This window comes from Acinetobacter sp. WCHAc010034 (assembly GCF_001696615.3).
Lineage (GTDB): Bacteria > Pseudomonadota > Gammaproteobacteria > Pseudomonadales > Moraxellaceae > Acinetobacter.
On record NZ_CP032279.1, the window covers coordinates 3,435,233 to 3,492,903 of the forward strand.

At 50.6% G+C, this 57,671-nt stretch carries 49 protein-coding genes, 1 tRNA gene and 1 pseudogene (2 of these 51 running past the window's edge); 27 read left to right on the forward strand and 24 right to left on the reverse strand.

All coding sequences use genetic code 11. From position 1 onward, the window contains the following. The 4 genes and pseudogenes from BEN74_RS18170 to BEN74_RS18185 all read right to left on the reverse strand — a co-directional run. Positions 1–56: pseudogene (locus tag BEN74_RS18170) on the reverse strand (IS5 family transposase) (it extends 633 nt beyond the left edge of the window). 180 nt (positions 57–236) lie between these two features. After that, complete coding sequence (locus BEN74_RS18175; protein WP_068910811.1) at positions 237–2,333, reverse strand: TonB-dependent receptor plug domain-containing protein; 2,097 nt, start codon at positions 2,331–2,333, stop codon at positions 237–239. A gap of 458 nt (positions 2,334–2,791) precedes the next feature. Further along, on the reverse strand, positions 2,792–3,802 hold the full coding sequence (locus BEN74_RS18180; protein WP_068910812.1) for an ABC transporter substrate-binding protein: 1,011 nt from the start codon (positions 3,800–3,802) through the stop codon (positions 2,792–2,794). Between the two features lie 2 nt (positions 3,803–3,804). Continuing rightward, positions 3,805–4,392 (reverse strand): ANTAR domain-containing response regulator, encoded by a 588-nt coding sequence (locus BEN74_RS18185; protein ID WP_068910813.1) that lies wholly within the window; start codon positions 4,390–4,392, stop codon positions 3,805–3,807. Between the two features lie 442 nt (positions 4,393–4,834). Between BEN74_RS18185 and BEN74_RS18190 the strand changes: the two genes are divergently transcribed. The 24 genes from BEN74_RS18190 to BEN74_RS18300 all read left to right on the forward strand — a co-directional run bounded on the left by BEN74_RS18190 (position 4,835) and on the right by BEN74_RS18300 (position 28,187). Beyond that, entirely contained in the window at positions 4,835–6,184 is a 1,350-nt protein-coding gene (locus tag BEN74_RS18190) for an MFS transporter (protein ID WP_068910814.1), read from the forward strand. 33 nt (positions 6,185–6,217) lie between these two features. After that, on the forward strand, positions 6,218–8,764 hold the full coding sequence (gene nirB / locus BEN74_RS18195) for a nitrite reductase large subunit NirB (protein WP_068910815.1): 2,547 nt from the start codon (positions 6,218–6,220) through the stop codon (positions 8,762–8,764). Positions 8,765–8,793: 29 nt separating this feature from the next. After that, positions 8,794–10,404, forward strand: coding sequence for a nitrite reductase small subunit NirD (gene nirD, locus BEN74_RS18200; RefSeq protein WP_068910816.1), 1,611 nt, complete (start codon positions 8,794–8,796; stop codon positions 10,402–10,404). Positions 10,405–10,603: 199 nt separating this feature from the next. Next, positions 10,604–13,384: a nitrate reductase gene (locus BEN74_RS18205; protein ID WP_068910817.1), complete on the forward strand. Its 2,781-nt coding sequence runs from the start codon at positions 10,604–10,606 to the stop codon at positions 13,382–13,384. Further along, the gene (gene mobA / locus BEN74_RS18210) at positions 13,381–14,007 is read left to right on the forward strand and encodes a molybdenum cofactor guanylyltransferase (RefSeq protein WP_068910818.1); all 627 of its coding nucleotides are present in this window, start codon (positions 13,381–13,383) and stop codon (positions 14,005–14,007) included. The genes BEN74_RS18205 and mobA overlap by 4 nt, the downstream gene beginning before the upstream one ends. 65 nt (positions 14,008–14,072) lie before the next feature. Continuing rightward, the gene (locus BEN74_RS19845; RefSeq protein ID WP_265936569.1) at positions 14,073–14,207 is read left to right on the forward strand and encodes a hypothetical protein; all 135 of its coding nucleotides are present in this window, start codon (positions 14,073–14,075) and stop codon (positions 14,205–14,207) included. Positions 14,208–14,255: 48 nt separating this feature from the next. Then, entirely contained in the window at positions 14,256–15,281 is a 1,026-nt protein-coding gene (gene moaA, locus BEN74_RS18215; protein ID WP_068910819.1) for a GTP 3',8-cyclase MoaA, read from the forward strand. Between the two features lie 19 nt (positions 15,282–15,300). Then, a complete protein-coding gene (locus BEN74_RS18220; protein WP_416240763.1) occupies positions 15,301–15,546 on the forward strand; it encodes a MoaD/ThiS family protein in 246 nt (81 codons plus the stop codon). A 1-nt stretch (position 15,547) separates the two neighbouring features. After that, the gene (locus tag BEN74_RS18225) at positions 15,548–16,057 is read left to right on the forward strand and encodes a molybdenum cofactor biosynthesis protein MoaE (protein WP_068910821.1); all 510 of its coding nucleotides are present in this window, start codon (positions 15,548–15,550) and stop codon (positions 16,055–16,057) included. Between the two features lie 56 nt (positions 16,058–16,113). Beyond that, positions 16,114–17,037, forward strand: a complete 924-nt coding sequence (moaCB, locus tag BEN74_RS18230; RefSeq protein WP_068910822.1) for a bifunctional molybdenum cofactor biosynthesis protein MoaC/MoaB — start codon at positions 16,114–16,116, stop codon at positions 17,035–17,037. Then, entirely contained in the window at positions 17,034–18,281 is a 1,248-nt protein-coding gene (locus BEN74_RS18235; protein ID WP_068910823.1) for a molybdopterin molybdotransferase MoeA, read from the forward strand. Before moaCB ends, BEN74_RS18235 begins: the two co-directional genes overlap by 4 nt. Positions 18,282–18,297: 16 nt before the next feature. Further along, a complete protein-coding gene (gene modA, locus BEN74_RS18240; protein ID WP_068910824.1) occupies positions 18,298–19,062 on the forward strand; it encodes a molybdate ABC transporter substrate-binding protein in 765 nt (254 codons plus the stop codon). An 11-nt stretch (positions 19,063–19,073) separates the two neighbouring features. Beyond that, a complete protein-coding gene (modB, locus tag BEN74_RS18245; RefSeq protein WP_086374270.1) occupies positions 19,074–19,757 on the forward strand; it encodes a molybdate ABC transporter permease subunit in 684 nt (227 codons plus the stop codon). Between the two features lie 2 nt (positions 19,758–19,759). Next, positions 19,760–20,383 carry an ATP-binding cassette domain-containing protein gene (locus BEN74_RS18250; protein ID WP_068910826.1) on the forward strand — a complete coding sequence of 208 codons (624 nt, stop codon included), beginning with the start codon at positions 19,760–19,762 and terminating at the stop codon, positions 20,381–20,383. Positions 20,384–20,569: 186 nt separating this feature from the next. Next, positions 20,570–21,991, forward strand: coding sequence for a cysteine--tRNA ligase (gene cysS, locus BEN74_RS18255; protein WP_068910827.1), 1,422 nt, complete (start codon positions 20,570–20,572; stop codon positions 21,989–21,991). Between the two features lie 65 nt (positions 21,992–22,056). Next, a tRNA-Gly gene (locus BEN74_RS18260) sits at positions 22,057–22,132 on the forward strand. 200 nt (positions 22,133–22,332) lie between these two features. Further along, positions 22,333–23,310: a KpsF/GutQ family sugar-phosphate isomerase gene (locus BEN74_RS18265; RefSeq protein ID WP_068910828.1), complete on the forward strand. Its 978-nt coding sequence runs from the start codon at positions 22,333–22,335 to the stop codon at positions 23,308–23,310. Between the two features lie 3 nt (positions 23,311–23,313). Beyond that, positions 23,314–23,853, forward strand: a complete 540-nt coding sequence (locus BEN74_RS18270) for a KdsC family phosphatase (RefSeq protein WP_068910829.1) — start codon at positions 23,314–23,316, stop codon at positions 23,851–23,853. Positions 23,854–23,893: 40 nt separating this feature from the next. Continuing rightward, positions 23,894–24,436: an LPS export ABC transporter periplasmic protein LptC gene (gene lptC, locus BEN74_RS18275; RefSeq protein WP_068910830.1), complete on the forward strand. Its 543-nt coding sequence runs from the start codon at positions 23,894–23,896 to the stop codon at positions 24,434–24,436. Further along, positions 24,426–24,992 carry a lipopolysaccharide transport periplasmic protein LptA gene (gene lptA, locus BEN74_RS18280; RefSeq protein ID WP_068910831.1) on the forward strand — a complete coding sequence of 189 codons (567 nt, stop codon included), beginning with the start codon at positions 24,426–24,428 and terminating at the stop codon, positions 24,990–24,992. Before lptC ends, lptA begins: the two co-directional genes overlap by 11 nt. Next, positions 24,992–25,738: an LPS export ABC transporter ATP-binding protein gene (gene lptB / locus BEN74_RS18285; protein ID WP_068910832.1), complete on the forward strand. Its 747-nt coding sequence runs from the start codon at positions 24,992–24,994 to the stop codon at positions 25,736–25,738. Before lptA ends, lptB begins: the two co-directional genes overlap by 1 nt. Before the next feature lie 230 nt (positions 25,739–25,968). After that, positions 25,969–26,568 carry an IMPACT family protein gene (locus BEN74_RS18290; RefSeq protein ID WP_068910833.1) on the forward strand — a complete coding sequence of 200 codons (600 nt, stop codon included), beginning with the start codon at positions 25,969–25,971 and terminating at the stop codon, positions 26,566–26,568. Then, positions 26,561–27,178 carry an acyltransferase gene (locus BEN74_RS18295; protein ID WP_068910904.1) on the forward strand — a complete coding sequence of 206 codons (618 nt, stop codon included), beginning with the start codon at positions 26,561–26,563 and terminating at the stop codon, positions 27,176–27,178. Before BEN74_RS18290 ends, BEN74_RS18295 begins: the two co-directional genes overlap by 8 nt. A 166-nt stretch (positions 27,179–27,344) precedes the next feature. Next, entirely contained in the window at positions 27,345–28,187 is an 843-nt protein-coding gene (locus BEN74_RS18300; RefSeq protein WP_068910834.1) for a universal stress protein, read from the forward strand. Between the two features lie 134 nt (positions 28,188–28,321). On the opposite strand, the gene BEN74_RS18305 is transcribed toward BEN74_RS18300, so the two are convergent. The 5 genes from BEN74_RS18305 to BEN74_RS18325 form a co-directional block, all read right to left on the reverse strand. Then, positions 28,322–28,987 (reverse strand): O-methyltransferase, encoded by a 666-nt coding sequence (locus tag BEN74_RS18305; RefSeq protein WP_068910835.1) that lies wholly within the window; start codon positions 28,985–28,987, stop codon positions 28,322–28,324. A gap of 357 nt (positions 28,988–29,344) precedes the next feature. Then, positions 29,345–30,067 (reverse strand): D-Ala-D-Ala carboxypeptidase family metallohydrolase, encoded by a 723-nt coding sequence (locus BEN74_RS18310; RefSeq protein WP_068910836.1) that lies wholly within the window; start codon positions 30,065–30,067, stop codon positions 29,345–29,347. Positions 30,068–30,230: 163 nt separating this feature from the next. Then, positions 30,231–30,554, reverse strand: coding sequence for a ferredoxin FdxA (gene fdxA, locus BEN74_RS18315; RefSeq protein ID WP_068910837.1), 324 nt, complete (start codon positions 30,552–30,554; stop codon positions 30,231–30,233). A 192-nt stretch (positions 30,555–30,746) separates the two neighbouring features. Beyond that, positions 30,747–33,365 carry a DNA mismatch repair protein MutS gene (gene mutS / locus BEN74_RS18320; protein ID WP_068910838.1) on the reverse strand — a complete coding sequence of 873 codons (2,619 nt, stop codon included), beginning with the start codon at positions 33,363–33,365 and terminating at the stop codon, positions 30,747–30,749. Positions 33,366–33,632: 267 nt separating this feature from the next. Next, positions 33,633–34,853, reverse strand: coding sequence for a GGDEF domain-containing protein (locus tag BEN74_RS18325; protein ID WP_068910839.1), 1,221 nt, complete (start codon positions 34,851–34,853; stop codon positions 33,633–33,635). A 327-nt stretch (positions 34,854–35,180) separates the two neighbouring features. Here BEN74_RS18325 and BEN74_RS18330 point away from each other — a divergent pair, with 327 nt between their 5' ends. After that, positions 35,181–35,951 (forward strand): TenA family transcriptional regulator, encoded by a 771-nt coding sequence (locus BEN74_RS18330; RefSeq protein ID WP_068910840.1) that lies wholly within the window; start codon positions 35,181–35,183, stop codon positions 35,949–35,951. A gap of 41 nt (positions 35,952–35,992) precedes the next feature. On the opposite strand, the gene BEN74_RS18335 is transcribed toward BEN74_RS18330, so the two are convergent. The 13 genes from BEN74_RS18335 to BEN74_RS18395 form a co-directional block, all read right to left on the reverse strand. After that, positions 35,993–37,996 carry an esterase/lipase family protein gene (locus BEN74_RS18335; RefSeq protein ID WP_068910841.1) on the reverse strand — a complete coding sequence of 668 codons (2,004 nt, stop codon included), beginning with the start codon at positions 37,994–37,996 and terminating at the stop codon, positions 35,993–35,995. A 117-nt stretch (positions 37,997–38,113) separates the two neighbouring features. Then, on the reverse strand, positions 38,114–39,025 hold the full coding sequence (locus BEN74_RS18340) for an ABUW_2363 family tetratricopeptide repeat lipoprotein (RefSeq protein ID WP_068910842.1): 912 nt from the start codon (positions 39,023–39,025) through the stop codon (positions 38,114–38,116). Between the two features lie 118 nt (positions 39,026–39,143). Then, positions 39,144–39,953 (reverse strand): serine O-acetyltransferase, encoded by an 810-nt coding sequence (gene cysE / locus BEN74_RS18345; protein ID WP_068910843.1) that lies wholly within the window; start codon positions 39,951–39,953, stop codon positions 39,144–39,146. Next, on the reverse strand, positions 39,946–40,788 hold the full coding sequence (locus BEN74_RS18350; RefSeq protein WP_068910844.1) for an RNA methyltransferase: 843 nt from the start codon (positions 40,786–40,788) through the stop codon (positions 39,946–39,948). Before BEN74_RS18350 ends, cysE begins: the two co-directional genes overlap by 8 nt. Before the next feature lie 57 nt (positions 40,789–40,845). Beyond that, entirely contained in the window at positions 40,846–44,418 is a 3,573-nt protein-coding gene (dnaE, locus tag BEN74_RS18355) for a DNA polymerase III subunit alpha (protein WP_068910845.1), read from the reverse strand. 159 nt (positions 44,419–44,577) lie between these two features. Continuing rightward, complete coding sequence (locus BEN74_RS18360; RefSeq protein WP_068910846.1) at positions 44,578–45,201, reverse strand: hypothetical protein; 624 nt, start codon at positions 45,199–45,201, stop codon at positions 44,578–44,580. Between the two features lie 404 nt (positions 45,202–45,605). Next, positions 45,606–46,889 carry a phosphoribosylamine--glycine ligase gene (purD, locus tag BEN74_RS18365; RefSeq protein WP_068910905.1) on the reverse strand — a complete coding sequence of 428 codons (1,284 nt, stop codon included), beginning with the start codon at positions 46,887–46,889 and terminating at the stop codon, positions 45,606–45,608. Between the two features lie 139 nt (positions 46,890–47,028). Further along, entirely contained in the window at positions 47,029–48,603 is a 1,575-nt protein-coding gene (gene purH, locus BEN74_RS18370) for a bifunctional phosphoribosylaminoimidazolecarboxamide formyltransferase/IMP cyclohydrolase (RefSeq protein WP_068910906.1), read from the reverse strand. A gap of 95 nt (positions 48,604–48,698) precedes the next feature. Then, on the reverse strand, positions 48,699–48,968 hold the full coding sequence (fis, locus tag BEN74_RS18375; protein ID WP_001086304.1) for a DNA-binding transcriptional regulator Fis: 270 nt from the start codon (positions 48,966–48,968) through the stop codon (positions 48,699–48,701). A 399-nt stretch (positions 48,969–49,367) separates the two neighbouring features. Beyond that, positions 49,368–50,258 carry a DUF3426 domain-containing protein gene (locus tag BEN74_RS18380; protein WP_068910847.1) on the reverse strand — a complete coding sequence of 297 codons (891 nt, stop codon included), beginning with the start codon at positions 50,256–50,258 and terminating at the stop codon, positions 49,368–49,370. A gap of 19 nt (positions 50,259–50,277) precedes the next feature. Continuing rightward, on the reverse strand, positions 50,278–51,180 hold the full coding sequence (prmA, locus tag BEN74_RS18385) for a 50S ribosomal protein L11 methyltransferase (protein WP_068910848.1): 903 nt from the start codon (positions 51,178–51,180) through the stop codon (positions 50,278–50,280). Positions 51,181–51,372: 192 nt separating this feature from the next. After that, a complete protein-coding gene (locus tag BEN74_RS18390; RefSeq protein ID WP_068910849.1) occupies positions 51,373–52,260 on the reverse strand; it encodes a bile acid:sodium symporter family protein in 888 nt (295 codons plus the stop codon). 152 nt (positions 52,261–52,412) lie between these two features. Continuing rightward, a complete protein-coding gene (locus BEN74_RS18395; RefSeq protein WP_068910850.1) occupies positions 52,413–52,763 on the reverse strand; it encodes a hypothetical protein in 351 nt (116 codons plus the stop codon). A gap of 257 nt (positions 52,764–53,020) precedes the next feature. On the opposite strand from BEN74_RS18395, the gene mnmG reads away from it, so the two are divergent. Further along, positions 53,021–54,901: a tRNA uridine-5-carboxymethylaminomethyl(34) synthesis enzyme MnmG gene (mnmG, locus tag BEN74_RS18400; protein ID WP_068910851.1), complete on the forward strand. Its 1,881-nt coding sequence runs from the start codon at positions 53,021–53,023 to the stop codon at positions 54,899–54,901. Between the two features lie 40 nt (positions 54,902–54,941). Here the strand turns inward: mnmG and BEN74_RS18405 are convergent, their stop codons facing one another. Then, positions 54,942–56,645 (reverse strand): TPR end-of-group domain-containing protein, encoded by a 1,704-nt coding sequence (locus tag BEN74_RS18405; RefSeq protein WP_068910852.1) that lies wholly within the window; start codon positions 56,643–56,645, stop codon positions 54,942–54,944. Positions 56,646–56,855: 210 nt separating this feature from the next. After that, positions 56,856–57,125 (reverse strand): 30S ribosomal protein S20, encoded by a 270-nt coding sequence (rpsT, locus tag BEN74_RS18410; RefSeq protein WP_068910853.1) that lies wholly within the window; start codon positions 57,123–57,125, stop codon positions 56,856–56,858. A gap of 214 nt (positions 57,126–57,339) precedes the next feature. Here rpsT and BEN74_RS18415 point away from each other — a divergent pair, with 214 nt between their 5' ends. Continuing rightward, on the forward strand, positions 57,340–57,671 hold the beginning of the coding sequence (locus tag BEN74_RS18415) for an NAD(P)H-binding protein (protein WP_068910854.1). The gene runs 334 nt beyond the window's last position; only the first 332 of its 666 coding nucleotides appear in the window; it begins with the start codon at positions 57,340–57,342; the stop codon falls past the right edge of the window.

Genomic DNA, 57,671 nt, shown 5'->3' on the forward strand with positions numbered 1-57,671 from the left:
TTGTCTTTGGCGGTTACCCCAACAGTGCCGGCTCGCCCAGGTAAAAGATTCTTAATCTTTTACCACTGATCTTCTCTTAATCCATAGCGTTTAGTCATGAAACGATAATGAGGACAAGTCAGCTGTTTTCAAGCTAATTGATGACACAACCTAGAATTTAAAAAGAAAAAGCCAGTCAATTTCTTAACTGACTGGCATTAGCTATTTGCATACCGGCTTTCTGCTGGAAATGGGTTTTAGAACTTTTTCTCTACACTGAACAGCACGCTTGGAATCGCTTCATTGACGCGGGCTTGATACAGGCTGCCGTCCGCTGTGCTGCTGAGGCGCTCTTTATAATCGGTGCTTAAAATATTGCGCGCGTTGACGGAAGCTGACCAGCCGCTGTCCAAGCGCTTGGTCAGGCTGAGATCCATATTTACGCGCTGATTGCTGGTGCGGTCATAAGGCTCATTGCTTAATCTGCGGGTATATTCAGGCGTATAATTCAAATTCGCGCTGGCGGAGATGCGCCACGGCTGGTAGCCGTAGGACAGGCCCGTGCTGGCAGTGTATGGGGCAACATCGCTGGCTAGGCGCTTGGCGCCATTGTCTGCTTCAATTTCCGCCCGCACGGTAGACAGCTGCGCATTCAGCATGAAAGAATGGCCATTTTCAGTTTGCTTCAGGGCATAGCGTCCGGCAACTTCTACCCCATAAGTCGCCGCATTGTCCTGATTATACGGCCGTTCTACAAAACGGCAGTCTGCGTCGCCTGCGGCGCATAAGCCGCCTTGCGCATTTTCATTGCGGATGGCTTTCTCAATATAGTCATTAATTTCGCGGTAATACGCCGTGATGTTCACGCCGCCTGCAGGAGTGTTATAGCCCAAAGTAGTTTCGTAGGCATTGATTTTTTCCGGCCTTAAGAATGGATTGCCGCCACGGTCAGGGTTGTTCAGCGTGCCGGCATCCGCATCGGCAGACACCGAAACTGTCGGCAAGAGCTGATTGGCGCGCGGACTGCTGAATGCCTGGCTGATATTGGTCTGTAAAGACCAGCGGTCATCAAAATCAAAGCGGTGGGCAAGCACAGGGCTGAGGTGCTGATCACTGTAATCCACCAAGCCGGAACGGCTGATCCATTCCTGACGCGCGCCTAAGGTTAAGGTTTGGCGCGGTGTAAACTGCCAGCTGCCTTCGGCATACAGGGCATAGCGCTGCTCATCTAAAGCCGCGGCAATATTGCTTTCCAGCTCGCTGGCGCGCAAATCTGTACCGAACTTGATTTGCTTGCTTTGATCAAACTTGCGCACGCCGTCATAGGCCAGCCCGTATTCATTTACCTGCTCATCAGTATAAGACTGCCTGAGCGCAGAACGGGGCAGCTCGGTTTCATTCTGCTGCTCTATGGACAGGCGGATTTTATCTGAATTGCCTTGATCCTTGCGTTCATAGCGGGTATTCAGGCGGATGCTGTCGTTTTTATCTTCCTGAATTTGATCGCGCATGCTGCCTTCGCTTTCATTATTGCGCCAAAACAATTCTGCGATGACTTTCTGCTGATCGTCAATCAGGTATTCCGCGCGCGGGCTGATCATTTGCGAAGTCCGGTTGATTGTGCGCTTTTGTGTGGTGTTCAGGCCGCCAGTGTTTTGAATTTGGCTGACAGTAGTTGTGTCATTCCACATCTGATTGGCGGACAGGCTGTAAACCCATGCATCATCACGGCCATCCATCTGCAGGCTGATATTCTTGCGCTGCTCTTCGTTTGCATTTGATTTTGCAATGTCATAGCCTGCGCGCGCCGTGCCGCTTAAGCGCGTGCCGTCCAAAGGCTCTTTTAAAATAATGTTGATGACCGCTGAAGAAGCAACTGAGGCCTGCGCGACACTCGGCTGCTTGGTAATTTCAATGCGTTCAATCATGTCGGGCGTAATGCTGTCGATGACAGACATGCCGCCGCGCGGGCCACCTTGCACAGGCTCGCCGTTAATTAAAAAAACTGGCGCGCCGCCGCCGCGGAAACGCATGCTGCCCGAACCGCCGCGCGGGCCTTGTCCGGCCGCGGGCATTTGAAAACCGGCTGCACGGCGCAGCGCATCATTTACCGACTGATCGCCGAATTTTTCCATTTCTTCACGGGTGACAATGGTTTTGGCCACCGCGCTGATGTCTGGATCTTTTTGCACAGCAGGCGCCTGTTCAACTTGAAAGCTTAAGGTCGGCAAGGTCTGCACGGCTTGCGGGCTGGCTGCCGGCGGCTCTTCCTGAGCTGCCCAGACAGATGATGAAATGGTCAATACAGCATAACTTAAAGCGCTTAATTTTAAATATGGGTGCATGCGTTTCATTATTCGGTGTGCCAAGTGTAATTTTGCGTAAGACTAGCTTAAAAATATGGAGAAACGTTGTGGAAGAATAGGATGCATCAAAAAATATTTTAAACTGGCCTATGGCAAAAAATTGATGATCATACGGCATCATAAAAAACTGATTTCCATATAAAAAATATGGTTTTTAGATTTTGAATCAGGTGCTCTTTGATCAGTATTTACAGGCTGGACTGCTAAGCGGTTAGGTTAAGAGCAGCTTCATTATTGCTTATAGATTTTTTGGGTGCAGATAGGCGGATGATTTATGCACTTTTAAGTTTATTTTACTTAACGCTGGGCCAGCAAAGGGATGAACAGCATTGTTATGCAGAAAAGCCAATATCATATTGAATGTCAGAATATTTCCTCCTTAGAGCAAGCGGGCAGTGCAGGGAAGCAGCCTCCCTGCCTGTGCAACTATGCCGCTAATCGCACAGCTAGCCTGCATAATCAACAATGCAGCGCTGGCAGATTTGAGCAATCTCCTGTGCGGTTTTTTGCTGCAGATGCGTGTTCTGCGGATGCCATTTTTCCATCATCTGAATCAGCCATGCAAAGTCTTCAGCCTTGGGCTGCGCGTCATCCTGCACAAAATTGCGGATGATGTTCTGAATAGCGTAATATTTCTGCACATGCACGGTTGCAGAGCTTTCAAAGCGGATAATCCGGTAATCCGCCAGCATCTGCCAGACTTCGGCATAATCCTGCAGTGTTTTCAGTTCGCGCTGCGCTTTCTGAATGGCGGCGCTCAGGGCGGCCAGCGTATTGGGATTCTGCTGCGCCCATTCCTGCGTTACGGCCAGCACTTTATCGGCCACAGGCGGAATAATATTCTGGCTGGATGCCACCATTTGCCCAATGCCCAGCAGTTCCGCTTCAGTATTCCACGGCTCGCCGACGCAAAAACCGTCAATCACCTGGCTTTTCATCGCTTCGACCATATACGGCGGCGGAATGATGCTCATCTGAATATTCTGCGCGGCGTCTTCATCCGCCATCGCCAGCCATTCTTTCAGGCAAAAATAGTGAATAGACTGCTGAAACACCGAGGCCAGCTGTAAAGGATGCTGATTTTGAATGGCCTTGACCACTTTTTCAGCCGCCTGCTGTTCACTGTCCTGCACGCTGATGCCCAGATCGAAGCAGAGTTTTTGACTCAGGCTGATAAAGGCGCGGTTGACGCTGAGCACCAGCGGCGTCTGCAGCGGAATGCCCGGCTGATCTTCGGCAATGGCGGCTGCAGGCAGCAGGGCGGAAAGGCAGTGCGCCGCGTCTAAAAAGCCGTAGGCCAAGCGGTCCCTTAAGCTGGCCCACGAGGCTTCGCGCTCTAAGCTGACCTCTAAGCCGGCCTGCTGGAAATAGCCCTGCCGGTCTGCCCAGAGAATTGCGGCGCAGTCGAGCAGCGGAATGTAGCCCAAATGCAGTTTGGTTTTTTCTAAAGATGCCATGCTTATTCCTTAAATTGCGACTGCAGCAGTTCTTGCGCGTCAATCAGGCGGCGCGCCATTTCACCCATGGTCATGCGGTGGCTCATGGCGCTTTTGCGCAGCAGCACAAAGGCCTGATCTTCGCTCAGCTGATGCATCTGCATCAGCATGACTTTGGCCTTTTCTATGTCTTTGCGGTCAAACAGCTTGCATTTGGTTTCATTCAGGTCTTTCAGCAGCTTTTTATGCTTCTTGAACTGTTCGATTGAAATTTCCAAAATGCTTTCAAGCTTTTGCGGTTCTATGCCGTCCACAATGTAGGCGGTGACGCCGGCTTCAATGGCATTTTTAATGGTGTCTTTATGCGAGTTTTTGGTAAACAGCACGGTCGGCAGGTCAAACTGGCTGACGCAGCTTTCAATAATGTCGCGGTGCGGATGATCCATATCCAGCAAAATCACATCGGCATGCAGCTGCTGCAGGCCGGAGCTGTTCAAATGGTCAATCATCAGGCAGGCGACAACATCGAAGCCATGCTCAATTAGGGATGACTTGATAAAGGCTGAGCGCTCAAAATCGTCATCAATCAGGGCTATTTTTAGATTTGGCATGCTGATACTGAGGCAAAGCCTGAAAAATATTTCTATTGATTAAGCAATTTTGGTGCCAGAAGACTTGCAGGATTCCGCCGCCTTTAATCTTAAGCATTGAATTTAATTATTGAAGCTTCATGCACCAGCATGATGCAAAAGTGCGCCGAGAAAACGCAGCATCTTTCTGGGCGCCGGGCTGCACCGCTTTTGCGCTTGAAGCGTGGAGGGAGTTCTGCACGCAGGCAGCTCAATTCAGCGCTTTTAAATTATTAAAATGATAATAAACAGATATTTATAATTTATTTTTTGAAGTTGGCACAGCATATGCATTATTCACAGCGGGTCAAAGAAGACCCATAAAGTTTGTAAGAGGGCCAACGATGTCCGCTCTGATCGAATCTATTGCGAAATTACCGCGCAGCTAGATTGCCTATGCGTTCAGTTCTGGAGGAAGATGGCTATGTCTTCAACTTTAAATGCTAAAAAAGCGACAAAAATAAATCTATTCAACTTTAGTTCTTCAGCGATGCGGGCCTTCCACATGAGTTGGCTCGCTTTTTTTGTCTGCTTCTTTGCGTGGTTTGCCTGCGCGCCGCTTATGCCTGTGATTGCCGGCGAGTTTCATTTAACCAAAGATCAGATTGCCAATATCAATATCGCCGCTGTTGCGATCACCATTTTAGTCCGGCTGATTGTGGGGCCATTGTGCGATAAATACGGCCCGCGCAAAACCTATACCGCTTTGCTTATTATCGGCAGCATTCCAGTTTTTGGCGTCGCTTCCGCCAACAGCTATGAATCCTTCCTGTTCTTCCGCTTACTGATCGGCGCGATTGGCGCAAGCTTCGTCATCACGCAGTACCACACCAGCATCATGTTTGCGCCGAATGTGGTGGGCACAGCCAATGCAGCCTCAGCCGGCTGGGGCAACGCCGGCGGCGGCGCAACGCAAGCGCTGATGCCGCTGCTGCTGTCCGCCATTGTGATGTTCGGCGTAGAGCAGGCAATGGGCTGGAGAATCGCTTTGCTGGTTCCGGGCCTGATGATGGTGATTGTCGGCTGCCTGTACTGGAAATTTACCCAAGACTGCCCGCAAGGCAACTTTAAGGAATTGCGCGCGCAAGGCATCAGTGTCGGCAGCGATAAAAAAGGCGGCATGGCGATTCTGATGCATGCAGCCCGCAACTACCGTGTCTGGATTCTGTTTGGCGCCTATGCTGCCTGCTTCGGCATTGAAATCTTCATCCACAACATTGTCGCAATGTACTACGTCGACACCTTTAAGTTTGGCCTGAAAGAAGCCGGCATGGCGGCGGGCATCTTCGGCTTGCTGGCGCTGTTTGCCCGCGCGCTGGGCGGGATTGTTTCAGACAAAGTCGCCCTGAAAAAAGGCCTGGATGGCCGCACCAAAGTGCTGTTCAGCATGATCTTGCTGGAAGGCTTATTCCTGATTGTGTTCTCGCAAATGAACAGCGCCATGCTGGCGATCCTCACCATGACGGTATTTGCGCTGTTCACCCACATGGCCTGCGGCGCAACGTATGCCCTGGTGCCGTTCATTGACCGTGACGCCTTGGGCGGCGTGGCAGGCATTATTGGCGCCGGCGGCAATGTCGGCGCAGTGGCGGCGGGCTTCCTGCTGAAAGGCATGCTGGACATTCAAACCACCTTAATGGTGCTCGGCGGCTTGGTGGTAATCGCTGCCAGCTGTGTGCTGATGATCCGTTTTTCGGTTGAGCATAAGGAAAAAGAGCAGCGCTTATTTGAACAGGCTGTCCATGAACGAAACATGGCTGAAGCGCAAAACTGAGTCTAAGAAATAGCAATAATCCGGAGAAATAATATGAAAATCATCATGATCGGTCATGGCATGGTTGGCCACAAGTTTATCGAATCTGTTTTAGAGCATGCAGGTGACGAGGTTGAAATCACCATCTTGGCAGAAGAACCGCGTTTGGCTTATGACCGTGTGCATTTGACTGAATATTTCAGCGGAAAATCGGCCAAAGATTTAACCCTGTGCCGTGCGGATTTTGCCGATGCTTACGGCATTGATCTGCGCCTCAGCACCAAAGCTGCAGCCATTGACCCGCTGAATAAAACCGTCACAACCGATCATGGCGATGTTCTGAGTTTTGATAAACTGGTGCTGGCAACCGGCTCCTATGCCTTTGTGCCGCCGATTCCGGGCAATGACCGCGCCAACTGCTTCGTTTACCGCACCATTGAAGATCTGGATGCGATCCGCGCAGCCAGCTTAAGCGCTAAATCGGGCGTGGTGATTGGCGGCGGCCTGCTGGGCTTGGAAGCGGCCAAGGCGCTGCGCGACCTGAATTTGGCAACGCATGTGGTGGAGTTTGCGCCGCGCCTGATGGCGGTGCAGATAGATGATCTGGGCGGCAAGGTGCTGCGCTCTAAAATTGAAAATCTGGGGGTGAAAGTTCATACCCAGAAAGCCACATCCTGCATTGAAGATGGCGCATCGGCAGCGCATGTGATGAAATTTGGCGACGGTTCGGAACTGGAAACCGACATTATTTTATTCTCTGCCGGGATCCGCCCGCGCGATGAGCTGGCGCGCCAAAGCGGGCTGGCCATTGGCGAACGCGGCGGGATTGCGGTGAATGATTACTGCCAAACTTCAAATCCGGACATTTACGCGATTGGCGAGTGCGCGCTGTGGCAGAACAAAATTTACGGCTTGGTGGCGCCGGGCTACGACATGGCGCGCATTGCCGCCAAGCATGTGATGGAGCAGGCCTGCAGCGGCTTTGCCGGCGCGGACATGAGCACCAAGCTGAAGCTGATGGGGGGGGATGTCGCTTCCATCGGCGATGCGCACGCCATGACGCCGCATGCGCTGAGCTATTTCTATGCCGATGAAGACGCGCAAATCTATAAAAAGATTGTGGTCAATGCCGAAAAAACCAGGCTGCTGGGCGCGGTGCTGGTCGGCTGCGCCAAGGAATACAGCGACCTGCTGCAGATGATGCTGAATGGGCTGGCGCTGCCGGAAAATCCTGAAAGCCTCATCATGCCGGGCTATGCGCAGTCCGGGGCAAAAGCCGGCGGCAGCGGGGTGGATCTGCTGCCGGACAGCGCAACCATCTGTTCATGCAATAACGTATCTAAAGCGGATATCTGCAGCGCTATTGCCGACGGTTCAACCTCGCTGGGCTCGCTGAAAAAATGCACCAAAGCAGCCACGGCCTGCGGCGGCTGCGCGCCGCTGGTGACTCAGGTGCTGAAATCTGAACTGCAGCGCCAAGGCGTGACGGTTAACAATCATCTGTGCGAGCATTTCGCCTATTCGCGCCAGGAGCTGTATCACTTGGTGCGGGTCAATGAAATCAAGACTTTTGATGACCTGATTCAGCAGCATGGCCACGGCCTGGGCTGCGACATCTGCAAGCCGACGGCTGCCAATATTTTAGCTTCCTGCTGGAATGATTTTGTGCTGAAGCCAAGCCACGCCGGCCTGCAGGACAGCAATGACTACTATCTGGGCAACATTCAAAAAGACGGTTCCTACTCGGTTGTGCCGCGCATGGCTGGCGGTGAAGTGACGCCAGACGGCTTAATTGCGGTGGGGCAAATTGCCAAAGAATACGGCTTGTACACCAAATTGACCGGCGGCCAGCGTGTTGATTTATTTGGCGCGCAAGTGCATCAGTTGCCTGAAATCTGGGAAAAGCTGATTAAGGCCGGCTTTGAGTCAGGCCATGCTTACGGCAAATCGCTGCGCACCGTGAAATCCTGCGTCGGCAGCACATGGTGCCGCTACGGGGTGGATGATTCGGTCGGCTTAGCCATTTTTCTGGAAAACCGCTACAAAGGCCTGCGTTCACCGCACAAACTGAAAATGGCTGTGTCGGGCTGCACCCGCGAATGCGCCGAAGCGCAAAGCAAGGATGTTGGAGTGATTGCCACCGAAAAAGGCTGGAACCTCTACGTTTGCGGCAATGGTGGCATGAAGCCGCGCCATGCCGAACTTCTGGCCTCAGACCTGGATACGCAGACGCTGATCAAATATATTGACCGTTTCTTCATGTTCTATGTGCAGACCGCAGACCGCCTGCAGCGCACCAGCGTATGGCGCGACAATATGGAAGGTGGACTGGATTACCTGAAAGATGTGGTGGTGCATGACTCTCTGGGCATCGCCGCTGAACTGGAGCGCCGCATGAGCCATGTGGTGGGAACTTATCAGGATGAATGGCGCACCGCAGTGGAAGATCCGGAAGTGCGCAAGCGCTTTGTAACCTTCATCAATGCCAAAGCCGAACAGCAGCAGGACCCGCATATTCAATTCGCTGCCGTCCGCGGTCAAATCCGTCCGAAGACCGATGCAGAGCGTGACGCTGCCCGCATTCCTGTTGTTGAAGCTTAAGCCGATTGCCAGCCTAAAGGAGAATGAAGATGACAATTTTAAAAGAAATGAACGATGCAGAATGGATTGAAGTGTGCAGCCTGGATGACATTACGCCGAATACCGGCGTGGGCGCATGGCTTGCAGGGCAGCAGATTGCGGTCTTCCGCGTGGGCAGTGAAAAGCGCGTTTATGCGCTGAGCAATCAGGACCCGTTCAGCAAGGCCTTTGTAATGTCGCGCGGTATTTTAGGCGACTTGCAGGGCGAGCGGGTGGTGGCGTCGCCTATCTACAAGCAGCATTTCAGCTTAGCCACAGGGCGCTGTCTGGAAGATAAAGATCAAAAGCTGCTGGTGTTTCCAAGCAAAATTGAAAACGGCAAGGTGCTGGTCAGCCCGGCTGCGCAAAAGACCTATATCACCAATAATGGCGCATCGCAGGAGAAAATGAAACTGGTGCTGGTGGGCAATGGCCTGGCAGGCATGCGCTGCCTGGAAGACTTGCTGGATATGGCGCCGGAGCGCTATGAAATTACCGTGATTGGCGAAGAGCCTTGGGGCAACTATAACCGCATCATGCTGTCTCCGGTGCTGTCAGGCGAAAAAACCATTGATGACATCATGCTGCATCCGCATGCATGGTATGCCGATAAAGGCATCCGCTTTATCGCCGGAGATCCGGCGGTGAAAATTGACCGCCCGCGCAAGCAGGTTCATACCGGCGCAGGTGAAGTGGTCGATTATGACCGCCTGATTTTAGCAACCGGGTCGAAGCCGTTTATTCCGCCAGTTAAAGGCGCGGAGCTGAACGGCGTTTTAAGCTTCCGCGATATTTACGATATCCGGCGCATGCTGGACTACTGCAAAACCAGGAAAAATGCGGTGGTGATTGGCGGTGGCCTGCTGGGGCTTGAAGCCGCGTATGGGCTGAAGCAGCAAGGCATGAATGTGACGGTGCTGCATTTGATGGACCGCATTATGGACCGCCAGCTGGATGCAAAAGCCAGCCTGATGCTGAAGCATGCCATTGAGCAAAAAGGCATCCGGATCATTACCGAAGCCAATACCGAAGAACTGCTGGGTGATGAAGGTCATGTTGCGCAGGTCAGATTGAAGGACGGCAGCCTGCTGGATGCGGACTTGGTGGTGTTTGCGGTGGGCATCCGCCCGAATATGGCGCTGGCGCAAAGCGCGGGCCTGCGCTGCAGCCGCGGCGTGCTGGTCAATGACACAATGCAGACCTATGACCCGAGCATTTATGCGGTGGGGGAATGCATTGAGCACCGCAATCAGACTTTTGGGCTGGTTGAGCCGCTTTGGGGGCAGGCGTTCATTTGCGCATCGCATTTGGCTGAGCACGGCAGCCTGACGTTTAAAGCGCCGACTGTTCCGACACAGCTGAAGGTCAGCGGCTGTGATGTTTTTTCTGCGGGCGATTTTGAGCCTGCAGAGGATTTTGAAGACATTATTTTGAATGATGAAAAACGCCAGATTTATAAACGCATTATTATTCAAAAAGATAAGGTGATTGGCGCTGTGTTGTTCGGCGATACCGAAGACGGCGTCTGGTATGCGGAACTGATTGCTGACCAGACGCCGATTACTTCTATCCGCAATAAGCTGCTTTTTGGTAAAGATTTTGCATTAAAAAAAGCAGGGTGAATTTAATCTCCCTTGCGAAGCGATGCTTCTCACTTCTTTAAAAAAGAGGGGGAAACCATGACCAATCAAATATGGCCTTGGGCAGCTGCAACGCCCTCCTTTTTCAAAGGAGGGCTGGGGTGGATGATCGGAATTATCCCCAGCTAAAAGTTAAAGTTAATACATATGTAAATTCAGATAATTAAGGAGCGAAGCAGAAATGAATAGTATCCCTGTAATGGAACTGCATAGCTCCACAGAAATAAATACTAAAACGGTGAATACCACATGCCCTTACTGCGGCGTGGGCTGCGGCGTGACGGCGCGGGTAGCGGAAACTGCGCTGGGGCAGAAAGTGACGGTGGAAGGCGACATCAGCCATCCCTCCAACTTTGGCAAGCTGTGCATTAAAGGCAGCAATCTGGCGGATACTTTGGGTCTGGAAACCCGCGTGCTTGAGCCGATGATCGGGCGCAAGGCTAGCCGTCAGGCAGCCAGCTGGGACACAGCAATTTCCGGCATTGCCGATAAATTTCAGCAATGCATTGATCAGCATGGCCGTGGCAGCATCGCCTTTTATGTTTCAGGCCAGCTGCTGACCGAAGACTATTATGCGGTCAATAAATTCGTCAAAGGCTATTTAGGCACGGCCAATATCGACACCAACTCGCGCTTATGCATGTCATCCGCCGTGGCGGCGCATAAAAGGGCATTCGGTGAAGATCTGGTTCCGGCAAGCTATGAAGATTTTGAACAGGCCGATATGGTGGTGCTGGTCGGCTCCAATACCGCGTGGTGCCATCCTGTGCTGTATCAGCGCATCATGCAGGCCAAAGAACGGCGCGGCCTGTTTGTGATAGTAATTGATCCGCGCTTTACCAGCACCTGTGAAGCGGCTGACCTGCATTTGCCGATTTTGCCGGGGCAGGATGTTGCGCTGTTTAATGGCCTGCTGCAGTATCTTGTGCAAAACGGCTATGCCGATCAGGACTTTGTCGCGCAGCAGACGCAAGGCTTGGAGCAGGCGCTGGCTTGCAGCGCCAGCGAAGCTTCCATGCAGGCCGTTGCAGAGCGGACAGGAATTTCCCTTGAAAAATTAGATCAGTTCTTCAAGGCATTTGCGCAAACCGGCAAAGTGATGACGCTGTTTTCCATGGGCGTCAACCAGTCTTCCCGCGGGGTGGATAAAGCCAACAGCATTATCAACTGCCATTTACTGACCGGGAAAATCGGCAAGCCGGGAGCAGCGCCATTTTCGATGACCGGCCAGCCGAACGCGATGGGCGGGCGGGAAGTCGGCGGCCTGGCCAATATGCTGGCCAGCCATTTAGAGCTGGAAAACCCGCAGCACCGCCAGCTGGTGCAGGACTTTTGGGGCAGCCCGCATATTGCCAGCCAAGCCGGGCTGAAAGCGGTGGATCTGTTTCAGGCGGTGGAAAGCGGCCAGATCAAGGCTATTTGGATTATGGCGACAAATCCTGTGGTCAGCCTGCCGGATGCGGATCAGGTTAAGCGCGCTTTAGAACGGTGCGAATTTGTGGTGGTGTCGGACATTTGCCAAGACACAGACACCACGCAATATGCCGATGTGCTGCTGCCGGCGCTGGGCTGGGGCGAAAAAGACGGCACCGTGACCAATTCTGAACGGCGCATTTCCAGACAGCGCGCTTTTTTAGATGCTCCGGCTGAAGCCAAAGCCGACTGGTGGGCGGTTTCTCAAGTCGCTAAAAAATTAGGATTCAGCGGTTTTGACTTTGCCGGCAGCCATGAGATTTTCCTGGAGCATGCGCGGCTTTCCGCCTGCCAAAACGCTGAGCTGGCAAAACGCGGAGAAACGCCGGATTTCCGCTACTTCAATCTGCAGGGCTTAAGTGACTTAAGCCTGCAGGAATACAGCGCTTTTGAGCCGATGCAATGGCCGGTTTGGCATAAGAGTCAAAAAGATGCAGAGGTAGCGCGCTTGTTTGAAAATGGCCGGTTCAGCCATGCCGGCGGCCGGGCCAATTTCATCGCTACGATTGCGGAAAATCCAGTGCATGCGGTAAGCGGTGAATATCCGCTGATTTTGAATACGGGCCGGATCCGCGACCAGTGGCATACCATGAGCCGGACTGGGCTGTCGGCGAATTTAAGCATCCATCGCGCAGAACCGTACTGCGAAATTCATCCGCATGATGCGCTGAAATATGGCGTCAAAGACGGTGAGCTGGTGGAGGTGCGCTCTGCATGGGGACTGTGCGTGCTGCGGGTGCAGGTCAGTGACAATATCCGCCGCGGCCAGGTCTTTGCGCCGATTCACTGGAATGATCAGGTGGCTTCAGATGCAAGAATCGGCAAAGTAGTCAATCCAGCGGTGGATGCGGTTTCCGGCGAGCCTGAGTTCAAGCATACCCCGGTCATGGTGCAGCCTTTTTACACCCAATGGCAAGGCGTGCTGTATGTGCGTCAGGGCTTTGAGGCGCAGGTGCAGCCGGGCATTCAAAAGGCTGTATGGTGGACGAGGGTCACCGCGGCGAAAGCCGTCCGCTATGAACTGGCGGACCGCCAGAAATTCAGCGCGGCAACGCAGCAGCTGCAGGCACTGCTGCCTTTTACGGATGAAAGCTTTGAATGGCTGAATGTGGAAGACCAGACCGCGCACATCAGCCATAGCGTGGTGCTGCAGGATGGGCATTTGATTGCCAGCCTGTATATTGCGCCGAAAGCGCTGCTGCCGGACCGGGACTGGGTTGCCAGCCTGTTCAAGCGGGAACGGCTGAGCGCGATGCACCGCAAAGCCCTGCTTGCCGGGCAGGCGATGTCCATGAACAGCAGTGAAGGGCCGCTGGTCTGCAGCTGCTTTAAAGTCGGCAAAAACCGCATTATCAATACCATTAAAGAACAGAAAATCAGCCATGAAAAACAGGTGACGGCATGCTTAAAAGCCGGAGGCAATTGCGGTTCGTGCCTGCCGGAAATCCGCGGCCTGATTAAAGCCTGTCAAGCGGAGTGCGCAGAATGAGAAGAAAAGCGTTAAAGCAAGCCGCTTATCCTGAAACCGATTTGGTCATTCTGGCGGGCGGTCAGGCGCGCCGCATGAATGGCATCAACAAGCTGCTGCAGAAGTTTGATGATGAAATCCAGCTGCTTAAAATTCATCAGCAGCTGAAATCGCGGGTATCGCAGGCGTGGATCAGCAGCCACCGCGATCATTCAATTTATGAGCGCCTGCTGCCGTCCATTCAGGTTTATCAGGATGATGAAGCGGGGTTTCAAGGGCCGCTGATGGGGATGAAAAGCGCGTGGGCGCATGTGCAGGCAGATTATGTGCTGTTTGTGCCCTGTGATGTGACGTTTATTCCCAATAAAGTGATTTCCCGCCTGCATCAGGCGCTGCAGCGCGATCCGCGCTGTGAAGTGGCGGTGGCGGCGATTAACGGCAAAGCGCTGTTTCCATTTTGCCTGCTGAAAAGAAGCAGCCTGCCTAAATTGATGCAGCATCTTGAGCAAAATCAGCGCAGTTTAAAGCAGTGTTTTGCCGATTTGCACATGCAAGTGGCGCGTTTTCAAAATCATGCACTGTTTTTTCACAGCATTAATTCATTTGATGAGCTGCAGCAGCACCAGCAGCTTCAATTTCTGTAAATTCCCTGCGCAGCGCTCTTGCCCAGCTTTTTAAAGGGCCGAGCTAGCAGCGGCATTGCGCCAAAATGGCCAGTCCATTTTGCAAAAAAAATCAAAGATATCAGCCGCAAGCGGGCGATTTAATACAAATGCGCAAAGTTGGAACACTTATTGCAAAATTTATTGAAATTGCACTGCAAGCAATAGGCGCAGAAATTTGAACTGGGCCAACGGCAGCGCAAAGCAAATCAGCGTCATGGACAACACAGATGAACAGCATGGCACAATTACAGCAGATGAATGCGTTTCAGGATCAGTTCGGGCGGGAGAAGCGCAAGCTTAGAATTTCCGTCACGGACCGCTGCAATTTCAAATGCAGCTACTGCATGCCTGAGCATCCAGAGTGGATGAAAAAGCACAATCTGCTCAGTTTTGAAGCGCTGTACCAATTTTGCGACTTTATGGTGCGCCGCGGCATTGAGCAGATCCGGATTACCGGCGGTGAACCGCTGCTGCGCCAGGGCGTGGTGCATTTCATTGCGCAGCTGCAGGCGCTGAGAAAGCTCGGGCTGAAGCGCATTTCCATGACCACTAACGGCCATTATCTGAAGCGCTTCGCCGCCGCCTTAAAGCAGGCCGGTCTGGATGATTTGAATATCAGCCTGGACAGCCTGAATGAAGCGCAATTTCATCAATTAACCCAAAAGCAGCTGCAGCCTGTGCTTGAAGGCATCGCCGCCGCGCAGGAAGCGGGATTCAGCATCAAGATCAATGCTGTGCTGATCAAAGGCCTGAATGACGATCAGATCATTCCTTTAGCGCAATGGGCGCAGCAGCAGAACGCCGAACTGCGCTTTATCGAATTCATGCCTTTGGATGGCGATCAGCACTGGACACAGCAGGCCGTGGTCAGCGAACAGCAAATTTTAGCGCAGCTGCAAAGCCGCTTTGATGTGCAGATGATGCAGGGGCAAGGCGCCAATCCCGCCCGCAACTATACGGTGAACGGCAGGCCCATCGGCATTATTTCGACCATCACCAATTCATTCTGCAGCAGCTGCGACCGCCTGCGCCTGAATGCGCAAGGCGAGTTTTATAACTGCCTGTTTGCGCGGCAGGGCCTGAACCTGAAAGCAGAAATAGAGCTGCTGTCTTCCGCTGAAAGCGTGGCTGAATCTGCGCTGCAGCAGCGGCTCAGCAGTTACATTTGGCGGAAAGAGCAAGGCTTTCATGCCATTCAGCAGCATCAGGCAAATAATTCCCGGAAAATCAGCATGCACATGATAGGAGGCTAGGATGAAGCAGGATAAAAAGATGATTACTGTCAAAATAGCCGCTTTTGGCGCCATTGAGCGCCGGCTGCCGCAGGACTTCAGCCTGCCATGCCCAGCAGGCAGTTCAGTCGCCGCCGTTTTGGAAGATCTGGCGCGCGCCTATCCGGAAGCCTATGGCATGCTGGGGCGCTGCGCCTGCGCAGTGGGCGAAGACATTATTCCGCGGCAAACCGCATTAACACAGGACAGCACTCTGGTACTGCTGTCACCCGTGGCAGGAGGCTGAAATGGAACTGAAAAATTTTCCGCGCATTCAGGCGGCCGCGCTGCATCAGCATGGCTTTGACGGCATTCAGCAGTTTCCCGAATGCGGTGGCATCGGCGTTTTTGTCGGCACGGTCCGCAATCATCATCAAGGCAAAGCGGTCAAGGCGCTGAAATATACCGCCTATGCGCCTGTGGCTGAAAAAATGATCCGGCAGATTGAGCAGGAAATTCAGGAGAAATATGACGTGTCTTATGTGCGGGTGGTGCACCGGATTGGCGCTTTGGATATCGGCGATACCGCAATTATCGCCATGGCCTACGCGGCGCACCGCCGTGAAGCCTTTCAGGCCTGCGAAGAGGCAGTGGAGCGGGTCAAGCATGAAGTGCCGGTATGGAAGGAAGAGTTTTACATGGACGGCAGCAGCCAGTATGTGGAGGGCTGCTGCATCCGCAAGGATCATGATGCGCCTCAGCCCATGCCTCATGCGCATGAAGGCCATGCGCGCTGCAGGCATGAGCATGCAGATTAAAGGCAGTTCTGCGCTCAGATTCCAAAAGTTAAAAATTTAGAGATAAGGATAGTGCAATGAAAGACGTAGGCATGAAGGCGGAAAGCTACCGCACTGCAGTTGCAGCAGGCATATTGCATGCGCCGCCGCATTGCATTGAACTGCTGCGCAGCGGCAATACCGAAAAAGGCGATGCGCTGAAAACCGCGCGCATTGCCGGCATTCTTGGCGCAAAGCGCACCGATGAGCTGATTCCGCTGTGCCATCCCTTGCCGATTTACCGCGCTGACGTGGAGTATGAGCTGTTCGAGGCGCATGTTGAAATTACCGCTGTGGTGGAAACCATTGGCCCGACCGGGGTGGAAATGGAAGCGCTGACGGCAGTCAGCCTGGCGGGCTTAACCCTGTATGACATGCTGAAGCCGCATTGCGAACCCGAAGATTTATGCCTGGATCAGGTCAAGCTGCAGAAGAAAAAAGGCGGGAAATCCCATTTTAGCCGCGTGCTGAAGGAAGCCATGCCGGCATCGGTCATTGTGCTTTCAGACACCGTAGCTGCCGGAAAAAAGCCGGATACCGCCGGGCAGAATGTTTTGGAAATCCTGCAGGAAGCCAATTTTGGCGCTGTCCATTATCAGGTGATACCCGACAGCCCTGAGCAGCTTTCAGCGCTGATTGCGCAGCAGAAAAACCATTATCCATTGATTTTGACTGTAGGCGGCACAGGGCTGGGGCCAAAAGACCTGACGGTCGAAACCATTCAGCCTTTGCTGCAGCGGGAAATTCCCGGGCTGATGGAAGCTTCGCGCAGTTTTGGCCAGCGCCGCACCCCTTATGCGTCTTTAAGCCGCGGCGTTGCCGGCTATATTGACAGCAGCCTGGTGATGACCCTGCCGGGAAGCCGCCAAGGTGCAAAAGAATCGCTGATTGCGGTGCTGCCGGCTTTGGTGCATTTGTTTGATGTGCAGAAAAATATTCCGCATGCAGGAGGCTATCAATGAATCAGGCTGTTACCCATTCAGGCTGCGGCGCAGAACCGGGGCTGATTTCGGCAGATCAAGCCATGCAGATGATGCTGGATCATGTGCAGTCTTTGACTGCGGAAACGCTGCCTTTAAGCCAGGCGCTAAACCGCTATGCTGCCGAAGACATTCATTCAGCCGTCAATTTGCCGATTTTTTCGCAAAGCGCGGTGGATGGCTATGCGGTATGTGCAGACCGGCAGATTCAGCCGAATGCGCGCTTTGAGCTGATTGGCGAAATCCGCGCTGGACAGGCGGCGGATGCGCAGCTCCAGCCAGGCCAGGCCATCCGCATTTTTACCGGCGCTGAAATTCCTGCAGGCACGGCAGCGGTCGCGCGTCAGGAAATTGTGCAGGCCGGGGCCGGCTGCATTGTGCTGACCGAGGCGCTGCAGCCGCATGCAGACATCCGCAGCATTGGTGAAGAAGTGGCTGCCGGGCAGCTGCTGGCTTGCGCCGGGCAGAAGCTGAGTGTCGGCGCAATTGCAGCCCTGAGCATGGCCGGAGTTAAGCAGGTCCGGGTTTTCCGCTATCCTAAAATTGCCGTGGTGATTACCGGCGATGAAGTTGCGGAAACTGTGGAAGACTTGAATTCAGGCCAGATTTTTGATGCCAACGGGCCGCTGATTCAGGCATGGTTTCAAGCGCAGAATCAGGCGGCTGATGTTATGCATGTGCAGGACAGTGAACAGGCGGCAATTGATTTATTTCATGCACTGAAAAACCAGTATGATGTGATCCTGACCACGGGCGGCGTGTCGGTCGGGGACTATGACTTTGTCCGGCCGGCAGCTTTGAAAACCGGCTTTGAGCAGATTTTCTGGAAAGTGAAGCAAAAGCCGGGCAAGCCGATCCTGTTCGCGCAGCATAAAGGCGCTGATCAGCATTCCTGCTGTCTGCTGGGGCTGCCGGGAAATCCGGGCGCAGTGTATATCGGCATGCAGCTGTATGCTGCGGTTTTGCTGAATGCACTGCAGGGCCAAAAGCGGCTGCCGGAGTGGTTCAGCGCGGTCATGACGCATGACTTGAAAGCGGATGCCCGTGAGCGCTTTTTAAGAATGTCCGCCAGCTTTGATCAAGGCCAGTTAAAGCTGGCCAGCCTCGCCAAGCAGCAGTCGCATATGCTCAGCAATTTAATGCAGGCCAATTGCATTGTGCGCGTGCCTGCCGGGCAGCCGGTTCAGGCCGGGCAGGTCCTGCAGGGCCTATTTATCCAAAACTGAAATCAGGGGAATATCCATGCGGATTCAACATTTAACACTCATGCTCGCGATGGTTTCAGCCTCTGGGGCAGCATCCGCGGAAACTGTCAAAATTTACGCAGCCGCCAGCCTGACCAATGCCATTGCAGATATTTCCGCGCTGTATCAGAAGCAGCATGCAGAGGCTGAAATTGTGCCGGTATTTGGCGCATCTTCAGCCTTGGCCAAGCAGGTTGAAGCGGGCGCATCCAGCGATATTTTCTTTTCTGCAGATCAGGACTGGATGAACTATCTGGTGCAGAAGCGCAAAGTTCAGGCCAGCCAAGTTACGCCGCTGCTGTTTAATGAGCTGGTGCTGATCAGCCCTTTGAGCGCGAAAATCAGCTTTACCGCCATTCCGCAGTTCAACTTTGCGCAATCCTTTCAAGGGCATTTATGCACAGGGCAAATGGAATCAGTCCCCGTTGGCAAATACGCCAAGCAGAGCCTGATTAAAATGAACTGGCTGAACAGCCTGAGAGGACGGATTGTGGGAACCGATGATGTGCGTTCGGCGCTGGCCTTTGTAGAGCGGGGCGAATGCCAGGTGGGCATTGTTTACAAAACCGATGCTCTAATCAGCAAAAAAGTCAAAATCATCGGGGCTTTCCCGGCCAATTCGCATGGCCCGATTGTGTATCCGCTGGCCTTGACCGGGCAGGGCCAGAACAATGCAGACGCCGTGAAATTCATCAAGTTTGTCAAAACCAGCCCGCAGGCCCGACAGGTTTTCCAGAAATACGGCTTTAAGCTCAAGGTGTAAAAGATACGATGCTGCTGACTCCTGAAGAACTCAGCGCGCTGCATCTTTCAGCAAAAGTTGCAGGCTTTGCCACAGCGTTTTGCTTGCCCTTTGCGGTCGCTGTGGCGTGGCTTTTGGCGCGCTATGAGTTCCGCGCCAAGTTTGTGCTGGAAGCGCTGCTGCAGATGCCGATGGTGCTGCCGCCGGTGGTGCTGGGCTACCTGCTGCTGGTGCTGTTCGGCAATCAGGGCGCAATTGGCCAATACCTCAGCGCTTTCGGCATTCAGCTGGCTTTTAACTGGAAAGGCGCCGTGCTGGCTTCAATGATTGTGGCTTTTCCCTTAATGGTGCAGCCCATCCGCCTGTCTTTTCAGATGATTAATCAGCAGCTGGAGCAGGTGGCCGGCTCGCTGGGCGCCAGCCCGCTCAAGGTGTTTTTCAGCGTCAGCCTGCCTTTGGCGCTGCCGGGTATTTTAATCGGCAGCATTCTATGCTTCAGCCGCAGCTTAGGCGAATTCGGCGCAACCATCACCTTTGTCGGCAATATTCCGGATGAAACCCGCACTATTCCGATTGCCATTTATTCCCTGCTGCAGCAGCCGGACGGCGACGCCATGGCGATGCGTCTGGTGACGCTCTCGCTGATCTTGGCATTTGCTGCCCTGATTGCGAATTATTTTATTCTGCAGCGCTATCAAAATAAGATGAGGGGCTGAAGATGCTGCAATGCGATTTTGAATACCGGCGCAATGATTTTCAGCTGCAGGTGAAGCTTGAGCTGGACCGGCAGATTTTAGGCATTATGGGGCCTTCAGGCGCAGGAAAAACCACGCTGCTGCACAATATTGCGGGCCTGCTGCAGCCTGCGCAGGGCAGCATCCGCTTTAATGGCGCCGTGCTGTCCGATGCCGCTTCGCGCACCTTTATTCCAATGCATCAGCGCCGGATTGCGCTGATTCTGCAGAATGCCTTGCTGTTTCCGCACATGAACGTCAGGCAGAACCTGCTGTATTCTCCGCAGGCCAAGAACCTCAGCGGCAGCCGTTTTGCGCTGGATGAAATCATTGATATTTTAGAGATCCGGCCTTTGCTGCAGCGCAAGGCGCATCAGCTTTCCGGCGGCGAAGCGCAGCGGGTATCGATTGGCCGCGCACTGATGTCATCGCCCAATTTACTGCTTCTGGATGAACCGCTGAGCGGCTTGAATGCGCAGCTGAAATTGCAGATTATCAGCTTCTTAAAGCAGATTCATCAGCAGTACCGGCTGCCGATGCTGTATGTCAGCCATCATGCCGAAGAGCTGAGCGCGCTGAACGCCGCGGTGCACCTGCTGGAACGTTAAGCGCGCAGTTTAAGCAGCGCTGAAAGCCCAATCTCAATTCCATTCATCAAGAAGCTGCAAAATCAAAGCGGCGGCTTGCCTGCATGCAGAACGCAGGGAATGCTTAAAAAACTTCGATGAAATCTTTATGAAAAATAATGCTTAGGTTAAGATGAGTCATCTTTTGTCTGAAGCATTTTGAAGTCTATGCAACCTTTTGTTCTATATAACTCAGAGCAGCGTAAAAAAGTTGAATTTGTGCCCCGCATCGATGGGCATATCGACATGTATGTGTGCGGCATGACGGTCTATGATTACTGTCATATTGGACATGCTCGGGTCATGGTTGCATTTGACTACATCATCCGTTTCCTGCGCAGCCAAGGCTGGAACGTGAAATACGTGCGCAACATTACCGATATTGATGACAAAATTATTGCCCGCGCCAATGAAAACGGCGAAAGCATCACGGCCTTGACCGACCGCTTCATCAAGGCGATGAATGAAGATGCGGAAAATCTGGGCTGCCTGCATCCGGATGAAGCGCCGCGCGCAACTGATTATATTGACCAGATGCAGAGCATGATCGGCAATTTGGTGAATAAAGGCACCGCGTACCCGTCTGCAAACGGCGATGTGTATTTCCAGGTGGAAAAATTCGCCAAATATGGCCGCCTGTCCGGGCGCAAGCTGGAAGATATGCAGGCGGGCGCATCTGAACGCGTAGACGTGGAAGTGGAAAAGAAGCATCCATTTGATTTTGTGCTGTGGAAACACGCCAAGGAAAATGAACCGTCTTGGGCTTCGCCTTGGGGCAACGGCCGTCCGGGCTGGCATATTGAATGTTCAGCGATGTCTACCTGCTGCTTAGGCAACCATTTCGATATTCACGGCGGCGGTTCAGACTTGATGTTCCCGCACCATGAAAATGAAATTGCGCAGTCCGAAGCGTCAACAGATGAACAGTATGTCAATTACTGGATGCATGTCGGCTTCATCAATGTTGATGGCGAAAAAATGTCTAAGTCTTTGGGCAATTTCTTTACCATCCGCGATGTAATGGAAAAATTCCATCCGGAAGTGATCCGCTACTTTATTGTGTCTTCGCATTACCGCAGCCCGGTAAACTTCTCCGACGTAGCGCTGAAAGAGGCGAAATCCGCGCTGTCACGCTTCTATCATTCGTTTAAAGCCTATCAGCAGGCTTATGGCGAACACACTGTTGAAACTTTAGATGAAGCATTGACCGAGCGCTTTAACGCGGCCATGCGTGATGATTTCAATACTGCTGAAGCTTTGGCTGTGCTGTTTGAAGTGAATAAAGAGCTGAACCGCGCGGTGAAGGAAGAGCAGGCGGAACAGGCGGCGGTTTATTATTCTACCTTGCGCCATTTGACCAATATTTTAGGCTTGGTGCAGCACAATGTTGAAGATTTCCTGAAATCTGATATCGGCCAGGAAGCATTGACGCTTTCTGAAGCGGAAATTGAAGGCCTGATTCAGCAGCGCGTAGACGCCAAAAAAGCCAAAGAATTTGCCAAAGCCGATGAAATCCGCCAGTCCTTGCTGGATCAGGGCGTGGTCTTGGAAGATACCCGCCAAGGCACTGTATGGCGCCGCGCTGATTAATTCAGCAAATGCATGCATAGGGAGTTGACAGTTTTATGAAACTCTCTATAATACATTTCCATATTGCGGGAATAGCTCAGTTGGTAGAGCATAACCTTGCCAAGGTTGGGGTCGGGAGTTCGAGTCTCCTTTCCCGCTCCAGAATATGAAAAAACCTTAGCCTTTTGGCTAAGGTTTTTTTTTGCTTTAAATTGTTACAAAGCGTAGTAAGGCATTAAAAGTTGAACATTTATAAACGTTCAATTTATAGAGATATGCTAAAATATCCGGAATTATTCTTAGTTATTTAAGCGCTGTATATACAGCTTAAAAAAGGTAAAGCGGCTTTGAATCCACCCAATATGCTCAATCAAATCGATTTCAAAAAGACCGCACTGGAAACCCTCAGCATTGAACAGCATGCTTTGGAAGTGCTGGCGGCGCAGATAGATCAGCGTTTTACCCAAGCCTGCGAAATTATTCTGCAATGCAAAGGCCGTCTAGTTGTGACCGGCATGGGCAAGTCAGGCCATATTGGCCGCAAAATGGCGGCGACTTTTGCATCTACAGGCACGCCGTCATTCTTTATGCACCCGGGTGAAGCGGGCCACGGCGACTTAGGCATGCTGGTGAAAGGCGATGTGCTGATTGCCATTTCCTATTCTGGAAAAAGCGATGAAATCATGATGCTTATGCCGCTGATCAAGCATGTCGGCGTGCCTCTCATCACCATTTCAGGCCATGACCAGGGGCCAATGCCGCAAAATGCAGATGTGGCTTTGACTTTGGGCGATATTCAGGAAGCCTGCCCATTGGGCTTGGCGCCGACATCCAGCACCACCGCGACTTTGGCTTTAGGCGATGCCTTGGCTGTTGCGCTGCTGGAAGCGCGCGGCTTCACTTCCGATGATTTTGCCCGTTCGCATCCTGCCGGAGCGCTGGGCAAGCGCCTGCTGCTGCACGTAAAGCACCTGATGCATATGGGCGATGAGCTGCCGAAAGTCGCGCCGGATACGCCTATGAATAAAGTGCTGTATGAAATTTCCAACAAGCGCTTGGGCTTAACTACGGTGGTTGATGCGGAAGACCGGCTGCTGGGCATTTTTACTGACGGCGACTTGCGCCGCCTGATTGACCGGCAGCAGGGCTTTGATGTCAATCTGCCGGTGTCTGAGGTGATGATTCAGCATCCGTCCACCATTTCCAAGGAAGCCCGCGCAGTTGAAGCGCTGGAGCAAATGAATGCAAAGAAAATCAATCAGTTTGTTGTTGTTGATGATGAGCAGCGGGTTATTGGCGTCATCAGCATGCATGATTTGATTCAGGCTGGGGTAAATTAACAAATGGCATCATATGTATTGCTGGAGCAGGCGCGCCATATTCAGGCACTGGTGCTGGATGTAGACGGAATTTTAAGTGACGGTTTTGTCACCTTGACCAATAGCGGCGATGAAATTAAGTCTTTTGACATCCGTGACGGTTTAGGCATGAAACTCGTACAGAAGGCCAACATTAAAGTCATTATTATCACAGGGCGCAAGAGCAATATTGTGGACAAGCGCATGTCTGATCTTGGCGTGGACTTGGTGTACCAGGGCCGTGAAGATAAAGGCACAGCGCTTCTTGAAGCTTGCGCGCAGCTGAATATCGCCGCTGAAGACTGCCTGTACATGGGCGATGACTGGCCGGATTTGTCAGCATTTGCAATTGCCGGCATGAAAGTTACCGTGCCTAATGGGCATGTTGAGGTGAGGCGCCGCGCAGATTTGGTAACTCAGGCCTTTGGCGGACGCGGCGCTGTGCGTGAAATCTGCGACATGCTGCTGATGGCGAAAGGCGTATATCTGGAGCAGCTTGAAAAATATGCCCGCGCCCCGCATTAATAACTGCATAATTCAGTGAATTTGGATTAAATACCCGCTTATGGATACAAAAGTTTTATACGTTACTGCGATTGCAATTGCGGCTGTAAGCGGCGGTTATTACTATTACAGCGGAAAAGGCAAGAAGCTTGAGGCGGATTCCGCCCGCAGCATGAATTATTCCGCTGAAAATATCCACCTAACCCAGACCGATGAGCAGGGCAAGCTGTACATCCGCGCGCAGGTTGACCGGCTGGAGCAGGACCTGCAGCAGAAGACTTCAAAGCTGGATAATCTGCAGGCGTCTGTATATAAAGACGGCAAGGTCGATGCCACATTTCTGGCAAAAGTTGCCAATGGCTATAATGATAATGAAAAAGTTGTGCTGAAACAGAAAGTTGAAGCAACAAAACTGCTGGATTCAGGAAAAATGGTCTTTTATACCGATGAATTGACAGCTTTTCCTAAAACACGCGAAATACAAACTGACAAGCAGGTCATTGTGGAATCTCCGCAGGCGCAATTTGTCAGCCAAGGGCTGAAAGCCAATTTAAATGACGGTCAATACGAATTTTTTAATATTCGAGGAAAGTATGAACCTTAATCATAAACCACTATTGTCTAACGCTTTCCTTAAACAGGCGGTGCTGATGGGTTCACTTGCGCTGTGCTCTGCTGGCGCTTTTGCTTTGCCTTCAGACCGCAGTCAGCCGATTTCTTTGGTGGCTGACCGCGCAACATTCAACGAAAAAACCGGCATCACCACCTATACCGGCAACGTGATTATTGAGCAGGGCAGCATGAAGCTGCAGGCGAATTCGATTGTGGCGAACATGAACAGCCGCAAAGAAATCAGCGTCATCACCGCTTCAGGCGGGCCTGCGCGCTTCCAGCAGAAGACTGATCCGGCCAAAGGCCCAGCCAAAGGCCAGGCGCAGAAAATCATCTATAATGCTGAAACCGGCATTATTACTCTGACAGGCAGCGCCTTGCTGGAGCAGGATGGCGCCAGCATTCGGGGCAATACGCTGAAATACAGCATGAATAAAGGCGATATTGTGGCTGAAGGCACGCCGAATAAAACCGGTTCATCTTCAGGCCGCGTGCAGATTGTCATTCCGCCTTCAAGCTCGAAGTCATTTCCGGGAGCGCGTGATTAATGCAGAATAGCCCGAACCAGCCGCAAACGTTATGCATCAAGCATTTGGCTAAAAACTACAGCAAGCGCTGGGTGGTCAAGGATGTTTCGTTCAGCATGCAGAGCGGCCAGATTGTCGGCCTGCTGGGGCCAAATGGCGCAGGCAAAACCACCAGCTTTTATATGGTGGTGGGGCTGGTGCGCATGGATAAGGGCGAAATCCATCTGGATGATTTGGACTTGTCCGATTTGGCCATGCACGAGCGCGCGCGCAAAGGCATTGGCTATCTGCCGCAGGAAGCCTCTATTTTCAGAAAGCTGACCATTGCTGAAAACATTATGGCTATTCTGGAAACCCGCAAAGACCTGAACAAGCAGCAGCGCCAGCAGCGCTTGGCCGAACTGCTTGCGGACTTCAAGATCACCCATATTAAAGATTCGCTGGGCATGAGCGTGTCCGGCGGTGAGCGCCGCCGTGCGGAAATTGCCCGCGCATTGGCTGCTGACCCTAAATTCATGCTGCTGGATGAGCCTTTTGCCGGTGTCGATCCAATCTCTGTTGGCGACATTAAGGATATCATCCGCAACTTGAAAGACCGCGGCATTGGCGTGCTGATTACCGACCATAATGTGCGTGAAACTTTGGCAATTTGCGAGCATGCCTATATTGTCAGTGAAGGCTCAGTGATTGCTGAGGGCGCGCCGCAGGAAATCTTGGAAAATGAAATTGTCCGCAAGGTCTATTTGGGCGATGATTTTACGGTTTAAGCTGTAGCTATTCCTCGCAAAATGAGAGAAAGCTCATTGCGTGAGGAAAGTTGCTCAACAGCAAAAGACGCTTCGATCAGCAGTGGAATCGGCCGGCGCTGATCGATAGGCAAAAAAAAACAGCCTCCAGTTTGTGGGGGCTGTTTTTTTTTGCCGCTTTAAATGCCAATCTCAGAAATAAAAACCGCTATAAGCTATAATTACAAGGATTATTCAATGTTTGATGAGATATGCCGTTTACCATTGCCAGCCAAGTCAGCTATGAGGAAGACATTAAAAAAAGCCGCTTTGAGGCTATTGCGGTTCCTGTGGAAAATGAACAGGCCGCCAAAGATTTTCTGGAATTGCACAAAGACTTAAGCACAACCCATCAGTGCTGGGCATGGAAAATCGGCCATCATGTGCGCTTCAATGATGACGGCGAGCCGACGGGCACGGCCGGCCGGCCGATACTGGCTGCCATTGAGGGCAATGAGCTGACCAATGTGCTGGTTTTAGTCAACCGCTGGTATGGCGGCATCAAGCTGGGCACAGGCGGCCTGGCGCGCGCCTATGGCGGTTCTGCCGGGCAGTGCCTGCTGCTGGCGGAAAAAATTGAACTGATTGAAAAGAAAAAAACCGCCTTTCAGTGCCAGTTCAATGAATGGGCAATTTTCCAGTATGAATTAAGCCAGCAGCAGGCTGAGTACAGTGAGGAATACACTGCTGAAGGTGTGAGCGTAACCGCTTTGCTGCAGATCCATCAGATAGCGCCTTTAGCGCTGAAAATTCAGGACGTCACGCGGGGCCGTGAACAGCTGAAAATAATTGAAGAGCCGAATGATGACTGAACCAGATCCTCTGCTGAAATACCGCGAACAGCATAAGCACCGCCTGAATTATATGCCCTGGCTGTACTGGTCGCTCAAGCCGAAAAACCGGGGCTGGGCGGAAGCATGGCAAAAGGAATATCAGGACTACCTGATGGCGATGGAAACCGTTGAAATTGGCCGGAACTGCTTTATTTCGCCTTTGGCGCATATTTTTGCGGAGCCGGGCCGAAAAATTACAATTGGCGACAACAGCTTCATTGCAGCCGACTGCACGCTGCATGGGCCTTTAGAGATTGGCAGTGAAGTGGCAATCAACCATCACTGCATTCTGGATGGCGGGCGCGCAGGCATCAAGCTGCATGATCAGGCGCGCATTGCGGCTTATTGCCATCTGTATGCATTTGATCACGGCATGGATTTGGCGCAGCCGGTGTATCAGCAGCCGGTGCGCTCCAGAGGCATTGAAATTGGCCGGGATGTCTGGCTGGGCGCGCATGTCGGGGTTAAAGACGGCATTCAGATTGGCGCGCATGCGGTGGTCGGCATGAACAGTATGGTCACCAAGAATGTTGAGGCGCGGGCGGTGGTCGTCGGAAATCCTGCCGGATTCATCCGCTACCGGGATTAGCAGCATTGCGCATATTGCTGAATAAATTGGAATTAGTGATTTGAGCGCCGCTGAAAAAGTACTTACATAAAAGCCTGCAAAGTTCAGAAAAGTTGTGCTAAGTTAAAAAAACCATCAGCTTAGCCCGGCAATGCAAGAAAAACAGGGCAGTAAAGAGAGGCTCATTATGAAACGCGTGATTGCTTGTATTGATTCTTCGCCGTGCATTAATGCGCTGGCGGAAGCCGCTGTTTGGATTGCCAAGCAGACCCGCAGGGAACTGGTGCTGCTGCAGGTGCTGGATTACTATCCAGCCAGCTATCATTTAGGTGAAATCAGCGGTGTAATTGGCTTTGAAAGCAATGCCATGCTGCTGAAAGAGCTGGCCGAGCTGGAGCAGAAGCAGAGCGAGCTGGCGCTGGCCTACAGCAACAACCTGCTTGAGCATATTTCTGAAATGATTAAGGAAAAGCATGGCCTGACTGCTTCCCATATTCAGGAAAAAGGCGATTTTCTGGAGCAAAGCTTCAATGTGCTTCAGCCCGATGACATTGTGGTGATTGGCCGTGTCGGAGAGCGCTCCGCGGAGCGCAATAAGCCCATCGGCAGCAATGTGGAAAACTTTATCCGCGGCGCAAACTGCACCGTAATGACCGTAGGCTCCACCTTTAAGCCGCCGACCCGGTTTATTTTCGCCTATGAATATTCTCCAACCTGCGTCAGCCTGATGAAGCGCGTCGGAAAAAGCGATTTGCTTAAGCTGCTGCAATGCCATCTGCTGTACGTCGGCGATCATCCTGAAATCCTGAATGAGCCGATGCAGTATTTGAAAGAGGCGGGTCTGGATGTGGTCACCGAATACCGCTATGGCGATGTTGCGGAAAATATCCTCCTGTACCAGCAGGAGCAGGGCATTCAGCTGATTGTGCTGGGCGCATTCAGCCACAGCAAAATTCATCAGTTTTTCCTGGGCAGCATTGCGACAACGATTTTCCGGAATTCGGCCGTGCCGCTGCTGGTGGTCAAATAAAGCTTGCTGTATGATTTTGCTGAATAAATCATCAGAGTTATCCTCATATACTGTGGATAACTCTGTGGTTAGTATTTGTAAGTAATTGTTATATTTAAAAAATAATATAATGATGGTTTTTTGCGCGAATTGGATTATTTCACAATTGCGATGGCAAAACCGTCATGCCCTTTGCTGCCAACCGTCTGCAAAGCCGTGCAGGATAAGATGCGCGGATGGTTCTGCATGGCGGCGAACATCTCGCGGATGCCTTCAATGCTGGGCTTGCGGTTTTCAGGATTGATAATCTCACCGGCGCGGATTACATTGTCCAAAACAATGATGGTGCCTGAATGCGAAAGATTTAAGCTCAGCTCCAGATATTCAGGATAGCTCTGCTTATCTGCATCAACAAAAATAAAGTCAAAGGCTTCAGTATCTTCCGGAAGCGCGCGCAGCAGGTCAGCAGCGCGGCCGCATTTCAGCTCAATGGTCTGCGCAAGCTTGGCATTGTCAATATTTTCCTGCGCCAGCGCTGCATGCGCATCACGGCCTTCAATTGTGAGGATGTAGCCGTCTTCCGGCAGGGCACGCGCCAGCCACATGGTGCTGTAGGCTGCGAATGTTCCCAGTTCCAGCACGCGCTTGCAGCGGTTCATCTGGATCAGCATTTGCAGCAGCATGCCCTGATTTGGCGCAACTGCCAGATGGTCAGGATAGCCGCGCTCATCTGTATGCTGCAGGGTCTGCACTAAGATCGGGTCGTCCGGAATTAAATGTGAATCAATATAAGCATCAATGTCTGTCCACATTTGCTGCATAGCGTTAGCACCTCATTTTCGATGCATGCATTTTAAACCTTTCATCATGAAGCGCAATTTTTTGCGCTGCAATTGCGGAATATATCTGCAAAAAAGGCCTCTATTGAGTAAAGCCGGCCAGTTAAGAAATGGATGGGCTTTTTCTTTTTGAAACTGGCGATATTATTTGAGAGGCGGAAGCGTCATCCGCTCAGAAGCTTGTTTGACTTAATTATATGGGGCAGCAATGGCTCTAAATGCTTAATTTAAAAAGTAAGATTCCGCTGTGCATAGCTCAGAAAGTTAAGGAGTTTATTGTAAAACTCCTTAACTGATCAGTATCGCTTTATTCAGGCCTTGCAATGCTTTTGCAATTACTCAGTAAGTGCACATTGATGAATTGCGCGAATGATCCGGGCCCCATGTGCGGTAGCCTTGGGTATCAATATGAATCTGGCCGGATGCATATAAGCCTAAGCCCATATTCAGGCTCTGGCCATGCTGTGCCCAGAATTGGCACAGCCTGAACTTAGTGTTTTCAACATAGGCATAGTCTTCCGGTTTAGGGAATTCCGGGCCAATGCGGAAATCAATCGCGGAGTTGTATAAATGCCGGGAAGAGCTTGCGCCGCCGGCACACTGATTCAGCGGCAAGTCGCGGTAAACTGAAGTTACTTCAAAATCGCTCAGAATATTGGCTGCCACCAGATATTTGAATACGCGGAGTGTTGGAATCTGATTGGCCCACAGCTCGCGGTTGGGCACCATATACTGCGAACGCCCGCATTTTTGCCAATCGCGCGCGGTGCGCACCAGCTCAAAGCTTGGAATAATGCTGCCGACGCCATTTTTTTCCAGAAACACTTCATAATCACGCACACGGCGCAGGTTGTCGGCGGCGGTCACCCATGCGTTATAAACGTAAGGAACAACTTTTGGCGGAGCGTGGCGGTCAAAACTGATGCTTTCCTGAGGGATAAAAATCCGCTTTCCATCAGGACTTGTAACCGTTTGGCCCTTTTTAGGCGCGGAGCTGCAGCCGGCTAAAAAGATTAGAGGAATCGCCGATGCTGCCAGCAATCCCTTCATAAAATGCTTCATTATAAAAATCAATTATTTACAAACTCGTTATATTTTAATCTAAAACGGTTGAGAAAATTTGGAAATATTGCAATGAAATGTGTGCTTTCGGTACAAAAAAAGACCAGCATGCGCCGGCCTTATTTTTTTACTTAGAAATTTCAATAGGCTGTTTTTAAATAGACTACTTTTCTAAATACTGCAGCTTGTCAGCTTTGCCATTCCATTCTTCACGGTCATCCGGCTGATCGCCAATTTGCGTAATGTTCGGCCATTTCTGCGCAAGCTCAGCATTCAGTTCAATAAAGACTTCTTGACCTTCAGGCAGCTCATCTTCAGAGAAGATCGCGTTTGCCGGGCATTCAGGTTCACATAGCGCGCAGTCAATGCATTCGTCAGGATTGATTACAAGGAAGTTTGGGCCTTCATAGAAACAGTCTACAGGGCAAACTTCAACGCAGTCTTGATATTTACATTTAATACAGTTTTCAGTGACAACAAAGGTCATGGCGACAGCTACCTAAAAATATGGTTTTAATAACTAATATTGTATTTTAGGCAAAAACACAGGCAACTAACAATTCCTTTTATTGATATTTGATATAGATAGGGCTGTTAAATTTGATAAAAAGCATCCATATCCATCAAAAACACTTATAAATGAAAAAAACTCTCAATTGAGAGTTTTTTTCCAGGTCATTCAGAGGCTGTCTTTCAGCATATACAGCTTCTGCAGCGCTTCTCTCGGAGTCAGGCTGTCAACATCCAGTTCTTGCAGAAGGGCTAAGGCAGGAGCGTCTTTTTCAACCTCAATAATGCGCTCGATTATTTCCGGCGCATCGCTTGGGGCAAACAGGTCATTCTGGACAGCTTGGCTGGCCTGCTGCTGTTTTTCCAAAATGCGCAAGCGGTTCTGCGCTTCCTTAATGACACCCGCGGGAATGCCGGCCAGTTTTGCCACCTGCAGGCCATGGCTCTGGCTGGCAGGGCCATGCTGCACTTTATGCAGCAGAATTAAATTGCCGTTTAATTCCTTTGCGGTGACATGGTAGTTGTCAATGCCGGCTTCTTTGCCTAATTCAGTCAGTTCAAAATAGTGCGTGGCGAACAGGCAGAGGCATTTAATGCGCTTGGTCAGATCCAGCACGCAGGCCCAGGCCAGCGACAGGCCGTCATAGGTGCTGGTGCCGCGCCCGACTTCATCCATCAGCACCAAAGACTGGTTGCTTGCATGATGCAGAATCTGCGAAGTTTCAGTCATTTCCACCATAAAGGTGGATTTGCCGGTGGATAAGTCATCCGCAGAGCCAATGCGGGTGAAGATCCGGTCAATAGGGCCTAAGACAGCGGATTCTGCCGGCACATAGCTGCCGCAGTAAGCCAATAGCGCAATCAGCGCAGTTTGGCGCATGAAGGTTGATTTGCCACCCATGTTCGGGCCGGTAATAATCGCCATGCGCCGGCTGAAGTCCAGCGTGGTGTCATTCGGCGTAAATGCGGCTTTGCTCAGCGATTCTACCACAGGATGGCGGCCGGCTTTAATTTTCACGCCAATTTCAGGGCCGAACTCCGGGCGCGCCCAATTGTTTAAGCGCGCCTGATGGGCAAAGTTGGCGGCTAAGTCCACTTGCGCAATCGCGCTACTCATCATCTGCAGATTGCCGATGTCCTGGCGCAGCTCATCCAGCAGCATTTCAAACAGCATTTTTTCGCGCGCCAAAGCGCGGGATTCGCTGGACAGCACTTTGTCTTCAAAGGCTTTTAATTCCGGAGTAATGTAGCGCTCGGCATTTTTCAGCGTTTGGCGGCGGATATAGCGTTCCGGCGCCTGATCAGCCTGAGCGCGGGTCAGTTCAATATAGTAGCCGCTGACCCGGTTATAGCCGATTTTCAAGGTGGAAATGCCTGACAGCTCACGCTCTTTGATTTCCAGATCAATCAGGAACTGCCCGGCATGATCGCGGATCTTGCGCAGCTCATCCAGCTCATCGTCAAAGCCTTCGGCAATCACATTGCCGTCACGCAGCAGCACCGGCGGATGCTCGACAATCGCGGACATGAGGCGCTGATGCAGGCCGTGGAAATCGCCCAGTTCCTCATTCAAGTGCATCAGCAGCAGCGACTGCTTGGCGTCAATGATCGGCTTTAAGGCATGGCGCAAATACGGAATCTGCGCGCAGGCCTGGCGCAGCTGCACAAGGTCGCGCGGGCGCGCGCTGCCTAAGGCAACGCGGCTCAGCACGCGCTCAATATCGCTGATTTCCTTAAGCACCAGGCGCACAGGCGCTTCATGATAGCCCTGCAGCAGCGCTTCGGCTGCATCCAGGCGCCCATCCAGAATGGCGGTATCGCGCAGGGGCTGCATCAGCGTTCTGCGCAGCAGGCGCCCGCCCATTGCGGTCTGGCAGTCATTAATGAGCTGGAACAGCGATGTGCCGTGTTCAAACAGCGGCTCAATCAATTCTAAATTGCGCCGGGTCACCGGGTCTAAGGCAATAAAGTCAGAGCTTTGCTCCAGCTGAATGGAGCGGATATGCGGCAGGGCGGTTTTCTGGGTTTCCTTGCCGTAATGGATTAGGGCCGCAGCGGCCGCTTTGGCCAAAGGCAGATGGTCGATGCCGAAACCTGACAGGGTCGCAACAGCAAACTGGTCACACAGGGTTTTCTGCGCATTGTTTAAATTGAAGTCGACATTCGGGCGCTTGGTGATTGGGCAGTCCAGCTGCTGCTTGATCTGTTCAATAATATTCGGATCGATAATGTCTTCATCCAGGATGATTTCGCTGGGCATCAGCCGCGACAGTTCAATTGACAGCTGTTCAGGCTGGAACTTCTGCTGCTGGACTTTGAAGATGCCGGCGCTCAGGTCCAGCAGCGCAATGCCGATCTGATCCTGCTGAATGCATAGCGCGACTAAATTCGAGCTTTGGTGCGCGGTCAGCAGGGCGTCATCGGTCAAGGTGCCCGGGGTAATAATCCGCACCACGCCGCGCTCTACAGGCGCTTTGCCGGTCACTTCACCAATCTGCTCGCAGATGACCACCGTTTCGCCTTTTTTAACCAGGCGGGCCAAATATCCTTCAGCCGCATGGTAAGGCACGCCGGCCATCGGAATCGGTTCGCCATTGGCCTTGCCGCGGTGCGTAAGGGTAATGCCGAGCAGCTTGGCGGCTTTATGCGCATCTTCAAAAAACAGTTCATAAAAATCACCCATGCGGTAAAACATAAGTGAATGCTGATGCTGCATTTTAACGCTCATGTACTGCTGCATCATGGGGGTTAAAGTAGACAGATCAGCGATAAGATCAGAACTTGTCATTGAAAAATAGTCCTTAGTTTCTATAAATCATCAAAAATCGGGTGCTTTCTTTTGGCGCGCTTTTGCTGCCCGGCTGAACTGCAGTCCTTGATAAAAGATGGCTGCGTCCAGCGGGTGAAGCCGGTGAAGCAAAATGCGGATTGCGGAAATGCCCAAAGAAAAACGCCAGTCTAGCAAAATAAGAAATTAGAGAGAAATGCTATCTGAATTCGGCTGCCGGATTGCGGAAAATGCCGGCAGCCGCAGAATGAAAATGGCCTTGGCGCATTAGGCCGCCTCTTTTTTAGAGATGCAGTACTGATTGCGGCCATTGGATTTTGCATGGTACAGCGCCTTGTCCGCGCGCTGAATGAAAGCTGAAATAGCGTCAGGATCGGATCCCTGAGGAATGATGGTGGCAGCGCCAATGCTGACCGTCACTGCCGGAGATATCGGGCTTGCAGGATGAGGCAGGGCCAAATGCAGTATGCGCTGCATCAGTTTTTTGGCCAGCAGCTCAATTTGGCCTTCATTCAGCATTGGGAATAGAAGCAAAAACTCCTCGCCGCCATAGCGGGCTGCTAAGTCATTGCTTCTTGAAGTTAAATTTTTCAGTTCATGCGCAATTTTCTGCAGGCAGAGGTCTCCTGCCAGATGCCCCAAGTGGTCGTTATATTCCTTGAAGAAGTCAATATCGACCATCAGGATGCTGACCGGCATTTGATAGCGCAGGGCAATGCGCCACTGCTGATCCATTACTTCAGATAGGTGCCGGCGGTTTGCCAGTCCGGTCAGTGAATCCAGCTGGGACAGCAGTTCCAGCTGCTCTGACTGCTTGCTCATCTCCAGCTGGTTCAGCTCAATAATGCAATTCTGCAGATAGTTTTCCCGGTGCTGGCGGTCAATCGCATAGGCCAAAGCCATGCCCAGAAAGCTGCTGAAGGTATAGGTGCGGTTGAGGAAAGTCCAGTCGATGGGATAATTTAAAAGCTTGGTTACAGCAATGGCAATCAGGCCGCCAGTCCAGCCGGCAATTAAGGCGGTATAAAACCGCATGCCGACAAAGCCGTAAATAATAATCACGGCATACATCATGGCAGCGTGGAACAGCGCGTCATTATTGTTGCCCATTACCGTAATGATAATAAAGGAAATCGCGACGGCAGCCGTAGAGCCGATACAGGTATAGAAATCAAAAAAACGGTTCAGCTTCTTGAACAGGGAAAGCAGCCAGGCGGCCAGAACAATGATGCCGACCCAGGCATACAGGGAAAACCACTGATAGGCCTTTTCATGCGTAGGAATAATCTGATAAATGCCGTAGCTTAAAAAGGCATACAGCATGAAAATGATTGGCGCGCGGTAGCGGAACTCCAAAGCGGCTTCATTTTGGTACTGCTGTTTGTAGATCGCTTCAAGCTTTCCTGGAAAATACACATAATTCAGCCCCTTGGAAATTAAGGCTTGAATTTCGCTGCGGCTTAACAGCTTTGAACCTTCTAACTTCATATGCGGTGGCCAAATTCGGGTATTATTTTAAAATCATGCGTATTGTTAACTGAAAGCACCTGCGCTGCTTGCGGGAGCAGTTGCCTGTTACATAGTATTAACAAAAGATTCTATGCTCCACAAGGGGGGAGGATGGCTATTTTTTAGGGCCGGAAGATAAATTACGTGATTGATGCAATATGCATTTCTGAATATGAAACAGCAGGATAGCGATAGGCAGATTGAATAATCATTGGTCTGAAGATTAAGAAAATTCGCTTGTTTAAATGGCCAGTTTGATTATGATCAGTAAATAATTGTATCAAAATTATGATATGGAGCGGGAAAATGACGGCAGCCTCTCGGCATGAAAAGGATTTACTGAAAATTACGCCGCATAATGCATGGTCGCAGCGGTTCTGGGATGAGCTGACGCCTTTTAAAGACCGAATCAGCGGGCATCCTTTTTTTATGGATATGGCGGGCGGGCGGCTGAGCATAGAAAGCTTCCGCTATGCGCTGCTGAATTTTTATCCTCTGGTGGCGCGTTTTCCTGCCTTTATGGGGCTGGCGCTTGCTAAAGCCACAAATTTTTCCGAAGCAGGCGTGTCTGAAGCGCGGGATTGGCTGATTCAGAACATTAAAGTGGAAGAGCGCCATCTCAGCTGGTACAGGGACTGGGCCGGCGGCTTTGGCATTACAGCGGAAGAGCTGGATCAGGTGCATCCGCCGGCGCCGATGAATGCCGTAAACCATTACCTTTGGAATGTGAACACGCGCGGCAATCTGGTCGAAAGCCTGGCTGCAACCAATTTAGCCATTGAATGGGCAACAGGCGACTGGAGCAGCAAGGTTTATGCCGGCATTCATGCTTATACCCATCATGCTGAAGTTTCCATTAATAAGCGCACAATCGCCTGGCTTAGAGCGCATGCGCATTATGATGACCTGCATCCCTATGAAGCCATGGAGCTGATCAAGCGCCTGAGTGACGACAATCCGCAGCTGCAGCAGCAGGCTTTTCAGGCAGTGAAAGAAGGGCTGGCCTATTATGAGCTGGCGCTGGATGACTGCTACCGCGTGCAGCTGGATTCGCTGCAGAAGCTGCGCAGCGCATAAAGCCGGCCAGCTGCCTGGTTTTATGCGCTCTGCCGGGGCGCTTAGGGCTTATACAGGCCTAAGTCCATCAGGTGCAGCCTTAAAATCCGGCGCAGCTCCAGCACCGCTTCCGGTGTTTCCTGAATCGAATGCCCGCCTTTTAAGATTTTTTCAGAAATAGCGCCGTCTAAGTGCGCGCTTTTGTAGGGCACAATATCATCTGAAATGATATCCGGGTCATCGCTGCCGGTCGCATTGCCAATAATGGAGTGATATTTCATGCCTTTTTTCGGCTGAATGTCTTCAGTCAGGGCAATGAATTTGGAGCGGTGGCTTAAGTCGCTTGGCCCATTCTGAATCAGCCCCAGATCAATTTCTTTAAACAGGTCTTTTAAGTCTTCTTCCTGCGTCAGCACATCCGCCACGGCGGAAAGGAAAGCGCCCGGCAGCTTGATGATTTTGCGCGCTGCCTTGGTGAACCAGCGGTCAGCAAACTCTGTGCCGCGGTGCGGGGCAGCCAGGAAAATTGCGCGGCTGAAATTCGGCACATCTTTCATTACAAGGCGCTGCTTCACCACCGCAACGCCTTTATAGCGGTTCAGCTGGCGCGAATTCATCATTTTCAGCGCCTGCGGCGTGGTGTCAGCATTGCTGACCAGCAGGCGGGCAATAATGCCACCCATGCTGTGGCCAATTAGAACCGCATCATTTTTTGCGGGCGTGCTGTTTTTCACTTGGCCAAAGGCCTGCGTCAAAATGGTGTGGATTTGAAAGCGGCTTTCCATAATCGGCATATTGGTGGAGTAGAAGACCTGCCAAACCTGATAATGCTCACGCAGCACCGCATCGCCCATAATGTCGTTGGTTAGGCGGACCCAGGCTTCCGGGCTGCTGGCCAAGCCATGAACCAGCACAATCACTTTTTTATTGGGATTGTAAGGCTCCAGCATGTACAGGTGCGGCATGGTCAGCTGTTCGTCACGGTCAATCAGGGAAAGGTAAGCGGACTTGCCCAGATTATTCTGCGCCAGCCACAGGCCGTAAGGTGCAGAAAAGTTGGCGGCCAAGGGGTATTCCTTGCCGCCGACCGTCAGCTGTTCATATTTATAAGGGTCATAGGCTTTAATTTGAAAAGCGGAATGGTTCAGGATTTCATCGACCGAACTGGCGGATTCCGGCTCAGCGGTCAGCGTTGCGGCCAAATAGCGCGCCTGATGGATGTTCGGGTTCAGGCCCTGCGGATATTTATAGGCGGCGGGATCGACAATGTATTTTGCTTTGCCGCCGGACTTCGGCGCTTCATCCGGCAGCACCACCAAAAACTCTGAACCAAAACCGTCGCGCCGGGTAATTGAGCGCAGGCCTGAAAAGTTCAGGCTGTAGGTGGACATCAGCTGTTCAATTTTCCGGCCTTTCAGCTCAGGATAATGGCTGTAGTCAATGCTGTAGGTGCTTTGCCCGGCCGTAATCTGGCGGGCCACTTCAGTCGGCTGGAAGCGCGCCGAATAGCTGCTGACCAGTTTGGCGATGCCCTGATTATAGAAGTCGCGGATTTGCACCTGGCGGTTGTCAAAGATCCGGTCTTGCGGCCCGCGCTTGGTTTTAAACATATAGGCGTAGCTATAGCGGATGCTTTTATCCAGCATATAAAGCTGCTGATCCAGGCATTTATTGTATTTGTCTTTCTGGACTTTCTGATGCTCTTCGGATGTGTGCTTGGTCAGAATGCTGGTTTTGCATTCCGCGGAGTTTTCCAGCGCAATGGCTTTGGCCAGATACAGTTCGCTGGCGGCCGAAAGGCGCTGTTCATCCTGAATTTGCGGAATCTGCTTCAGCTCATCCACGCATTTTTCAGGGTCTTCCGTGCATGTCTTTGCTTCGCGCCCAGTCATGGCTAGAACATTCAGGCTGGCTTCGCTCAATTTGCTGCGGGACAGGATGCTGTCGCGTTCGTTGGCGATGGTGACATTCAAAGACTGATTCTTGACGCTGACCACTTGGCATCCGCCGAGCAGCAGGGTGCTGAACAGTCCGGCGAGCAGTAATTTATTGGTTTTGTGCTGCATGGATTTATCGCAAGGAAAAGGTTCAAATTTTTAAATCATACGGCAATCCTCAGCTTTTTCAATTCGCTTCAAATAAAAAATAGGCCAGTAAAATGGCCTATTTTTGTAACTGCGGGCTTAAGATGCTTTCGGCGGGTTCAAAACCTGCCATACGTTCCAGCGCCCCTGCTTTTCAATTTCCTGAATCAGGCGGTCTGCAACTGCGCCTTCCTGCGGATATTTGACTTTATAGTTTTTCAGCACGTTAATTGCGCTTTTCTTCTGCTCCATGGCAATGTAGTTGTTGGCTGCGGAAAGGTACGCTTCCTGAACGCCGGCTTTCATCGCTTTATCCAGGTATGGAATCGCTTCACGCTGGCCGCCGCCTTCAGACAGGCCAAAACCGAACCAGAAGTTGGCTTCGGCATCATCCTTGTTGATTTTCAGGATGCGCTGCGCGTAGTTTAAAGACTTGGTGGTATAGACTGAGCCTAAGTCCAAATTGCGAGCCATAACGCTGGCTTTGAATGCGCGGATCAGCACATCAAATGATGCATTGTCCTTGGAAGCTAGAGTATCCAGCTGCTGCGTGACTTCTTTCAGCTTGGCTTCAAAGCCCTTGCGCTCATTGCGCTGCACAAAGCGCGGCGGGTAGTGGCGCGCTTTGCCTTCCACCAGCTGCAGGAAATCATCAATTTCAGTGATGTCAATTTCATTGTCGCCGGCCAGCACAGCGTATTTGATGGAGCGCGCTTTGCTGTTAACGGTAGGAATGATTAAGCGGTTAACATCCAAAGTCAGCTTTTTTGACGGGTCATCTGCGCGGTTCACCACCATTTTAGTCACCGGCTGAGCAGCTGCTTTCTGCAGGTCAATTTCAAATGGAGGCGGCGCATCGTAATTGAACGGGTTCAAGGCATAAAATGGCGGCGTTAATTCCGGTTCGGCAAATACCATTGCATCCTGAGGATTATTGTTCTTAGTCGGGATGCTGCCGCAAGCGGCGAGGGTTAAAGCAATACAAGCAGCTGCCAAGGGCTTAAGCGTCATAGTGGTCTTCCATTTGATTTATTTTAAAACTTAAAACATGCATGCCTGCCAGTCTAAAAAAACTCTGGCAAACATGCAAGCCGGCAGGCGCGCTGTTGGCGATTATTCAAGGCAAGTGTCAGGCTTTTGATTGATTGCTCTGCGCTTCACACTCGCGCCGGACTTCTTCAATGATTTTCAGCTCTTCAGCGCTGAAAGGCTGTTCATTCAGCTGCTGCTTCTTGAAGCTCGGATCAAGCAGGGACAGGCGCTGGCAAAGCGTATTCATGCGCTTTTCGTTGTGCTGAATGCGGTCCAGCAAAACGCGCATGCCTTCCAGAATCGGGTCGGACTGATCCTGCGTCGCGGCATAAGGCTGGAAGCCGATGCTTTCCGCATAATCGCGCAGCTGGGATTCAGCTTCATCTTTAGGCTTGTTTTTGGTAATAAAGCGCGCCGGGTTGCCGACTGCGGTGGTATCCGGCGGCACGGCTTTGGTCACCACGGCATTGGAGCCGACTTTAGCGTTTTTGCCGACAGTAAACGGGCCGAGGATTTTAGCGCCGGCGCCGACCACTACGCCATCTTCCAGTGTCGGGTGGCGCTTGCCTTTATTCCATGTCGTTCCGCCAAGGGTTACGCCGTGGTACAGCGTCACATCGTCGCCGATTTCTGCGGTTTCGCCAATCACCACGCCCATGCCGTGGTCAATAAAGAAACGGCGGCCGATTTTAGCGCCGGGATGAATCTCAATGCCTGTGGCAAAGCGGCTGAAAGAAGACAGCAGGCGCGCTGAGCCTTTACACTCTTTTTTCCATAACTCATGCGCCATGCGGTGCATGATCAGTGCGTGAATGCCGGGATAAGTCGTTAGGACTTCGAGCGTGTTCCGTGCGGCGGGATCGCGCGCGAAGACAGCCTGTATATCTTCTTTGAGCTGCTTAAGCATCAGATTGATTCCCTTGATCGGTAGATTTTTTCCATGTGCCGTTGTTCAATGCCTGCACGCGGCTGAAGATGCCGCGGAGCAAATGATATTCCATACGGTCTAATTGTATACGTCCAAAAAGGCGGCGCAAGCGCAAAGGCAATAATCTTGGATTTTTCGGGTCCATAAATTCAATTTCCGCCAGCATTTTTTCGATATGCGGGTAGAATTGCTCCATTTGCTCATGGGTCACCAAAGGCTCATCCCACTGCATGTCAATGCCTTCGGCCACATGCATTTGCGCTTCCGGGTCTGCCGGCTGCTCAACACAATTCATCGCCGCCATGCGCATTTCATAGCAGATCACCTGAATGGCCTGCGCGACATTCAGCACGCCGTAATCGCTGTTGACTGGAATTGTGACATGGTAATTGGCCAGCGCCAGTTCTTCATTGGTCAAGCCGCGGTCTTCACGGCCGAAAACTACTGCAACTTCCTGCTGTTGCTGCGTGACCGCTTTCAGCGACAGTTCCGCAGCCGGGCGCGCGTCCAGCAAAGGCCAGGGAATGGTGCGGCTGCGGGCGCTGGTGCCGAATATAATATGGCAGTCTTTAATCGCGTCTTCCAGCGTTTCTGCAATTTCAATCTGCTCAATCAGGTCGGCAGCGCCGGCCGCCAGCGCGTCAATATCCGGATGCGGGTAAGTTTTAGGCGCGACCAGCACCAGCTTGGCCAAGCCCATGGTTTTCATGGCGCGCAGCGCGCTGCCGATGTTGGCCGGCAGGGTGGTATTGACCATGACAATACGCACATGGGAGAGATGCGCTGAAACAGCAGCATTGTCAATTTGACTCATGATTGTTCCAAATTTAAATATTTAAAGTTAAGCGTTTTAAGATCGGGCGTTCTGCAGTTAAGAATACTGGCTGGCCGATTCCGCCTGATACAGATCCATCGCATCGTCCATGCTCATATCCGGCGGCGGAGGCGGGACGCTGGCTGGCTGCGCCTGCTCATAGCTGACCGCTTTGGTAGCTTTGGATTTGACCTGATATTCAATATGCAGCGCTTCCTTGCCGAAGTAGTCGCGCAGCTTGCTCAGCGCTTCATCCAGCGGGGCGATATTCCAGTCGGCGCCGCAGTGCAGTTCGGCCGAGGCATAGGCGAAATCCAGCTTAATTTGCACTGGAATATGGCTGCACATATCGACATTGCAGTAAGGCGCTAAAATATTCTGCAGGTCTTTGGTCAGGGTTTTGCTCATGTGTTCAGGGCTGAGCTTAATCTGAATGCTGTTGGCGCGCTTCTGGCGGATTTCATTCAGGCTGAAGGCTTTGCTTAAGCGGCCCATCGGGCGGTCAAAGCCTTCGCGCTCATAAATTTCGCCTTCAATCACCACGACTTTTTCGGTCTGGATGATGTCTTTAAAGCGCTGGAAGCGCTCATGATTGGCGGAAACTTCAATGCGCGCGGTGCCGTCATCCAGCGTGACCATCATGCGGTTCGGAAAGTTGGCGACATCCACCACAAGGCCGGCAAAGACAGTGGTCACGCCGCGCCGGGTTGGGGTCAGCTCATTAATGCGCTGTGAAATAAAGGATTTCAGTTCCGGACGGTAGACATCAATCGGGTGGCCGGTCAAATATAGGCCAAGCGTATCTTTTTCACCTTTCAGGCGGACTTCATCTGACCACGGCTTCACCGGCTTGGCTGGCTTGCGCTGCACCTCTTCCACTTCGCCAAATAGATCCATGATGCCGGTTTCACGGTTGCTGCGCGCCTGATCGGCCGCCTGCACCGCTTCCGGCAGCTGCGCCATCAGGCTGGAGCGTTCAATGCCTAAGCAGTCCAATGCGCCGGCGCGGATCAGCGCTTCCAGCGTGCGCTTGTTGATTTTCTTTAAATCAATGCGGTGGCAGAAGTCGAATAAGTCGCGGTAAGGGCCTTCATTGATGCGCGAATCAATCACCGACTGCATGGCGGCTTCGCCTACGCCTTTAATTGCGCCCAGGCCATAGACAATGGTTTTCGCGTCGCTGGCATGGAAGTTGTACAGCGACATATTGACCGACGGCGGCAGCACTTCCAGGCCGTTGCCGCGGCAGTCGTCAATGATGAACACCACGTTGTCGGTATTCTGCATTTCCGATGTCATTACCGCAGACATGAATTCTGCAGGGTAATGCGCTTTCAGCCATGCAGTCTGATAGGCCACCAAGGCATAAGCGGCCGCGTGCGATTTGTTGAAGCCGTAGCCGGCAAATTTTTCCATATAGTCGAAGATATGGTTTGCGGTATCGGTATCAATATCTTTTTGGGCCGCGCCTTCAATAAAGATCTGGCGCTGCTTGACCATTTCTTCAGGCTTTTTCTTGCCCATGGCGCGGCGGAGCAAATCGGCGCCGCCCAGCGAGTAGCCTGCGCAGAACTGCGCGGCCTGCATTACCTGTTCCTGATACACCATAATGCCGTAGGTCGGTTCCAGCACTTTTTCCAGCAGCGGATGCAGGTATTCAAACTCGCCGCCGTGCATCCGGAAAATGAAGTCCGGAATCAGGTCCATCGGGCCCGGGCGGTACAGCGACACGAAGGCGATAATTTCTTCAAATTTGCTTGGGCGCGCCTCTTTCAGCATTTTTTTCATGCCGACGGATTCAAACTGGAATACCGCAGTGGTGTTGGCTTCAGCAAAAATGGAATAGGCTTTCGGGTCATCCAGCGGAATATAGGTGATATCGACAGGGCTGGTGATATCCTGGCGCTCATTGATGTGCTTAATCGCATCTTCAATGACGGTTAAGTTGCGCAGGCCCAAGAAGTCGAATTTCACCAAGCCGGCGGCTTCGACGTCATCTTTATCGAACTGCGCGACCCGGCCAGTCCCGTCGGCATCGCACAGCACTGCCGAATAGTCGGTCAGCTTGGTCGGCGCGATCACCACGCCGCCGGCGTGCTTGCCGGTGTTGCGGGTAATGCCTTCCAGCTTCAGCGCCATTTCCCAGATCTCGGCGGCGTCGTCATTGTCCGGGTTGGACGGATTGGTGACGATATCTTTCAGCTGCGGTTCGGCTTCTATCGATTCTTCCAGGCTAAGCCCTAAAGGCTTGGTCGGAATCATCTTGGAAATGCGGTCAGCCAAGCCATAGGATTTGCCCAGAACCCGCGCTACATCGCGGATTGCGCCTTTGGCCGCCATGGTGCCGAAGGTTGCAATCTGGGAGACTGCATCATGGCCGTAGGTGCGCGCGACATAGTCAATTACGCGGTCACGGCCGGCAATGCAGAAGTCGACGTCAAAGTCGGGCATGGAAACGCGTTCCGGGTTCAGGAAGCGTTCGAACAGCAGGTCGTAGCGCAGCGGGTCCAGATCGGTAATTTTCAGGCTGTAGGCGACCAGCGAGCCTGCGCCCGAACCGCGTCCCGGGCCAACCGGCACGCCGTTGTTTTTAGACCATTGAATGAAGTCCATAACGATCAGGAAGTAGCCTGGGAAGCCCATATTCAGGATGATTTTGACTTCAAACGCCAGGCGCTCATCATAAGGCTTGCGGATTTCCGGCCAGTCATCGCCACGCTGTTCAGGCGGGTAAAGGAAATTCAGGCGCTCTTCAAGGCCGACTTGAGACAAATGCTCAAAGTAGGTGTCAATGGTATGGCCTTCAGGAATCGGATAGTCCGGCAGGTCATGGAAGCCCAGGCGCAGCGAAACGTTGCAGCGCTTTGCGATATGGAAAGTGTTTTCAACCGCGGATGGAATGTCCTGAAACAGCTCCGTCATTTCGGCAGCGGTTTTAAAATACTGTTCGGGGCTGTAATTTTTCGGACGGCGGTCATCGCCCAGCACATAGCCGTCGGCAATGCAGACCCGCGCTTCATGCGCTTCAAAGTCTTCGCGGTTGACAAAGTGCACATCATTATGCGCAACCACGCCAATATTGTATTTGGCAGCCAGCTTGACCGCTTCCTGAATAAAGGCTTCTTCGCCGGGGCGGCCGGTGCGCGTAAGCGCAAGGTAAACGCGGTTGCCGAATTTCCCGATCCATTCCTGCAGCAGCGGTTCAGCTTTCTGCGGATTTGAGGTCAGCAGCATTTTGCCGACATCGCTGTGCTGGCCCAGCAGCACAATCAGATCTTCGTGCTGATTTAAAACCCAGTCTTTTTGAACGCAGGGAATGTCCAGCTGCTGGCCGCTGATGAAGCCTTCTGAAACCAGTTCAGTCAGGCTGCGCCAGCCTTTTTTGCTCATGGCCAGCAGGGTGGCTCTGTGCTCTGCATCATTGAGGCGGATGGTTGAGCCGAATATCGGCTTAATGCCTTTGCCTAGGCACTTTTGATAAAATTTTACGGCAGCATGCAGATTGGATAAATCTGTCAGCGCCAATGCAGGCATTTCATCATTTGCTGCAGCTTTTACTAGATCAGGTATTCGTACTATCGACTCAGTGATCGAAAATTCTGTATAAATACCAAGATGTACAAAGTGCATAAATGAGTCCCTGCTTAAAACGCCTGCTAGTTTACCATGGCTTGGCGCCAATCTTGCGCCATATTCAAATGATTTGGCGAAGTTTTATAAGCTTGAGCGGTTTTTCTGCGCAGTTCAGGCCGGTGTGCTGCCGGCTGGCGCTGGCGTTGCTTATTCGGCTTAGCATGCAATATTTTGATTAATCTCCAGTTTCTGCAGCCTGCCGTTTTCAAACTGAAATGCTAGATGGGCGGCGTATGGCGCTTCAAAATCTGCCGGCTGCTGCCTGTAGTTTTTCAGCTCTGCCGGCAGGATGATCAGCACCGTTCCCTTGCCATTGGGCTTCAAGCCTTGCGCGCTTTGCGGAAAATCTTTTTGAAACTGAGCCAAAGAATAGGGCAGGCTAAGCTTTTTCCCGTCAAGACTGATTTGCTCCTGCGGATTTTTGCTGAAATTCATGCTGAGCCAGACCCGGCCTTTGATTGCGCCGAGTTGCTGAAAGCTATGGCTTTGCTTATAGATGGATTCGGATTTCACTTGCGGGTTGTCTTCAGTAAAGACTTCAAATTTTAAAGCTTTTTTAGCAGTTTGCGCGCTATATTCATAGTTGCCTGTGCAGCCTGCGTATTGCTGCTGGGCTTTTGCTGGCAGTGCGCCCAAAACTTGGCGGAGCTGATGGGCTGCAACAGGGGATGCAAGTTCAATGCTGTTCAGCTTTATGCTGCTGATGTAATTTGGCTGCGCGCTGGCGGCTGTGAGGAATAGGCCATGGCTTGCGGCTAGCAGGAGTGTTTTTCTAAGCATGATGAAATTTTATGGTTTTAAAAAGCCATTATATGAATTTCAGGCTGATAAAAAAGCCATTGCGCAGCAGATTTCTAAAGGCGGGAATTTTTCTGCCGGGCTGCTGGAAAGCGCATGATGAATATTTTAAGTCTATAATTTATTTATATTTTTAAAAAGTATGCAGTAAAAAGCCTGTACGGCTGATCAGTTAAGCGTAATTTCATTATTACAGATTGATAAATCTCCCCTAACCCTGAGCCATATATGGCGCAAGGAAAAAGAGGGGGAACTCCCTTTAATTCAATACGGTATTGAACTTCGAGACGCTCCCTCCTTTGAAAAAGGAGGGTTGGGGAGGATTAAAAATGCTTAACTGACTGGCATTACTGCATTGAGCAGGCTTTTTACACGGTTTTTAGCAATTAAGCATTTTCACGCGCAATTGCGCGGTAGCCGATGTCTTTGCGGTATTGAACGCCGTCAAAAGTCACTTTCTGGCACAGCTCCAACGCTTTAGCTTGCGCCTCGCCAATGCTGTCGCCCAACGCGGTTACGCAAAGCACGCGGCCGCCGGCAGTCACAATCTCGCCATTGGCATTAACTGCAGTGCCGGCATGGAACACTTTCGCATCCGTCATTTCGGTGTATAGACCAGAAATCACGTCATCTTTGCTTGAAGTTTCAGGGTAGCCCTTAGAAGCAAGAACGATGCCGACGGTTTTGCGCTCATCCCATTCAGCTTCAGCAGGAAGGTTGCCTGCGATGCCTGCCTCAACCAAATCCACCAATGATGACTTTAAGCGCATCATGATTGGCTGGGTTTCAGGGTCACCAAAGCGGCAGTTGAATTCGATAACTTTTGGCTGACCTTCGTCATCAATCATCAAGCCTGCATACAGGAAGCCTGTGTAGACATGGCCATCCGCTTTCATGCCGTCAACCGTTGGGCGCATTACTTCTTTCATCACGCGCTCAAACACTTCAGCAGTCACGACAGGCGCAGGAGAGTAAGCGCCCATGCCGCCGGTGTTCGGGCCTTGGTCGCCTTCAAAGATGCGCTTGTGGTCTTGCGAAGTAGCCATCGGCAGGATGTTGCCGCCATCAATCATGCAGATGAACGATGCTTCTTCGCCGGCAAGGAATTCTTCAATTACAACGCGGGAACCGGCATCGCCGAATTTGTTGCCGGCCAGCATGTCATCAATCGCATCAAAGGCTTCTTGATTGGTCATGGCGACAATGACGCCTTTTCCGGCAGCCAGGCCGTCAGCTTTGATTACAATCGGCGCGCCATTTTTTTCAACAAATGCTTTGGCTGCATCTACTTCGGTAAATACGTCATAGAATGCTGTTGGAATATTGTGGCGCTTTAAGAAATGCTTGGCGAATGCTTTAGAGCCTTCCAGCTGCGCAGCGAATTGGGTTGGGCCCCACACTTTAACGCCAGCTTCACGGCAGGCATCAACCACGCCATTGACCAGCGGCGCTTCAGGGCCAACGATAATTAAATCAACCGCATTGCTTTTGGCAAACTCGATAATCGCGGCATTGTCTAAAATGCTTAAATTCACATTTTCGCATTTGTTTTCTGTTGCGGTGCCGGCATTGCCCGGCGCAACAAATACTTTCGCTACTTTATCGTCTTGCGCGATTTTCCATGCAAGCGCATGTTCACGGCCGCCATTACCCAAAACTAAAATATTCATCGGTTCATACTCCATGAATCGAAAATGACATAAAGTCCTCAACCTAAAAATAGGAGAGGACTTTATGCAAGATTAGAAATCTATTTGTCTAAATGCAGATGACATTGTAATTACAGTCATTACATGAACATCCAATCACTTAGTGACGGAAGTGGCGCATGCCAGTGAACACCATTGCAATGCCGTGTTCATCAGCCGCTGCAATTGTTTCTTCGTCGCGCATAGAGCCGCCTGGCTGGATGATGCATTTGATGCCGGCTTTAGCAGCGTTATCAATGCCGTCGCGGAACGGGAAGAATGCATCAGATGCCATGACTGCGCCTTCAACGACTAGGCCGGCATGTTCAGCTTTGATGGCTGCAATGCGCGCGGAGTTGACGCGGCTCATTTGGCCTGCGCCTACGCCAATGGTTTGACGGCCTTTCGCATAAACAATTGCATTAGACTTCACGTATTTCGCAACTTTCCAAGCAAAGATCAAATCATCAATTTCAGCTTCAGTCGGCGCAATTTTTGTCACGACTTTCAGATCATCTTTCGTGATCATGCCTAAGTCCTGGTCTTGAACCAATAAGCCGCCGTTTACGCGCTTGTAGTCAAGCTGCGGCGCGCGCTCATCAATTTTCGGCAATTCGCCGCAAACCAGCACGCGGACGTTTTTCTTCGCGCCGGTAATTTCCAGCACGCCGTCAGCGATGCTCGGCGCAATGATCACTTCAACAAATTGACGGTCTACAATGGCTTGCGCAGTCGCAGTGTCCAATTCGCGGTTGAATGCAATGATGCCGCCGAAAGCGGATTCAGGGTCAGTTGCATAAGCAAGATCGTAAGCCGCTTTGATACCATCTAGAGATACAGCAACGCCGCATGGATTTGCGTGTTTTACTATGACACATGCCGGCTTGGCGAATGACTTTACGCATTCCAGCGCTGCGTCTGTATCTGCAATGTTGTTATAGGAAAGCTCTTTGCCCTGCAGCTGCTTCGCTGTAGAAACAGACGCTTCAGAAGCGGTGCTTTCAACATAGAAAGCAGCAGACTGATGCGGGTTTTCACCGTAACGGAGATCTTGCGCTTTATTCAGCTGTGTATTGAAGGTGCGTGCAAACTTGTCTGCCTGGCCTTCCTCTTTGCCTACGCGGGCGCCCAGGTAAGAAGCAATCATGCCATCGTACTGTGCTGTATGCTCAAAGGCTTTAACCGCCAGGTCAAAGCGTGTTGCCTGAGATAAAGCGCCATCGGCTTTAAGCTCCGCCACTACCGCTGCATAGTCAGACGCATTCACCACAATGCCGACAGAGGCATGGTTTTTCGCCGCAGCGCGAACCATAGTCGGGCCGCCGATGTCGATATTTTCAATCGCGTCAGCAAGCGAGCAGTTCGGCTTGGCGACAGTCGCCGCAAAAGGGTAGAGGTTGACAACAACAAGGTCGATTGCGTCGATGTTGTGTTCAGCCATTACCGCTTCGTCCAGGCCGCGACGCGCCAGAATGCCGCCATGGATTTTTGGATGCAGAGTTTTTACACGGCCGTCCATCATCTCTGGGAAACCTGTATGCTCTGAAACTTCAACTACGGCGACATTATTGTCTTTCAACAATTTGTATGTACCGCCAGTAGATAAAATTTCTACCCCAAGAGCAGCAAGGTTTTGTGCAAATTCAACAATACCGGTCTTGTCAGAAACAGAGATTAAAGCGCGTTTAATAGTCATGATCTTCGTCACAGTCTTCAAGTGCAGATTAAAACAAAAATAGGCAAAATTCAGGTTAAAAAAAATGCCTGCGGAAGCCGCAAGCATTTTATCATTTATTCACTCATTAAACCGTGAGCTTTCAACTTTTTACGTAAAGTCCCGCGGTTGAGTCCGAGGATCTCGGCAGCGCGTGTCTGATTGCCGCGCGTATATTCCAGAACTACAGATAAAAGAGGTTTCTCCATTTCTGCCAGCACCATGTCATATACCTGAGAAGGCTGTTCGCCTTGCAGCTGTGCAAAGTAATGACGAACTGCGCGGTCTACGTGAATACGCAGAGCGACATCAGATTGTGCAGTAAAAATAGGAGATTTGCTATTCATGCGAATTAATCCGAAAAAATCAGGTATCACTTGGGTAAAGTGATATATAAAAGTGGTCTAAAAATTCAATGAACTCTGTCTTAGATCCTAAAACTAGAGTTCTAAAACGCGTACATTACAATTTAGCTTAGCTTGCCACAACTCAGGAAATTGATCAGAATTTAAGCGTAACAATAGATTAATATTTGTTACAGGCCAAAATCAAACAAAAAAATCTGCTCAATACGCAATATCATCTAAAGCGCATTTGGCGGGATCGTATTTTTTGTGAAAAATTAGTGAGGAGTTTGCAGTGCAAAGCTTTCGTGGCGCGTATCATACCATTGTCTTAGAAAAAGTGAGCAAGAAAACTGCATTTTTTTTTAATTTTTTTGCAGTTTTTAATAGTTTTTTTCAATCTTATGGATGAATTATTTCTAAATTGTAGCTGTCGAAGCTTTTGCGGTCGACAGGGAGCCTGAATTTGAATTTGAACGGGCTGTTGGTCGGAATGCGTTGAATGCCGGCAAGGCTCTCGGTTAAATATTGCTGATATTGCAGGGTGTAGGTTGCAAATACCGCGCCATGCTCTTTGAGCTCGACACGGATCAGCGGCAAGGCCAGGCTGCGGTCATGGTAGTTGATCAGCTGGCCTCTGAATTCCACTTCATTTTTGGAAATTGCGCGGACTTTTACTTTTTTGGTGCTGATTAAATTGTAATGCGCTTCAAGCTTGGAGCAGTTGAAAACTTCGCAGACGGCATTAAACGAAGCGCCCATAACCGGGCTGTTTTTCAAATACTGCGGATTGAACCAGAAAAACTGGAACAGTAAAGTGCCGATCAGCAGGAAATTCACCGCAGTCCAGGCTGCGTAGTTCAGCACGCTGCGCTTTTTCTCGGTATCGGCTTTGTCTGTCCAGTTCAGCGCCGGAAAGTTGCCAATCGGTTCTGTGCTGAAATAGTTCAGATTGTTTAAATAGGTTTTCAGGTCAATATTGGAGTTTTCAACTTTATCTTCAAAAAGGTCCAGCAGCCCGCGCGGCTGCTCAATGCAGCTTTGCGCCGGCGCCTGTTCAAAGCTGAATCTTGAAAGGTCAATTTGAGCTGCAGGCGAAAAAACGGCGTCTGCAGCCTGCGGTTCAGCTGCAGCATGGGCCGCAGAGGCTTTATCTGCAACTAAATAGCTTAAGGCATTGAACGATGTTGAGCACTTAGGGCAGCAAACCATGCCCTGAGCAATGGTCAGCTGAGTGACCGTTACTTTGTAGGTGGTGGAACAAGTTGGGCAGAATGTCTGTTTATTGCTCATAAGTGCTTAAGGTAATCTGTTAATGCTTTTGGCGCTTTCCTGAGATCCGGCACCAGTGTTCTTCACGATGTTCGACCTCTAATATATCAAAATATTTTGAGTAAATGCTAGAAACATCAGCAACTTGTTCTTCGATGACGCCCGCAAGTGCGAACTCTCCCTCAGATTTAACCAAAGCTGCGAACTCAGGCGCAAGCTCCATAAGCGGGCCGGCCAGAATATTTGCAATCAGGATGTCCGCCTGCTGTCCTTTGAAGGCTTCATTGAACTCTTCCGGCAGGCCGACATACAGATTTTCCAGCACGCCATTCAGTTCGGCATTCTGTTTTGTGGCATGAACCGCCTGCGGGTCAATGTCGGTGGCATAGACTTTTTTAGCGCCCAGCAGCAAAGCCGCCACGCCTAAAATGCCTGAACCGCAGCCGTAATCAATCACAACTTTATCTTTAACATCGGTTTTGCCCAGCCACTGAAGGCAAAGGAAAGTTGAGGCGTGGTTGCCTGTGCCGAAAGCCAGGCCCGGATCCAGCTTAATGTTCACTGCGTCAGGTTCTGGCGCTTCCATCCATTCAGGAACAATCCAGTATTTTTCCGCAATCTGAATCGGCTCATAGGCGTCCATCCAGGTGCGTTCCCATTCCTGATCTTCAATCAGCTCGCTGCGCAAGGGTGCTCCAGGCAGCTGCGCCTGAATAAAGGTTTCCAATGCCGCCACGTCAATTTCTTCGCCGTCTTCCTGCGCATAGATGCCGGTCACAATGACTTTGTTCCAAAGCGGAGTTTCACCCGGCAGCGGTTCCAGCAGTTCCTGATTCTCAGCATCATCCAAAGTTACACTGACTGCGCCCATAGAGCTGAGCAGGGTTTCGGTGTAATCGACTTGCGCTTGATCAACAGTAATATGAATTTGTAACCACTTCACGGGAAGAACCTAAATTGTTATGTAAAAGGCTATTGTAGCGGAACTCGGCATTCAGCGCCTATAGCTTATTGCCCGAACGCTGAAAATAAAGGATGCGCAAAAGCGCTGGCTGTGGCGGATGCTTAAAGCGCGCTCTCCCCGGTACGCGGCAAAGGGCGCATTGACCGGAAAAGCCTGATCCGCAGCGGCGGGTTAAATTTTGGAAGTTTCCGCGCCTGTCATTAAATGGCCGCCTTTGCGGGTTAGGATAAAGCCAAAAAACATGGCGAAAATGTACATAAATAGGGAATATACGCCGGCAGGAATAGCAATGGCGGTATTGGATAAAACCGACAGCGCAATGGTCATGGAAATGGCGGTATTGTGAATGCCGATCTCAAAGGTGCAGGCGCGCGCCTGCTTTTCAGGAATTCTGGCCAGATGCGGCACCAGATAGCCGATAAACAGGCTGGAAAAGCAGAAGATGGCTGTGGCGATTCCGACATCGGCGAAATACAGCACGACATTGTTTTTTTCCTTAAACAGCGCGTAAATAAAAATGGACGCTAAAAAGAACGCTGACAGCAGGCGCATGGGCCGGTTCAGCTGATAGGCAAGCGCCGGCGCTGCAGAGCGCAGCAGCATGCCAAGGCATACGGGAATCAGGATAATCAGGAAGACCTGCGCGATTTTTTCGACCGGCATGCCGATTGCGGTTTTTTCACCTAAAAAATGCAGCAGGGATAGATTGACAATAAAAGGCAGGGTAAATGTGCAGAGTACTGAATTGATGGCGGTCAGGGTGATGTTCAGCGCCACATCGCCTTTATAGATATAGCTGAACAGGTTGGCTGTCGGCCCGCCCGGCGAAGCGGCCAGCAGCATCAGGCCGACGGCGAGCAAAGGCGGTAGGTTCAGCACTTTGCAGATCAGGAAAGCGATTGAAACTAAAATAATCAGCTGGGTGAAAAGCGCCAGAAAGACTACTTTAGGGTAGCGCCCGACGCGCATGAAGTCTTTAACAGAAAGCTCTAAGCCCAGACCCATCATCATCAGGGCCAGTGTTACGGGCAGAAAAAAAGCAAATAACCCCGAATCCATGGAATATCCTTTTTTTTATTTTCGTCCTTAATTAGGCGTATTTTGAGTGTAAACCAGTTTTTTAAATAAGCAATAAATAAAGCGGGCAAAACATTGTCTGGCCCGCTTTTTGCAACAGTGGGGCGGCGGTTAAGCCGCCGTAACGCAGGGAATTATTTAGGGCGGGGCGCTTCAAAGCCTAAGGCGCATTTGCCTTTAACTTCCATGCCGTCAATGGTGACCGATTTTACGCCGGTGTCGCTGTCGCAAGCTGAATAGAGTTCGGCTTCATCGCCTTTAATCATGGCATGTTTGCCGGACGCGAAGAACTGCGGTTCGCATGTGCCGTTCCAGATAATGCCTCGGTAAGCAAAGCTGACCGGCGCGCCTTGTGATTTGCCTTTGCAGACTTGCTGATATTTTTGAGCATTGTAAACCGTTTCAACTTTGTCATTTGCAGAGGCTGCAAATGGCGCTAAACATAAACCGCAGAGAATCGATGACAGAATGACATTCTTATGCATGATTGTTGTCCTTATGGTTTCTAACGGGCCTATCTAACAGGATAAAAAATAAGCAAAATAAAGCAACATTGATCAGGTAACTTTTACTTTAAAATTGTTTCATTTTGCTTAAATATGCAATTCTTAACGGCAAAAGATTGCCGGATGAAAACCGCTGTGCTAGGCAAATCGCAATAAAATCGACTTATTCTGTCAACTTATGCATGAAGTTTTGCTATAATACTTGGTCATTATTTTTCAACTCTCTCAATACCACTATGCATTATCCTAAAGTTTACGATGTCATTGTTATCGGCGGCGGTCACGCGGGTACTGAAGCGGCGCTGGCTGCGGCGCGCATGGGCCGACAGACGCTGCTTTTAACTCACAACATTGAGACTTTAGGGCAGATGAGCTGCAACCCGGCCATCGGCGGCATCGGCAAATCGCACCTTGTGCGTGAAATTGACGCGCTGGGCGGCGCAATGGCGCTGGCTGCCGATAAAGGCGGCATTCAGTTCCGCATTCTGAACTCGCGCAAAGGCGCGGCGGTGCGCGCAACCCGCGCGCAGGCTGACCGCGTGCGCTATAAAGCCGCCATCCGCGACACTTTGGAAAATCAGGCCAACTTGGATATTTTCCAGCAGGCGGCTGATGACCTGATTGTGGAAGGCGATACCGTTAAAGGCGTCGTGACGCAAATGGGCATCCGCTTTGATGCGAAAACGGTGGTATTGACGACAGGCACATTCCTGGGCGGCGTGATTCACGTCGGCTTGGAAAAATCCAGTGGCGGCCGCGCGGGCGATCCGCCTTCAATTTCATTGGCTGCCCGCCTGCGCGAATTAAATTTGCCGGTCGGCCGCCTGAAAACCGGCACGCCGCCGCGGATTGATGCGCGTTCAGTAGATTTTTCCGTGATGACTCCTCAGCCGGGCGATTTCCCGTCGCCGACCATGTCCTTCATGGGCGATGCTTCGATGCATCCGGAGCAGGTGAACTGCTACATTACGCATACCAATGAGCGCACGCATGACATCATCCGCGGCGGCTTAGACCGTTCGCCGATGTATACAGGCGTCATTGAAGGCGTGGGCCCGCGCTACTGCCCGTCGATTGAAGACAAAATCCATAAATTTGCCGATAAAGATTCGCATCAGGTGTTCCTGGAGCCTGAAGGCTTGGATACGCATGAACTGTATCCAAACGGCATTTCAACTTCACTGCCGTTTGATGTGCAGTTTGAGCTGGTGCGTTCAATCCGAGGCATGGAAAATGCGCACATCCTGCGTCCGGGCTATGCGATTGAATATGACTACTTCAACCCGCAGGCGCTGAAATTCTCTTTAGAAACCAAAGCCATCAATAACCTGTACTTTGCAGGCCAAATTAACGGCACGACCGGCTATGAAGAAGCGGGCGCGCAAGGCCTGCTTGCCGGCCTGAATGCTGCGCGCCGCGCATGGGATCAGGAGCAGTGGACGCCGAAGCGCGATGAAGCCTACATGGGTGTTCTGGTGGATGACCTGATCACCTTGGGCACCAAAGAACCGTACCGCATGTTTACTTCACGCGCGGAATACCGCCTGATGCTGCGTGAAGACAATGCAGATCAGCGCTTAACTGCCATTGGCCGTGAAATGGGGCTGGTGGATGATGAGCGCTGGACAGCGTACTGTGAAAAAATGGAAGCGGTAGAAACTGAAAAAGCCCGCCTGCAGCATCTTTGGGCTGCGCCAAATAACCCGATGGGTAAAAAGTTTGTGGAAATGACCGGCGCTGACCTGTCTAAAGAATGTTCGGCAATTGATCTGCTGAAGCGTCCAAACATCAACTTTGCGCAAATTGCTGAGCTGACTGATTCAGAAGTGTCTGCATTTGTCGGCGAGCAGATTGAAATTGCAGTGAAATACGAAGGCTACATCAACCGCCAGCAGGAAGATGTGGCGCAGATGAAGCGTTTGGAAGAAACCCGCATTCCTGCAGATTTTGCTTATGATGCAGTTTCAGGTTTGTCGCGTGAGATTACGCTGAAATTGAAAGAAGTTCGCCCTGAAACATTGGCGCAGGCCAGCCGTATTCCGGGTGTAACGCCGGCAGCGGTTCAGCTGGTGATGATTACCATCCGCAAGAATGCGCAGGCGAAGAAATCCGCCTAAGTGTGAAGCTTGAAAAGCCCGCGCAAGCGGGTTTTTTTATTTAGGCAGCCTCGTCCTTTTGTTCTTTTTCTTTTAAGCGTTCAAGGAGGTCAATAAACCATTGTTCAGTTCTTACATTATCTAAGTCTTTATCTTCATTTAGATGTTCACTTGACGGGAGGGTATTATGGTCCACGGCATGCAGAAGATTCTCTTTACAGAGTTCTTTATTATTCTTTATCGAGTAGTAACATGCCAAATTGTAAGTATGATTAGGCTGTATTTTTAAAGCACTTTGATATTGCTCAAAAGCATTGTTAAATAGGTTTTCATCATTTTTTAATTTAGCCAAATCTGCAAGTACGACACCATAATTATTCAGATAGCCTGCATGATTCGGTAGTATTTTTAAAGTCATTTGAAATTGCTCAAAGGCTTTTTCAAATAGAAGTTCATCTTGATTGATTCTAGCTAAATTTGAAAGAGCAAGGGCATAGTTACCAAGATTATCAGCGTTACTAGGTTGAAGTTTAAAAGCTTGCTCATTAAGATCAAATGCTTTTTCAAAGAGAGTTTGATCTGATTTGATATTTGCATAAGTAGCTAAACTTAATGCGTAATTATGTAGGCAACCATAATGACGTGCTGATATTGCTAAAGCTTGATCATAAACTTTATGGCTTTCCTCAAATTTATCTTGACTCTTCAAGTAGTGAGCCTGTTGGTCATATGCCCACATAATGTCATTAATAGCTTTTTCAGTAAGTCCTTTTGTTGATTCTTTATTTGGGTATTTGTGGATAACAGCGGTATATAAGCTTTTATTTAATGGCTTTTCAGCTTGTTCTTTTAGATATCCAGTCAAATTCTCAAGGATATCTAATCCATCTCCCAGTGGGTAAGGTTGGATATTTTCAAGTTGTTGGTCTAGGAACCTATAAGGATTTGAAAAAAGTTCTGGTGGAAAATATTCAAGTTCTTTTGCTAGTTGGATTAAGAAGTCATCAGCATCAATGCTACCAATGTAATGTGTTAAATTATTATTCTTTTTTAAAAAACCTTTAACTGGCTCTACTTCAAGTAGATCAATATTCTCTTTTCTTCCTGTCCAAATTAAACGATGTTGTTCTGAATATTTTTTCTCGAGTAGGGGGAAAAATTCGTCTGCGTTTCCACTATAACCAATAAATAAACTTGGATTGGAATTTAATGTTGAAGCAATAAAATCACCTAATTGTTCGGTATGTTTTAGTGTTTCTTCTTGAGTATTCAGTTGAACAAATCCTGTACCTTGCCCATGCAAGTGAACAATAGACGGATCATTAATCAAATGATAAAGATGTGGATTGGCGGTTGCAAAATCATAAATCGAAGGGTGTAAGCCAAGCAGATTACAAGCACGTGACAGTATGCTGTCAAAATTAAATGTTAGAACACGTTGGATATATCCTCCTTGCATAAGACAAGCGAGCGCAATATGCGCCCAATTGATTTTTTTATTGTCTATAATATGTGGCTTAAGTAATTCCCTACGCTCAGATTTATCTAAAGCAGACATATATTTGCCATAATTATATTTGTCTTTTTCAGGGTCAATATTTTTGACTTGGATTGGAAATTTTTTACAAATCTCTTGAATGAATTCTGTTGCGGTTGGAACATCTGCTCTCACGGAGCAACCAGCACCTGTAAAGAATACATATGGTTTTTCATTTTCTTTGGCTTGTTTTAAAAGCTGTGCGACTTCTTGTACTGTAAAGCTCATTTTATTTATATCAGTATGAATAATCTCTAGATTGTATTTGGAAAAATATTATTTTTGAACGAGTTTTTAATATTTTTCAAAGTTATATTGCAACATACTATTTTAATTGTGGGTATAGTTTTGTGTCAGGCAGGAGAGGCTCTGTTTATTTTATCCTTACTAGATTTTAAGCATAAAAAAAGCCCTAAAAGGGCTTTTTTTATTTTGCGATTAGTTAGCAGCTAAAGCTTTAACTTGCGCGTTCAAGCGGCTCTTATGACGAGCAGCTTTGTTTTTATGGATGATGCCTTTATCAGCCATGCGGTCGATTACTGGAACAGCTGTTTTGTAAGCTTCAGATGCAACTGCATAGTCACCAGCAGCGATAGCAGCTACTGTACGTTTGATGTAAGTACGAACCATAGAACGCAAGCTTGCGTTGTGTTTACGTGCTTTAACGTTTTGACGGGCACGTTTTTTAGCTTGAGCAGAGTTTGCCACTCGTGCACTCCTTGAATTAGATTGGTCTGGGCGGGCTGCAACTCAACTGAAAACCAACATCAGAAGAACTATACCCAGCCCGTAAACAAGTGCCATATTCTGATTAAACTATGCTTCGAAGTCAAGTCTTGACATGCTTTGACAACATTTTAGATGCAGAAAAATCTCAAAGAAAACGTTAGATTAGTCCGATAGCCGGGAGATTGTATAAAAAATGATTAAATTTATAGAAAATGCAATTGTAATTGGGGCAACCGGATTAGTCGGCAGGGAATTGGTTCGCCAGCTGAGCCGGAATGAAAATTGTGCCAATATTACCGCCGTGGTCAGGAAGCGTGATGAAGAATTTAACCAGCTGGAAAAAGTCCAGCAATTTGAGCTGGACGATTTCCTGCTGCTGAATGAGCAGGATGTCAGCGGCTATACCCATGCCTTCAGCTGTTTGGGCACCACCATGAAGCAGGCGGGTTCAAAAGAAAAATTTTATAATACCGATTTCACTATCAATGCGCATTTTGCGGAATTGCTGGAAAGCATGGAAACGCA

Excerpts from the sequence above, each read along its gene's own strand:
- BEN74_RS18390 (WP_068910849.1), bottom strand. The coding sequence starts at position 52,260 with ATGGATTCGGGGTTATTTGCTTTTTTTCTGCCCGTAACACTGGCCCTG.
- BEN74_RS18190 (WP_068910814.1), top strand. The coding sequence starts at position 4,835 with ATGTCTTCAACTTTAAATGCTAAAAAAGCGACAAAAATAAATCTATTC.
- BEN74_RS18290 (WP_068910833.1), top strand. The coding sequence starts at position 25,969 with ATGCCGTTTACCATTGCCAGCCAAGTCAGCTATGAGGAAGACATTAAA.
- BEN74_RS18360 (WP_068910846.1), bottom strand. The coding sequence starts at position 45,201 with ATGCTTAGAAAAACACTCCTGCTAGCCGCAAGCCATGGCCTATTCCTC.
- lptA (WP_068910831.1), top strand. The coding sequence starts at position 24,426 with ATGAACCTTAATCATAAACCACTATTGTCTAACGCTTTCCTTAAACAG.
- nirD (WP_068910816.1), top strand. The coding sequence starts at position 8,794 with ATGACAATTTTAAAAGAAATGAACGATGCAGAATGGATTGAAGTGTGC.
- modA (WP_068910824.1), top strand. The coding sequence starts at position 18,298 with ATGCGGATTCAACATTTAACACTCATGCTCGCGATGGTTTCAGCCTCT.
- BEN74_RS18300 (WP_068910834.1), top strand. The coding sequence starts at position 27,345 with ATGAAACGCGTGATTGCTTGTATTGATTCTTCGCCGTGCATTAATGCG.
- BEN74_RS18335 (WP_068910841.1), bottom strand. The coding sequence starts at position 37,996 with ATGCAGCACAAAACCAATAAATTACTGCTCGCCGGACTGTTCAGCACC.
- moaCB (WP_068910822.1), top strand. The coding sequence starts at position 16,114 with ATGAAAGACGTAGGCATGAAGGCGGAAAGCTACCGCACTGCAGTTGCA.
- lptC (WP_068910830.1), top strand. The coding sequence starts at position 23,894 with ATGGATACAAAAGTTTTATACGTTACTGCGATTGCAATTGCGGCTGTA.
- BEN74_RS18185 (WP_068910813.1), bottom strand. The coding sequence starts at position 4,392 with ATGCCAAATCTAAAAATAGCCCTGATTGATGACGATTTTGAGCGCTCA.
- mutS (WP_068910838.1), bottom strand. The coding sequence starts at position 33,365 with ATGACAAGTTCTGATCTTATCGCTGATCTGTCTACTTTAACCCCCATG.
- BEN74_RS18405 (WP_068910852.1), bottom strand. The coding sequence starts at position 56,645 with ATGAGCTTTACAGTACAAGAAGTCGCACAGCTTTTAAAACAAGCCAAA.
- BEN74_RS18340 (WP_068910842.1), bottom strand. The coding sequence starts at position 39,025 with ATGACGCTTAAGCCCTTGGCAGCTGCTTGTATTGCTTTAACCCTCGCC.
- BEN74_RS18220 (WP_416240763.1), top strand. The coding sequence starts at position 15,301 with ATGATTACTGTCAAAATAGCCGCTTTTGGCGCCATTGAGCGCCGGCTG.
- cysS (WP_068910827.1), top strand. The coding sequence starts at position 20,570 with ATGCAACCTTTTGTTCTATATAACTCAGAGCAGCGTAAAAAAGTTGAA.
- BEN74_RS18380 (WP_068910847.1), bottom strand. The coding sequence starts at position 50,258 with ATGAGCAATAAACAGACATTCTGCCCAACTTGTTCCACCACCTACAAA.
- BEN74_RS19845 (WP_265936569.1), top strand. The coding sequence starts at position 14,073 with ATGGCCAGTCCATTTTGCAAAAAAAATCAAAGATATCAGCCGCAAGCG.
- mnmG (WP_068910851.1), top strand. The coding sequence starts at position 53,021 with ATGCATTATCCTAAAGTTTACGATGTCATTGTTATCGGCGGCGGTCAC.
- BEN74_RS18350 (WP_068910844.1), bottom strand. The coding sequence starts at position 40,788 with ATGAGTCAAATTGACAATGCTGCTGTTTCAGCGCATCTCTCCCATGTG.
- BEN74_RS18250 (WP_068910826.1), top strand. The coding sequence starts at position 19,760 with ATGCTGCAATGCGATTTTGAATACCGGCGCAATGATTTTCAGCTGCAG.
- BEN74_RS18225 (WP_068910821.1), top strand. The coding sequence starts at position 15,548 with ATGGAACTGAAAAATTTTCCGCGCATTCAGGCGGCCGCGCTGCATCAG.
- dnaE (WP_068910845.1), bottom strand. The coding sequence starts at position 44,418 with ATGCACTTTGTACATCTTGGTATTTATACAGAATTTTCGATCACTGAG.
- nirB (WP_068910815.1), top strand. The coding sequence starts at position 6,218 with ATGAAAATCATCATGATCGGTCATGGCATGGTTGGCCACAAGTTTATC.
- BEN74_RS18205 (WP_068910817.1), top strand. The coding sequence starts at position 10,604 with ATGAATAGTATCCCTGTAATGGAACTGCATAGCTCCACAGAAATAAAT.
- mobA (WP_068910818.1), top strand. The coding sequence starts at position 13,381 with ATGAGAAGAAAAGCGTTAAAGCAAGCCGCTTATCCTGAAACCGATTTG.
- fdxA (WP_068910837.1), bottom strand. The coding sequence starts at position 30,554 with ATGACCTTTGTTGTCACTGAAAACTGTATTAAATGTAAATATCAAGAC.
- BEN74_RS18325 (WP_068910839.1), bottom strand. The coding sequence starts at position 34,853 with ATGAAGTTAGAAGGTTCAAAGCTGTTAAGCCGCAGCGAAATTCAAGCC.
- BEN74_RS18235 (WP_068910823.1), top strand. The coding sequence starts at position 17,034 with ATGAATCAGGCTGTTACCCATTCAGGCTGCGGCGCAGAACCGGGGCTG.
- BEN74_RS18175 (WP_068910811.1), bottom strand. The coding sequence starts at position 2,333 with ATGAAACGCATGCACCCATATTTAAAATTAAGCGCTTTAAGTTATGCT.
- BEN74_RS18330 (WP_068910840.1), top strand. The coding sequence starts at position 35,181 with ATGACGGCAGCCTCTCGGCATGAAAAGGATTTACTGAAAATTACGCCG.
- BEN74_RS18310 (WP_068910836.1), bottom strand. The coding sequence starts at position 30,067 with ATGAAGCATTTTATGAAGGGATTGCTGGCAGCATCGGCGATTCCTCTA.
- BEN74_RS18265 (WP_068910828.1), top strand. The coding sequence starts at position 22,333 with ATGCTCAATCAAATCGATTTCAAAAAGACCGCACTGGAAACCCTCAGC.
- purH (WP_068910906.1), bottom strand. The coding sequence starts at position 48,603 with ATGACTATTAAACGCGCTTTAATCTCTGTTTCTGACAAGACCGGTATT.
- cysE (WP_068910843.1), bottom strand. The coding sequence starts at position 39,953 with ATGCTTAAGCAGCTCAAAGAAGATATACAGGCTGTCTTCGCGCGCGAT.
- lptB (WP_068910832.1), top strand. The coding sequence starts at position 24,992 with ATGCAGAATAGCCCGAACCAGCCGCAAACGTTATGCATCAAGCATTTG.
- BEN74_RS18180 (WP_068910812.1), bottom strand. The coding sequence starts at position 3,802 with ATGGCATCTTTAGAAAAAACCAAACTGCATTTGGGCTACATTCCGCTG.
- moaA (WP_068910819.1), top strand. The coding sequence starts at position 14,256 with ATGAACAGCATGGCACAATTACAGCAGATGAATGCGTTTCAGGATCAG.
- BEN74_RS18270 (WP_068910829.1), top strand. The coding sequence starts at position 23,314 with ATGGCATCATATGTATTGCTGGAGCAGGCGCGCCATATTCAGGCACTG.
- BEN74_RS18395 (WP_068910850.1), bottom strand. The coding sequence starts at position 52,763 with ATGCATAAGAATGTCATTCTGTCATCGATTCTCTGCGGTTTATGTTTA.
- purD (WP_068910905.1), bottom strand. The coding sequence starts at position 46,889 with ATGAATATTTTAGTTTTGGGTAATGGCGGCCGTGAACATGCGCTTGCA.
- BEN74_RS18305 (WP_068910835.1), bottom strand. The coding sequence starts at position 28,987 with ATGCAGCAAATGTGGACAGACATTGATGCTTATATTGATTCACATTTA.
- fis (WP_001086304.1), bottom strand. The coding sequence starts at position 48,968 with ATGAATAGCAAATCTCCTATTTTTACTGCACAATCTGATGTCGCTCTG.
- BEN74_RS18295 (WP_068910904.1), top strand. The coding sequence starts at position 26,561 with ATGACTGAACCAGATCCTCTGCTGAAATACCGCGAACAGCATAAGCAC.